Genomic DNA, 55,272 nt, shown 5'->3' on the forward strand with positions numbered 1-55,272 from the left:
TGCGCCGCCGCAAGGTCGACGTCGCCGCCGACCTGCCCGACAAGCGCATCGCCGACCTGCACGTCGAACTCGACGACGAGCTGGGCCGTTCCATCCGCGCGGCCGAGCGTGAGCTCGGCAACCGGCTCGCGATCCGCTTCCGCGCGCTCGTGGAGTCCCGCAAGCTGCGGGTCGGCGACCTCGACGAGGTCGAGCGCGACCAGTACATCCGGGCCGTCGCACTGTCCGAGCTCGAGGAGTCGAAGTCGTCGAAGTCCGGCGAGAACGTCTTCACGATGGTGCGGCGCATCGGCCAGGCGAAGGCGGGCCTCGCGGCCGACTACGCCGCGCAGCTCGCCCGCTCGGCGGGCAAGGTCGTCTTCTTCGCCAAGCACATCGACGTCATGGACCAGGCCGAGGCCGCGTTCGCGGCGCGCGAGCTGCGCACGGTGTCGATCCGCGGCGACCAGACCGCCGTGGCGCGCCAGCAGGCGATCGACGCCTTCAACACCGAACCCGACGTCTCGATCGCCGTGTGCTCGCTCACCGCGGCGGGCGTGGGCGTGAACCTGCAATCGGCGTCGAACGTGGTGCTCGCCGAGCTCAGCTGGACCGCGGCCGAGCAGACCCAGGCGATCGACCGCGTGCACCGCATCGGCCAGGACGAGCCCGTGACGGCGTGGCGCATCATCGCGGCGCACACGGTCGACGCCCGGATCGCCGAGCTCATCGACCAGAAGCAGGGGCTCGCGCTCCGCGCGCTCGACGGCAGCGACGTGGAGCCCGGCTCGGCCGACTCGGTGCAGCTCGACGCGCTCCAGCACCTGCTGCGTCAGGCGCTGGACGGCGCCCTGTAGCGCGGGCCGCGGCATCCGTTCGCCCCACACGCCCGCCGACGGCGGGTCGTCACGACGCGACCGGATGTCGCGGGCCCCGCTAGACTCCGTGACGTTCGCGCCTCGATGATGCGGCACCCCCGCGAACGATCCACCTCACGAGGAGTCATCAGGCATGAAGATCGGCATTCTGACGAGCGGCGGAGACTGCCCCGGACTGAACGCGGTCATCCGCGGATCTGTCCTGAAGGGCGTCATCTCGCACGACGCGGAGTTCGTCGGGTTCCGCTGGGGCTGGCGTGGCGTCGTCGAGCGCGACATCATCCCGATCACGCGTCACGACGTGCGCGGGCTCTCCAAGCAGGGGGGCACGATCCTCGGCTCGAGCCGCACGAACCCGTTCGAGGGCGAGCAGGGCGGTCCCGAGAACATCCGCCGCATGCTCGACGAGGAGGGCATCGACGCGATCGTCGCGATCGGCGGCGAGGGCACCCTCACGGCCGCCCGTCGCCTGGTCGACGAGGGCGGCATCCCCGTCGTCGGCGTGCCGAAGACCATCGACAACGACCTCGCCGCGACCGACTACTCCTTCGGCTTCGACACGGCCGTCGAGATCGCGACCGAGGCGATCGACCGCCTGCGCACCACCGCCGAGTCGCACAACCGCGCGATCGTGCTCGAGGTCATGGGCCGCCATGTCGGGTGGATCGCGCTGCACTCGGGCATGGCCGGCGGCGCGCACGCCATCCTCATCCCCGAGCAGCCCATGGGCATCGACGAGATCTGCGAGTACGTGGAGTCGGTCCGCGACCGCGGCCGCGCGCCCCTCATCGTGGTCGCCGAGGGCTTCAAGCTCGACACGATGGAGGAGGCGCACTCGCACCTCGGCCTCGACGCGTTCAACCGCCCCCGTCTCGGCGGGATCGCCGAGAAGCTCGCGCCGATGATCGAGGAGCGCACCGGCATCGAGTCGCGCCACACGGTGCTCGGCCACATCCAGCGCGGCGGCGCGCCGTCGGCGTACGACCGGGTGCTCGCGACGCGCCTCGGCATGGCGGCGGTCGACGCCGCGGTCGACCGCGCGTGGGGCACCATGGTCACGCTCCGCGGCACCGACATCGCCCGGGTGTCGATCGCGGAGGCCACCGGAGGCCTCAACGTCGTGCCGCAGTCGCGCTACGACGAGGCGCGGATCCTCTTCGGCTGAGCGGATGCCGCGGATGCCGCTGCCCGAGGTCTGCGTCTGCTACGTGCTCCGCGAGGCCGGCGGGCGCACCGAGGTGCTGCTCGGCCGGAAGAAGCACGGCCTCGGCGCCGGCAACTACGTCGGGCTCGGCGGCAAGCTCGAGGCGGGGGAGTCGGCGGTCGAGGCGGCCGTGCGCGAGGTCGAGGAGGAGTCGGGGCTCGTCGTCGCGGCCGCCGACCTCGAGCCGCGGGGTCGCCTGACCTACCTCTTCCCGCACCGCGAGGCGTGGAGCCAGGTCTCGAACGTCTTCGTCGTGCGTGCGTTCGCGGGCGTCCCCGCGCCGTCCGACGAGCTCGACCCCGAGTGGTTCGCGCTGGACGAGGTTCCGCTCGCCGAGATGTGGGACGACGCCCGCCGCTGGCTTCCCGACGTGCTCGCCGGGGGACGGGTCCGCCGAACCTACGTGTTCGGCGAGGACCTCGCGACCGTGGTGGATGAGCTCGATCACGTCGCGTAGGATCGACGGGGCTCGGCGCTCGCCGAATTCCGCAACCCACCTTCCGTGAACATCCGGCGAACTCCGGTCCGCCGACGACAGAAAGACGCCGGTGGATCTCACCCTCATCGTCGTGCTGGTCATCGCACTGGCGCTCTTCTTCGACTTCACGAACGGCTTCCACGACACCGCCAACGCCATGGCGACGCCCATCGCCACGGGCGCGCTCAGGCCGAAGGTCGCCGTCGCGCTCGCCGCCATCCTGAACCTCATCGGCGCGTTCCTGTCGACCGAGGTCGCGAAGACCATCTCGGGCGGCCTCATCCGCGAAGGCGAGGACGGGGTGTTCATCACGCCCGAGCTCATCTTCGCGGGGCTCATCGGCGCGATCACCTGGAACATGGTGACCTGGCTCCTCGGCCTGCCGTCGTCGTCGAGCCACGCGCTCTTCGGCGGCCTGATCGGCGCCGCGCTCGTCGGCTTCGGCCTCCAGGCGATCGACGGCGGTGTCGTCATGTCGAAGATCATCCTGCCCGCGCTGCTGGCCCCGCTCACGGCCGGGCTCGTCGCGTTCGCCGCGACGAAGCTCGCCTACGCGATCACGAGGCGCTACGACGGCAAGCCCGACGGCCGCGACGGCTTCCGGCACGCGCAGATCTTCTCCAGTTCGCTCGTCGCGCTCGCGCACGGCACGAACGACGCCCAGAAGACCATGGGCGTCATCACGCTCACGCTGATCTCGGTCGGCGCCCAGCCGGTGGGCTCAGGCCCCGAGACGTGGGTCGTCGTCACCTGCGCCGTCGCCATCGCGCTCGGCACCTACATGGGCGGGTGGCGCATCATCAAGACGCTCGGAACGGGGCTCACCGACGTCAAGCCCGCCCAGGGCTTCGCGGCCGAGACCGCGACCGCGGCCACCATCCTCGCCTCGAGCCACCTCGGCTTCGCACTGTCGACCACGCAGGTGGCATCCGGCTCGGTGATCGGCTCCGGCCTCGGCCGCCGCGGATCGACCGTGCGGTGGCGCACCGCCGGCCGTATCGGCATCGGCTGGATCCTCACCCTGCCCGCCGCCGGCGGCGTCGGCGCGCTCGCGGCGCTCGTCGCGACCATGGGCGTGGTCGGCGTGCTGATCGACGCCGTCGCGGCCGCCGTGATCATCGGCGGCATCTTCCTGTGGTCGCGTCGCGACGAGGTGTCGCACCGGAACGTCCTCAGCGAGGTGGCCGACTCGGGTCGCGCCGTGAGGATCAAGCGCAATCCCAAGCCGAAGCGGAAGGTGACCTCGTGATCGACTGGATCTCGTTCGTGATCGTGCTCGTCGCCTCGCTCGTGGGCGCGAGCGTCGTCGTGAGCGCCTACGCGCTCGGCATCCGCCTGCTCACGATCGGCGGACGCACGCCCGTCGTCGCCCCCGCGGAGTTCACCGACGCGATCACGGTGATCACCCCCGAGGCGGCCGCCAAGGCGGCCAAGCGCGCCGCGAAGGCCGCGCGGAAGAGCCCGCTCACCGAGGGCCAGAAGCGGCTCGCCGTCGTCGGCGCGTGGGCGTGCTTCGCGGTCAGCGGCCTGGCGGTGCTCTACGGCATCTACCTGATCGTGCCCGCGCTGCACGGCGGTTGAGCCGCGCCTCGATCGTCGGGCCACCGTCGTCCCGCACCGCTCGACCGAGCGGATCCCCGACCGATGTGCGCGCGTCGCGCGCACCCGACGAGACACTGGACGACATGACCACTCGACCCGACACCGAGACGACGCCCGAGCCGGCACCCGATCCCGCCGCGGCGCCCGCACCGAAGAACGCGTTCGATCGCTTCTTCGAGATCACCCGCCGCGGCTCGACGATCCCCGCCGAGATCCGCGGCGGTGTCGTGACCTTCGTCACGATGGCCTACATCGTCATCCTGAACCCGATCATCCTGTCGGGCGGCACGGATGTCGCGGGCGACGACCTGGGCTTCGCGCAGGTCGCGGCGGTGACCGCGCTGACCGCCGGCGTGATGACGATCCTCTTCGGCGTCGTGGCGCGCCTGCCGTTCGCCTTCGCGGCGGGCCTCGGCATCAACTCCTTCCTCGCGGTCTCGGTCGTCGGCCAGGTCACCTGGCCCGAGGCGATGGGGCTCGTGCTGATCAACGGCCTCATCATCGTCCTGCTCGCCGCCACCGGCCTCCGACGTCTCATCTTCGAGGCGGTGCCCATGCCGCTGAAGCTCGCGATCACGGTCGGCATCGGCCTCTTCATCGCGTTCATCGGGTTCGTCGACGCGGGCTTCGTCACCGCCACGGGCGTGGCGTCGCCGCCCGTCGGCCTCGGGATCGACGGCTCCCTCGCGACGGTGCCCACGCTCGTGTTCGTCGTCACGCTGCTCGCCACTGGCGTGCTCGTCGCGCTCCGGGTCAAGGGCGGCATCCTCATCGGCCTGCTCTCCGGAACCGTGCTCGCGATCGCGCTCGAGGCGATCCTCGACCTCGGGCCGAAGGTCGGCGGCGACGGCAGCGTCAACCCGCAGGGCTGGGGCCTGTCGGTGCCCGAGCTGCCCGCGCAGTGGGTGAGCCTGCCCGACCTGTCGCTCGTCGGCCAGGTGAGCTTCGGCAGCTTCGAGCGGATCGGCGTGCTCGCCGCGCTCATGCTCGTCTTCACGCTCGTCTTCACGAACTTCTTCGACGCGCTCGGCACCATGACCGGCCTGTCGAAGGAGGCCGGGCTCGCCGACGCGAAGGGGGAGTTCCCGCGCCTGCGGTCCGCGCTCGTCGTCGAGGGCGTCGGCGCCGTCGCGGGCGGCTTCACCTCGAGCTCGTCGAACACGGTCTTCATCGAGTCGGGTTCGGGCATCGGCGAGGGCGCGCGCACGGGCCTCGCGAACCTCGTCACCGGTGCGCTCTTCCTCCTCGCGATGTTCCTCACGCCGCTCACGTCGGTCGTGCCGTCCGAGGTCGCCGCGGCCGCGCTCGTCATCGTGGGTGCCCTCATGATGGCGCAGATCCGCGACATCGACCTCTCCGACTTCAGCGTGCTGCTGCCGGTGTTCCTCACGGTGACCGTGATGCCGCTCACCTACTCGATCGCGAACGGCATCGGCGCGGGCTTCGTCAGCTGGGTGGTCGTGCGCACGTTCGCCGGCAAGGCGAGGGAGATCAGCCCCCTGCTGTGGATCGTCGCGGCCGGGTTCGTGCTCTACTTCGCCCGCGGTCCCGTCGAGATGCTGCTCGGGGGCTGACGCCGGCCGCGCGGTCGCGCCGGCGGAGCGAGTCCGCTCCGCCGGCGCGGCCGTCGGTCATTCCCCGGTGCGGGCGGGCTCGGGTCCCGGGGCCGGCGTCTCCGCCGGCGCGCCCGTGCCCCGCCATCGCGCGATCCCGTTCATGAGGTGGTAGATCACGATCGCGGCGATCGTGCCGAGCGCGATGCCGTTGAACGCGACCTGCCCGAACGAGAACGTGAAGTCGGCGATGCCGATGACGAGGGCGGTGGCCGCCGTGAACTGGTTGACGGGGCTGCGGAAGTCGACCCGGTTGTCCACCCAGATCTTCACGCCGATGACGCCGATGAGGCCGTAGAGGGCCGTCGTGACGCCGCCGAGCACGCCCGCGGGGATCGTGTTGATGAGCGCGCCGACCTTCGGCGACAGGCCGAGGAGCACGGCGAAGGCGCCGGCGACCCAGTACGCGGCGGTCGAGTACACGCGGGTCGCAGCCATGACGCCGATGTTCTCGCCGTAGGTGGTCGTGCCGGAGCCGCCGAAGAAGCCGGCGATCGTGGTCGCGAGCCCGTCCGCGAAGAGCGCACGGCCGGTGAACGCGTTGACCGACGGATCGGTCATCTGCGCGACGCCGCGGATGTGCCCGACGTTCTCGGCGACGAGGACGAGCACGACCGGCAGGAAGGCCGGGAGCAGCCCCCACACCGCGGCATCCGCCACCGGGTTCGCGGGCAGGTGGAAGGCGGGCAGGCCGACCCAGGCGGCCTCGCCGACGGCCGCGAAGTCGACCTCGCCCTGCACGACCGCGGCGACGTAGCCGATCACGACGCCGAGCAGGATCGACATGCGCCCGAGGATGCCGCGGAACGCGACGCTCGCGACGATCACCGCCGTGAGGGTGATGAGGGCCGTGAGCGGCGCGGCCTCGAAGTTGGTGCGCGCCACGGGAGCGAGGTTCAACCCGATGAGGGCGACGATGGCGCCGGCGACGACGGGCGGCATGAGCACGTCGATCCAGCGCGAGCCGGCGAACTGCACGACGAGGCCGACGAGGGCGAGCAGGATGCCGACGACGACGATGCCGAACAGCGCCGCGCCCATGGGGTCCGCGATGCCCTCGGCGGCGGTCGCGGCCGTGATCGGCGCGATGAACGCGAACGACGAGCCGAGGTAGCTCGGCACGCGGTTGCGGGTGACGAGCAGGAAGAGGATCGTGCCGATGCCTGAGAAGAACAGCGTCGTCGCGGGAGGGAAGCCGGTCAGGATCGGGACGAGGAAGGTCGCGCCGAACATCGCGACCACGTGCTGCGCGCCCAGTCCGATGGTGCGCGGCCACGAGAGGCGTTCGCGTGGGGCGACGACCTCGCCGGGAGCGACGTGGGCTCCGTCGCCGTGCAGCGTCCAGGGCAGGGGCATGGTTCTCCGATCGGGGTCGAGCCGGGCTGGTCCGCTCGGATGCTATCGGGGCGAGGACGGGGGCGTCAGCCGCCCCGCCGATCCGGGGGTTCGCCCCATGTCGTCGCGCCCGCGGCATCCGTAGCCTCGGAGCATCCCGATGGACAAGGAGATCCACTGATGACCACCCTCACCCCCGCACCGGCGACCGACGTCGAGACGCGCGGGTTCGCCGTCTCGAGCCTCGTGCTCGGCCTCGTCTCGCTCGTCGCCGGCTTCACCTTCGTGGTGCCCGTCGCGGGCCTCGTGCTCGGCATCCTCGCCCTGCGGCGCGAGCCGTCGGGGCGGACCATGGCGATCTGGGGCATCGTGCTGAACGGCGTCATGCTGGCCGGCGTCGTCATCGCGACCCTCGCGTTCCTCGCCTTCGGCCTGCTGCTGCTGCCGTTCGCGCCGCTCGCGTTCGTCTGACGCCGACCGGCCGCGCCGGCGCCCGCGCACGAATCGGACGCCGTGTACAGCGGACGCGCACGGAACAGACACCGTGCAGCGGGAATCGCCGCGGGCCCGCGAGTAGGCTCGGTGACGTACCGAGCGCGGCGATCCCGCGCGTGTCCCCTGAAGGCGATGGAGCCGAAGTGTCGATGACCCGACCGCATCCCAACACCGTCGAGAGCGTCCGATCGGAGGACGAGGTGATCCCCACGAAGACGACCGAGATCCGGACCGAGACCGACTCGCTCGGGCCGGTCGAGGTCCCGGCCGACGCGTACTGGGGCGTGCACACGATGCGCGCGCTGCAGAACTTCCCGATCTCGAAGCGCCCCATCTCGGTCTACCCCGAGCTCGTCGTCGCGCTCGCGCAGGTGAAGCAGGCGGCATCCCGGGCGAACAAGGAGCTCGGCGCGCTCGAACCCCGCAAGCAGGCGTGGATCGACGAGGCGTGCCAGCGCATCATCGACGGCGAGTTCCACGACCAGTTCGTGGTCGGCGTCATCCAGGGCGGCGCCGGCACCTCGACCAACATGAACGCCAACGAGGTGATCGCCAACGTCGCGCTCGAGATCGCGGGCCACCCGAAGGCGCGCTACGACGTCATCCACCCGATCGACGACGTCAACCGCAGCCAGTCGACGAACGACACCTACCCGACCGCGTTGAAGCTCGCGATGACCGCGTCGCTCACGACGATGCTCACCGAGCTCGACCTGCTCCGCATCTCGTTCGGGCGCAAGGGCCGCGAGTTCCACGAGGTGCTGAAGGTCGGCCGCACGCAGCTGCAGGACGCGGTGCCGATGACGCTCGGCCAGGAGTTCCACGGCTTCGCGACGACCCTCGGCGAGGACATCGCCCGGCTGCGGGAGACGATCAAGCTGCTGTCCGAGGTGAACCTCGGCGGCACCGCCGTGGGCACGGGCATCACGGCCGATCCGGGCTACGCGGCCGCGGTCGTGCGCCACCTCAGCGAGATCACCGGGCAGCGCCTCGAGACGGCGCCCGACCTCGTCGAGGCGACGAGCGACACGGGTGTCTTCATGACGTTCTCGAGCGCCCTGAAGCGCAGCGCGATCAAGCTCTCGAAGATCTGCAACGACCTGCGCCTGCTCTCGTCCGGCCCCCAGGCGGGCCTCGGCGAGATCAACCTCCCGCCCAAGCAGGCGGGCTCGAGCATCATGCCGGGCAAGGTCAACCCCGTGATCCCCGAGGCGGTCAGCCAGGTCGCGTACGCGGTCGCGGGGGCGGATGTCACCGTGATGATGGCCGCCGAGAACGGCCAGCTGCAGCTCAACGCGTTCGAGCCGGTCATCGCGCACTCGCTGCTGCAGTCGATCACGTGGATGCGCCAGGCCTGCTGGACCCTGCGCGTCAACTGCGTCGACGGCATCACCGCGAACACCGAGTTCCTCGACGCGCAGGTCGCGTCGAGCGTCGGCGTGATCACCGCGCTCATCCCGTTCATCGGCTACACCGCGGCGGCGAAGCTCGCCAAGGCCGCGCTCGCGACCGGCCGTCCGGTCGCCGACCTCGTCGTCGAGGCGGGTCTCATGACCCGCGAGGACGTGACGCGGCAGCTGCTGCCGTCGCGTCTGTCCGGTGTGCACCCCATCACGCAGGCGATCAACGTCGTCGAGCTGAAGGGCGAGCCGAGCGACTGAGCGCGGCAGGGCATCGCTCCTCTCGGACTAGATCACGCGGCAGTGCGTCGTGAGCGATCCGATGCCCTCGATCGTCACGGTGACGGTCGAGCCGTCGTGCAGGAACACCTGCGGGTTCCGGGAGTACCCGGCGCCGCCCGGGCTGCCGGTCGAGATGAGCGTGCCCGCGGGCAGGGTCGCGGTCTTCGAGAGGTAGGAGATGATCTCGGCGACGCTGCGGACCATCTCGTTCGTCGAGGCGTCTTGGAGGATGTGGCCGTCGAGGTTGGTCGTGAGCCAGAGGTCCTGCGGATCGGGGATCTCGTCGGCCGTGACGACGACGGGTCCGGTCGGGGTGAAGCCGTCGAACGACTTGCAGCGCGACCACTGGGCCTCGCTGAACTGGATGTCGCGGGCCGTGATGTCGTTGACGACCGTGTAGCCCCAGACGTGGTCGAGGGCGTCCTGCGGCGACACGTTCCGCGCGGGCGTGCCGATGATCACCCCGAGCTCGGCCTCGTAGTCGACCTGGGTCGCGACGTCGCCCGCCCACGTGGTCGTCGCGCCGTGCGCGCCGAGCGAGTTGGGCCAGAGCGAGAAGATCGTCATCGCCGACTCGGAGCGGAGCTTCAGCTCGGACGCGTGGGCGGCGTAGTTCGCGCCGATCGCGAGCACCTGGGTGGGCCGCAGGACGGCCGAGTCGTGGCGGAGTTCGGCGACGGGCAGGGTCGGCGCACCGGATGCGGCGGCCGCCTCGACCACGGCGCGCACCTCGGCGAGGCCGTCGGGGCCGCGCTCGATGAGCTCCTGCAGGTCGCGTGGCGCGTCGGCCATGACCTCGTCCAGGAAGGTCGCCTGTTCGTCGTGGACCACCGCGAGTCGGGGGGTCGTCCGGCCTTCGACTCGGAGGTGTGCGAACTTCACTCATCTAGGCTATCGGCCGGTTCCGCGCGGCCGCTGTGCAGAACGTACAACGAACCGGGCGGCGTGCTCCGTCACGTCGACAATGCGGATGCCGCGGCTCGCCACAGGTGCATCGACGCGTAGCTGCGCCAGGGCGCCCAGGCAGCGCCGCGCGCGGCGAGCGCCCTCGCGTCCGACGGCAGGCCGAGGCGGGCGGCGCCGTTCCGGAGCGCGAGGTCGGAGACGAGGAGCTCGTCGGGCTCGCGCGTGACGCGCATCGCGAGGTACCCGGCCGTCCACGGGCCGATGCCGGGCACCGCGAGGAGGTCGGAGCGCAGCTCGCCGCGCTCGCGCTCGGGCGCGACGACGAGGTCGCCGGAGGCCAGCCGGCCGCAGACGTCGACGATGGTCCGGATCCTCGCTGCGGGGCCGCGGAGCACGTCGGCCCCGTGCTCGGCGATGGCCGCGGCGGTGGGGAACAGGGTTCGCGTGCTCCCGCCGAGCTCGATCCGCTCGCCGAGGTCGGCGGCCAGTCGGGTGAGCGCCGTGCGCGCGGCCGCGACGGAGACCTGCTGGCCGACGAGGGCACGGACCACGAGTTCGTGGGGGTCGAGGCTGCCGGGCATGCGGATGCCGGGGGCCTCGGCGACGGCCGGCGCGAGGACGGGGTCGGCCCCGAGTGCCGCATCGATCGCGTCGGCGTCGGCGTCGAGGTCGAACAGGCGCCGGACCCGTGCGACGAGCGGGGCGAGGTCGGCGAGGCCCGTCAGGTGCGCCTCGACGTCGATCGCGGCGGCGTCGTCGACCGACGCGAGTCGGACGAGCGCGGGCCCGCCCGGCAGCGCGAGCGTTCGCTCGTAGCGCTCGGGCGCCGCGACTTCGACGCCGTCGAGCGCGCGCGTCGCGAGCCATGCGAAGACGCCCGCGGCGTCGAAGGGCGGCCGGGCCGGCAGGCGGAGCCGCACGACGCCCGCGTCGCCGGCGCCCGGCTGCGCGGCATCCGTCGCACCGAGGAGGGCGCCGGACGCCGCCGCGACCCGACCGCCGCGCCGCGCGCGGGCCGAGGCGCGCAGCTCGAGCGGACTGCGCTCGTAGACCGCGCGCACGGTGTCGTTGAACTGGCGGATGCTGCCGAAGCCGGCCGCGAAGGCGACGTCGGAGACGCGCATCGACGTGGAGGTGAGGAGCGCCCGCGCGGTCTGGGCGCGGTGCGCCCGCGCGAGGGCGAGCGGCCCGGCGCCGAGCTCGGCGGTGAGCACGCGCGTGAGGTGGCGCGGCGTGTAGCCGAGTCGCGACGCGAGTCCCGGCACGCCCTCGCGCTCGACGACGCCGTCGGCGATGAGCCGCATGGCGCGTGCGGCGAGGTCGTCGTCGAGGTCCCACTCGGGCGAGCCGGGCACGGCGTCGGGCAGGCAGCGCTTGCACGCGCGGAGCCCGGCCTCGTGGGCGGCGGCCGCGGTGCGGTAGAACGTGACGTTCCCCGGCTTCGGCGCCGCCGCCGGGCAACTCGGCCGGCAGTAGATGCCCGTCGAGTGCACGCCGGTGATGAACTGGCCGTCGAAGCGCGCGTCGCGGGCGAGCATCGCGCGGTACTTCTCCGCGAAGGCCGGGTCGGCGAGCGGGTCCGGACGGGTCGTGCCGTGCGAGACGCGTCGCTGCGCGGGATGCGGTCGGGCGGTCGTGGTCACCCTCACAGCGTCGCATCCGATCGCCGTCCTGCATAGCGGGAATCGGACATCGCGGCGTCGCTACGCTGGTGCCATGCCCACCGATGCGCCATCGCCCGCCGCCGACCTGCTCGACCGCGCCGGGGAGGTGCGCTCCGACCTCGCCGCGGCGTTCGGCGACCGGGTCGCCTTCGACGGTCCCGGCCTCGACGCCGTGCGCGAGGACCGCTCGGGATGGCGCAGCGACGCGCCCCCGATCGCCCTGGTGCACGCGGCATCCGTCGCCGACGTGCAGGAGCTCATGCGCATCGCGACCGCGACGCACACGCCGGTCGTGCCGCGCGGCGCCGGAACCGGCCTCGCGGGCGGCGGCATCTCGACGCGGGGCTCGATCGTGCTCGACCTCTCGCGCATGGACCGGATCCTCGAGATCGACGACGTCGACGAGCTCGCGGTCGTCGAGCCGGGCGTGCTGAACGGCGACCTCGACCGCGCCGCGCGCGAGCGCGGGCTCTGGTACGCGCCCGACCCCGCGAGCCGGACGATCTCGTCGATCGGCGGCAACATCGCCACGAACGCGGGCGGGCTGCTCTGCGCGAAGTACGGCGTGACACGCGAGAGCGTGCTCGGGCTCGCGGTCGTCCTCGCGGACGGCTCGCTGCTGCGGACGGGGCACCGCACGGTGAAGGGCGTCACGGGGTACGACCTCACGGCGCTCCTCACCGGGTCGGAGGGCACGCTCGGCGTGATCGTCGAGGCGACCCTGCGGCTCCGACCCGTCGTGCCCGGACCGATCGAGACGGTGGCGGCGGCCTTCCCCGACGTCGAGTCGGCGGGCGTCGCGGTCGGCGGCGTCGCCGCGGCGCGCGTGCGCCCCGCCATCCTCGAGCTCATCGACCCCGTCGGGCTCGCGCGCGTCGCCGAGCACCTCGGCGCCGACGCGCTCGCCGGCACGCCGCTCGCGCAGTTCGCGCCGGGGGAGACGTTCCTGCTCGCGCAGTGCGACGCCGGCGACGCCGCGATCGAGGCCGAGACGATCGCGCGCGTGTTCGCCGAGGCGGGCGGCCGGGTGACCAGGTCGACGGATGCCGCGACCGGCGACCGGCTGCTCGAGATCCGCCGCGCGATGCAGCCCGCGCTCGCCTCGCGCGGCAACGTGCTCATCGAGGACGTCGCGGTGCCACGCTCGCGCCTGCCTGAGATGTTCCGCGAGATCGCCCGGATCGGCGCCCGGTACGGCGTCGAGATCCCGACGCTCGCGCACGCCGGCGACGGCAACCTGCACCCGAACTTCGTGTTCGAGGGCGACGAGGTGCCCGAGCACGTCTGGGAGGCGGCCGACGAGCTCTTCCGCGCCGCGGTGCGGCTCGGCGGCACGCTGACCGGCGAGCACGGCGTCGGCGTGCTGAAGCGCCGCTGGCTCGCCGAGGAGCTGGGGGATGCCTCGGTCGACCTGCAGCGGCGCATCAAGGCCGTGTTCGACCCGGCCGGGATCCTGAACCCGGGCGTGATGTTCCCTCCCGGGGACGGCGGCGATCGCTAGGCTTCCCGCGTGAGCCTGACGCCGCCGCCCGACCCGTATCGGCACATCAACGCCGGTGAGCCGCTCCCGGCCGACCCCGCGTTCGCGCACGTGGTGCCGGCCCGCGCGCGCACCGGCCTCGGCGCGGGCGTCGCGATCGTCGTGGTCATCGCGATCGCCGGCCTCGTCGCCGTGCTCGTCGCCGGCTACCTCGCCGTCTCGCTCGGCGCGTCGGTGGTCGCTGTCGGCACGCTCGTCGCGCTCGTGCCGCTCGCGATCGTGCTGTTCGCCGTCCGCTGGATCGACCGGTGGGAGCCCGAACCGCGCTGGGCGCTCTGGCTCGCCTTCCTCTGGGGCGCCGCCGTGTCGGTGGCGATCGCGCTCATCGTCGACCTCGGCGTGCAGCTGTTCGCCGCGTTCGCCTCGCCCGACGGCGCGACGACCGACGAGGCGCTGCAGGCCGTCGTGCAGGCGCCGATCGTCGAGGAGCTCGCGAAGGGCCTCGGGGTCCTCCTCATCTTCCTGCTCGCGCGGTCGCACTTCGACGGGCCCGTCGACGGGCTCGTCTACGGCGCCACGGTCGCGGCGGGCTTCGCCTTCACCGAGAACATCCTCTACTTCGGTGCCGCGCTCATCGAGGGCGGTGCGGGCGAGCTCGGCACGACGTTCATCATCCGCGGGCTGTTCTCGCCGTTCGCCCACGTGCTCTTCACGGCATGCACGGGCGTCGCGATCGGCTTCGCCGCCCGGCGCGGGCGCGGTGCGGGGGTCGTCGCATGGTTCCTGGTCGGCCTCGTCGCCGCCATCCTGCTGCACGCCTTCTGGAACGGCTCGCTCGCCTTCGCCGACGCGTTCGCGCTTTACTTCACCGTGCAGGTGCCCATCTTCATCGCCGCGATCGTCGTGACCGTCCTCCTCCGCCGGGAGGAGCAGCGCGTGACGCGCACGCGGCTCTCGGAGTACGCCGCCGCGGGGTGGTTCAGCCAGGAGGAGGTCGACGGCCTCTCGACGTGGCCGGGGCGGAGGGCCGCCCTCGCCTGGGCTCGCGCGCAGCAGCCGCCGCGCACCGCGCAGGTGCAGCGCTTCATCGCGGATGCCACGCGGCTGGCGTTCACGCGCAACATCATCGCAACGGGGCGGGCCGACGTGCGCCGGCACGCCGACGAGCGCGCGCTGCTCGACGCCGTCACGCGCGACCGCGCCGCGATCTCGGCCTGACCCGGACGACCGCCGCTCCGCCGGTCTATGCTTGCCGCAACCGTGAGGTGATCGACGGCGATCGGAGACGGCGTGCCCATGCCGAACGAGGTGCCGCGGGGCGACGTGGGCGCCCTGCGCGATCGGCTGCTGCGAGCCCAGCAGGATGCGATCGCCACGGGCGTCGTGCCGCTCAGCCTCCGCCCGGTCGTCCGCGAATCGTGGGAGCGCGCCATCCGCGGGGCCATCGACCCCGACCGGGCGCTGCCGCGGATCGAGCTCGACGAGGACGAATTCCGCGCCTATCGCGCCGGCCACGCGCTCGCACCCGTCATGCCGGTCATCCGGCGACTCCTGGTCGACGGCACGGAGGACGCCGGGCTCGTCGTCGCAGTGGGCGACGCGCAGGGGCGGCTGCTCTTCGTCGAGGGCGATGCGCACCTGCGACGACGGGCCGAGGACATGCTCTTCGTCGCGGGCGCAGACTGGTCGGAGTCGAGCATCGGCACGAGCGCGCCAGGCACCGCGCTGCAGCTCGACCGCGCGGTGCAGATCCGCGGCGCCGAGCACTACAACCGCATCGTGCACCCGTGGAGCTGCACGGCGGCGCCCGTGCACGACCCGGTGACGGGCGCCCTGCTGGGCGTCATCGACATCACGGGCACCGACCTCGCCGTCGCACCGCACACGCTCTCGCTCGTCTCGGCGACGGTCGCCGCGGTCGAGGCCGAGCTCCGCATCGCGAACCTCGAGTCGAGCGTGCACGCCACCATCCGCCGCTCCCGCATGCGCACCGTGCCCGCCCCGCGCACGCCGCTCACCGTGCTCGGCGCGCAGCGGCCGCGACTCGGCGCGCACGAGCTGAGCCCGCGGCACGCGGAGATCCTGACGCTCCTCGCCTGCCGCCCCGACGGGATCGCCGCAGACCGGCTCGCCGCGCTCGTCTACGAGCGGGATGCCTCGCCGGTGACGCTCCGCGCCGAGGTGACGCGCCTTCGGCGGGTACTCGAGGCGGCCGGCGAACCGCCGCTCGAATCGCGCCCGTACCGGCTCGCGCGCGAGCTCGACCTCGACGCCGCCCGTGTCCCGAAGCTCATCGGGCAGGGATCGCTCCGCAAGGCCCTCGAGCAGTACCCCGGGCCGATCCTGCCCGCGTCCGTCGCCCCCGGCATCGTCGAGCTCCGCGACGAGCTCGCGAGTCGCCTTCGCGAATCGATGCTCGCCGACGCCTCGCCCGACCTCCTCGCCGCCTTCGCGGAGCGCGACGAGCACCGCTACGACGCCGACCTCTGGCGCGCCCTCCTCGAGGTGCTGCCGCCGCGCTCTCCGCGACGCGCGTCGGTCGTCGCTCACCTCGAGCGGATCGACGCGGCGCTGCGCTGAGCCGCGAGCCCGCGGCATCCGTCGCCCGCACTGCAACCCTCCTGCAACCCTGGGGCAACCGGGCCGCAACGCCCGGACTCGTACCGTGTCGATCGCCCCACTCCGAGGGCATGACGACGACGTCACGAGGAGACACGATGACCGTGTACGCCGCGCCCGGCACCGCCGGCGCACTGATCCAGTTCAAGCCGCGCTACGAGCACTTCATCGGCGGCGAGTGGGTGAAGCCCGTCGAGGGCGCCTACTTCGACGACATCTCGCCGGTGAACGGCAGGCCGTTCGCCGAGGTCGCCCGCGGCACCGCGGCCGACATCGAGGCCGCGCTCGACGCGGCGCACAAGGCCGCCCCGGCATGGGGCCGCACGAGCGCCGCGCACCGCGCCGCCATCCTGAACGCGATCGCCGATCGCATCGACGCCAACCTCGAACTGCTCGCGGTCGCCGAGACCTGGGACAACGGCAAGTCCATCCGCGAGCCGTTGAACGCCGACCTGCCGCTCGCGAGCGACCACTTCCGCTACTTCGCGAGCCTCATCCGCGCCCAGGAGGGCAGCTTCACCCAGCTCGACGAGGACACGGTCGCCTACCACTTCGACGAGCCGCTCGGCGTCGTCGGCCAGATCATCCCGTGGAACTTCCCGCTGCTCATGGCCGTGTGGAAGCTCGCCCCGGCGCTCGCCGCGGGCAACGCGGTCGTCCTGAAGCCCGCCGAGCAGACGCCCGTGTCGATCCTCGTGCTGGTCGAGCTCATCGCGGACCTCCTGCCCGCCGGCGTCCTGAACGTCGTCAACGGCTTCGGCGTCGAGGCCGGCAAGCCGCTCGCCTCGTCGAACCGCATCCGCAAGATCGCGTTCACGGGCGAGACCACGACGGGCCGGCTCATCCTGCAGTACGCGTCGGCGAACATCATCCCGTCGACGGTCGAGCTCGGCGGCAAGAGCCCGAACATCGTCTTCGAGTCGGTCGCCGACCGCCGCGACTCGTTCTACGACAAGGCGCTCGAGGGCTTCAGCCTCTTCGCCTTCAACCAGGGCGAGGTCTGCACCTGCCCGAGCCGATCGCTCATCCAGAAGTCGATCTACGACACCTTCCTCGACGACGCCATCGAGCGCACCAAGCTCGCCCGGCAGGGCAACCCGCTCGACACCGAGACGCAGGTCGGCGCGCAGGCCTCGAACGACCAGCTCGAGAAGATCCTGAGCTACATCGACATCGGCAAGCAGGAGGGCGCGAAGCTGCTGCTCGGCGGCGAGCGCGTCGACCTCGGCGGCGACCTCAGCGAGGGCTACTACGTCGCGCCGACCATCTTCGAGGGCGAGAACCGCATGCGCCTCTTCCAGGAGGAGATCTTCGGCCCGGTCGTCGCGGTCACGAGCTTCCAGGACTACGACGACGCCATCCGCATCGCGAACGACACCCTGTACGGTCTCGGCGCCGGCGTCTGGAGCCGCAACGGCAACGAGGCGTACCGCGCGGGTCGCGACATCCAGGCCGGCCGCGTGTGGGTGAACAACTACCACGCGTACCCCGCGGGAGCGGCGTTCGGCGGCTACAAGTCCTCGGGCATCGGTCGCGAGAACAACAAGCAGGCGCTCGATCACTACCAGCAGACGAAGAACCTCCTCGTCAGCTACAGCGAGAACCCGCTCGGGTTCTTCTGATCGGCAGCCGGCCATGACGATCGAGACGACGGATGTCGCGGCGCTCGCCGCACGCGTGGTCGCGTCGGTCACGGTGCCGGGAGACGTCTCGCCGCGGGTGGAGCTCACGCCCGCGGCGAGCGTCCTGCTCGCGACGCTGTGGGCCAAGCACGGGCCGCTGATGTTCCACCAGTCGGGCGGATGCTGCGACGGCAGCGCCCCGATGTGCTACCCCTCAGGCGACTTCGCCACGAGCGCGGCCGACGTGCTGCTGGGCGAGCTCGACCTCGGCTCGGGCCGGGTCGTGCCGTTCTGGATATCGGCCGAGCAGCTCCGGTACTGGCGGCACACGCACCTCACGGTCGACGTCGTGCCGGGCCGGGGGAGCGGCTTCTCCCTCGAGGCCCCCGAGGGCGTCAGGTTCCTCATCCGCTCGCGGCTCATGGAGGAGTGAGAAACTCGTCGCCCCGCGGTGTGGCCTCAGCCGACAGCACTCCGGGGCGACGAGCTCTTAGGGGACCAGACTGCAACGTGTTCGCCCTCAGCACAAGACCCGTGTGGACGGGCGTCCCGGATTGAGTCGGCACGCGGCATCCGTTTTGATGGACGCATGACTGATACGAACAGCAAGCCCGAGGTCGAGGCTCCCGAGGGTCCGGCCCCCGCCGAGCTCGTCATCGAGGACATCGTCGTCGGCGACGGCCCCGAGGCCGCGCGCGGCTCGACGGTCGACGTGCACTACCTCGGCGTCGAGTACGACTCGGGCGAGGAGTTCGACTCGTCGTGGAGCCGCGGCCAGTCGATCAACTTCCCGCTGCAGGCGCTCATCGCCGGCTGGCAGGAGGGCATCCCCGGCATGAAGGTCGGCGGGCGCCGCAAGCTCACCGTCCCGCCGCAGCAGGCGTACGGCCCGGCCGGCGGCGGGCACCCGCTCTCGGGCAAGACCCTGATCTTCGTGATCGACCTGCTCGGCGTCAGCTGACCCGAGCCCACGCACGGTCCGGAGGCCGGCGCACCCGCCAGGGGCGCCGGCCTTCGTCGTGCCCGGCGACGACGATCGCATACGGATCACGGTCGGATCCGGGAGCGTGGTCGGAAGATTTTCCATGCATGTGCATCCGATCGGCGGCCTCTGCTGGAAGCAAGTGGTGTCAGGCAACTTCCGCCCCGCTGACGCGGGAACCCCGCCGAGGCGGGCCACACCAGGAGGACACCATGAAGAAGATCGTCGCCGCCGGCATCGGCGCCGGAGCGCTCATCGCACTCGGCGGGCTCGCACCCGCGAACGCCGCGGAGGACGCGGCCATGCTCTCCGTGCTGCACGGCGTGCCCGGCCTCACGGTCGACGTCTACGTGAACGACGAGCTCACGCTCGACGACTTCGAGCCCGGCGACCTCGCCGGCCCGCTCGAGCTGCCGGCGGGCACCTACTCCGTCGCGATCACCGCCTCGGATGCCGCGGACGCGTCCGAGCCCGCGATCGGGCCCGTCGACCTGCCGCTCGAGGCGGGCGGGAACTACACCGCAGCAGCCCACCTCGACGCCGAGGGCAACCCGACGGCGACCCTCTTCACGAACGACGTCTCGGAGATCGCGGCCGGCGAGGGCCGGCTGACCGTCCGCCACGTGGCCGCCGCGCCCGCCGTCGACGTGCTCGCCGGCGGTGAGGCCGTCATCTCGGGCCTCGAGAACCCCGACGAGCAGACGCTCGACCTGCCCGCCGGCACCGTCGAGGCGTCCGTCGCCGCGGCGGGCACGACCGACCCGGTGCTCGGGCCGGCTCCCGTCGACGTCGCCGAGGGCACGCTGACCATCGTCTACGCGTGGGGCAGCCTCGACGACGACACCCTCGAGCTCGCGGTGCAGACCGTGACCGGCATGCACTCGAGCCCCGACGGCGTTCCGGCGGGTGCTGCGGGACTCGTCGCCACCAACGCCCCCGAGCAGCAGTTCGGGATGTGGGCGCTCGTGGGCGTCGGCATCCTCGCCGCGATCGCGCTCACCGCGGCTGCCACCCGCGCGGTGGCCGCGTCGAAGGCGGAGCGCTGATCCGGATGCGGGGGAAGGGGGTCGCGGCCGGGGCGTTCGGGTCCCTGGTCGCGGCCTCCGCCGTGCTCGCGCTCGTGGCCGGGTGCGTCGCGGCGTCGTCGTCCGAGGACGGCGCCGCGACGCCGGTCGCGACCGCACCGCCGACGGCGTCCGTGGCCCCCGGGGCCGCGCCGGCCGCCGCGGCCCCGCCGGCCGCGGTTCCCGAGGTGCCGCGGCGGTCGGCGTCCCTCGGTGAGAACCGTGCGGCTCCGGCGTCTGCGCCCGTCCGGATCGAGGTGCCCGACCTCGGCATCGACATGTCGGTCGAACCCGTCGGACTCGACGCCGAGGGCCGGATGGGGCTCTTCGACGATCCCGCCGTCGCCGCCTGGTACCGGTGGGGACCCGCCCCGGCATCCGAGACCGGCTCGACCGTGATCGCCGCCCACGTCGACTCGCTCGAGTACCGGGTCCTGCCGTTCGCGCGGTTGAAGGACGCGACCCCGGGTATGCGGGTGGTCGTGACGGATGCCGCGGGCATGCGCCACACCTTCGCCGTGGAGTCGACGGCGGTCACCGAGAAGGCGGACGTCGACTGGGACGCCGCCTTCGATCGATCGGGTCCGCCGCGGCTGACACTCGTCACCTGCGGCGGTGAGTTCGACTACGAGGCGAGGCGCTACCTCAGCAACCTCGTGGTCACGGCCGTCCCGACGTGATCCCGTGCACGACCGGATCCGGGAGGGGGAGTCGATATGCTGATGGCCACGCCGCAGCCGACCGCCGCGGCGCCGCCGCCCGTCACGGTCGACGTGCGGTCCCGCCAGGTTCCACCGCGCCGGGGTCATCCCGACCGGGCCCGACGAGAGGATGAGCGCCGCACGGTGAATCCGATCGCCTTCGACACCCTGGACGACCGCGCGCTCGCGGAGGAGTTCTCCGCCGGCGACGAGCGAGCCCTCCGCGAGGCCTACGCGCGGTGGTCGCCGCTGGTCTTCCGCCTGGCGTTCCGCTCGCTGGGCGACCGCACGGACGCCGAGGACGTGACGCAGCAGGTCTACCTCGCCGCGTGGCGCGGGCGTGCGACGTTCGACGCGACGCGATCGACGCTCAGCGCGTGGATCGTGGGTATCACGAAGCACCGGATCGCCGACGCGCACGAGGCCCGTGCCCGAGCCCGGCGCCTCGAGGAGAGTCTCGTCGCCGAGGCATCCGTCGCCTCGACCGCCGTCGACGACGACCTCGCCGAGCGCGCGATGGTCGCCGAGGAGCTCGGCCGGCTCGAGCCGGTGCCGCGGCGGGTCATGCAGCTGGCGTTCTACGACCAGCTCAGCCACTCGCAGATCGCCGAGGCCCTCGACCTGCCGATCGGCACGGTGAAGAGTCACGTGCGGCGAAGTCTGAGTCGATTGCGATCACGATGGGAGGTGGAGGATGGACCACATCGAGCCTGAGGAGCTCGCCGTGCTGGCCCTCGATGGGGGAGAGCCCGACGGTGACGTCCGCGCCCACCTGTCGTCGTGCACGGCCTGCTCGGCCGAGTACGCGGCGCTCGCCCGGACGGTCGAGCTCGGGCGCGACGCGCCGGACGGCGACCTCGAACCGCCGCCGTCCGCGGTGTGGTCGCGGATCCACGAGGAGCTCGGGCTGGCCCCGGAGCTCGCGCCCGACCCGCTCGCGGGGGATGCGCTCGCGGCGGATGAGCTCGCGGATGGCGCACCGGCATCGGCACCGGATGCACCGGATGCATCGCAACCGGACGCGCCGGAACCGGCACCGCTCCGCCATGTCGTGCCTCGCCGCCCGCGCAGCACGGCCGCGGCTGCCGGCGGACCCTCGCGCCGACGCACCTGGTGGCTGGTCGCCGCGGCGGCGGCCGTCGTCGGCCTGGTCGCGGGCGTCGGCATCGGCGTCGCGATCACCGGCGTCGGCGGGGACGGGATCGACCCCGACGCGAACACGGTGCTCGCCACCGCCGAGCTCGACGCCTTCCCGGGCTGGGACGACGCGGCGGGCACGGCGACGGTCGAGGAGGATGCAGCGGGCGAGCGCACCATCCTCGTGGACCTCGCGACGGAGGTGCCCGCCGGCGAGGTCCGCGAGGTGTGGCTCATCCGCGCCGATGCGTCGGGCCTCGTGAGCCTCGGGCTCATGGACGGCGACTCGGTGCGCCTCGCCGTACCCGCGGGGATCGACCTCGACGAGTACCCGCTCGTGGATGTCTCGGCCGAGCCCGTCGACGGCGATCCCGCGCACTCCGGGGACTCGATCGTCCGCGGGGAGCTCGGCGCGGCGTGACGTGAAGCCGGTCGCGCCGGTCCGGTAGATTGCGGCTGACCCCGCGGAGATCGTCGACGCGGCCGGCGCCGACCTGTTCGACGCGATCGTCGGCGGCCCGCCCGTTCCCCGCACCCGAGAGGCACGACGACGTGACCCCGCCCGCCCCCGCCGCACCCGCCCCCGCACCCGGCTCCGCCGCGCCGCTCGGCGACGTGGAACCGCACCTGCCCGACCCGCTCGCCCGCGCGGACCGCCGTCGCCTGAGCGTGGCGTTCGTGCCGTACGTCGCGCTGAGCCTGGTGCACCTCGTCGTCCTGGCGGCCGATCTCGGCGCCGGCGCCGTGACCGCGTCCAAGCTGCTCCTGATGCCCGCGATCGTCGTCGCCGTCGTGCTCGCGCGGCCTCGCAGGCGCTCGACCGCGGCGTTGCTCATCTCCGCGATCGCCCTCTCGTGGGGCGGCGATGCGCTGCTGACCGGCTCGGGCGACGGATGGTTCGTGGCGGGCCTGCTCTCCTTCCTCGCCGCGCACGTGGCGTACGTCGTGCTCTTCGTGCGGCTGCCTGCCGCCGGTCGCCGACTGCCGTGGTGGACGCTCGCGTACGCCGCATGGTTCGCCGGCTTCCTCGCGCTCCTCGCGCCCGGGCTCGGCGGTCTGCTCGTTCCGGTCGCGGTCTACGGGCTCGTGCTCGGAACGATGGCCGCGCTCGCCGGAGGCCTCGGCGGACTCGTCGCGCTCGGCGGCGCGCTCTTCGTCGTGTCGGATTCGGTGCTGGCGCTCGGGCGGTTCCTGCCCGGCTACGAGTTCGCCGCGCACGACCTCGTCGTGATGTCGACCTACCTCGCGGCGCAGGGGCTCATCGCGCTCGGCGTGCTCACGCGTCGGGTCGGCGGTCCTGCTCGATAGGCGGGGCCGCGCTTCCGGGCTCGGTCTCGGACTCGGAGCCGGGCTCGGGCTCGGGCTCGGACCGGGGCTCGCGCTCGGTCCGCGCGGCATCCTGCGGCGATCGGGTCGGCTCGGGCTCCGCCGGCGCCGGAGCGCGGCGCCCGTCGACCCCGCCCCGCCCGCGTGCGGGGTCGGCGACGTCGCGCACCCGGTCGACGAGGTCGCGCCACGGACCCTGCACCTGCCGCTCGGCGAGGGTCGCCTCGTGCGGCTCGCACCGGATCCGGTACACGTACCGGTCGGGTTCCGGCGGCGCGGGCGGCGTCTCGCTCCAGGGCAGGCGCTCGACGAGGAGCACCCACTCCTCCGGATCGGGCTGGTTCTCGACCTCGACGGTCCACGTCAACCGCAGTCCCGCGAGGCCGCCGCTGCGGGTGACCTCGACCTCCATGGTCCGGATGCTACTCCGGTTCGATGCCGACGGCGCTCCAGCCGTTGCCGACGGCCTCGACCTCGCGCGAGCCTTCGCCGAAGCGCTCGCGCGCGGCGGCGAGCGTCGCCGCGGCGAACACCGCGAACCCGTCGTTCGGCTTCAGCGTGCCGCCCGTGAGGGTGTCGTACCAGACGCGCCCGACATGCTCCCACGCGAATCCGCCGAGTTCGACGGCCGCCAGGGCGAACGCGCGGTTGGGGATGCCGGAGTTCAGGTGGACGCCGCCGTTGTCGGCATCCGTCTCGATGTAGTCGCTCAGGTGCGACGGCTGGGGGTCGCGACCCAGCACGTCGTCGTCGTAGGCCGTGCCGGGTTCGAGCATCGAGCGGAGCGCGCGACCCTGGACGAGCTCGGTGAAGATCCCCTCGCCGATGAGCCAGGTCGCCGCCTCGGCATCCTGCCCCATCGCGTACTGCTCGGTGAGCGCGCCGAACACGTCGGAGACGTGCTCGTTGAGCGCACCCGACTGGTCGCGATAGCGCAGCCGCGCGGTCATCTCGGTGACGCCGTGCGCGAGCTCGTGCCCGATGACGCTGAGCGACTGCGTGAACCCGCGGAACACCTCGCCGTCGCCGTCGCCGAACACCATCCGCTCGCCGTCCCAGAACGCGTTGTCGTAGCGGTCCCCGAAGTGCACGGTCGCCTCGAGCGGCGAACCCGCACCGTCGATCGCATCGCGGCCGTAGACGCGCTCGAAGAGCGCCCAGACCTCGCCGAGGCCGTCGTACGCCTGGTCGACGGCGGCGTCGCCGGTCGCGGGCTGCCCCTCGGTGCGCACGAGGCGGCCGGGCAGGGATTCGGCGCCCTCGGCGTCGGAGATGCGGCGGTCGGGAGCGGGCTCCGGGGCCGCGGCCGAGTCGCTCTCGTCGCCCTCGGCGACCGGCCCGCGCTCAGCCCCCGGAGCGCCGACGCCCTCGCGCTCGAGCGTCGACGATCGCGTGTGCTCGTGCGGCAGCAGCCCCGGGTGGGCGCCCTCGACGCGCAGATCGCGCATGGGCTCGTCGCGCAGCAGCGACCGGCGCGCGGCCTCGGCGGCGACGTCGAAGTACTCCGGCGCCGCGGCGATCCGCAGCAGCAGGTAGGGAGGGACGATGCCCGCGCGGCGGTGGGATTCGCGCGGTGCGTGCGGCTGCGGCATCCGGATCATGCGTCGATGCTGACATGCGCCGCCGACAGCGGCGGGCGCCCCGCCGTGAACGCCCGGTCCCCAGGACCATCCCCATGCCCATGCCCAGCCCAGGCCCATGACAAGCTTGAGGGGTGACCGCCGCCGTCGCCGCGCCCTCCGAGGTGCGCACCCACCCGATCGCGCTCATCCCTGCCGTGCTCGTGTGCTCGGCCGCGGTGCTGCTGTTCGGATTCCAGCTGCGCCTGCCCGGATACGCGATGCTCGTCGTCGGGCTCGTCATCGCCTGGCTCGTCGACCGGTCGGGCCGCACCGAGCGGCTGCTGCCCGATCTCGCACTCATCGCGATCGGGCAGGCGATCATCTCGACCATCTCGCTGAAGGCCGAGCTCACGAACGGGGCCATGGTGCGCTTCGCGGTCGTGCTCGGGCTCGCCGTGGCCGTGCCGTTCCTGATCTCGCGGTTCCTCTACCGGGAGCGCGTCATCCGGTTCCCGTGGCGCACCGGCCGCCGCTGGACGCGCACCCAGTGGCTCTACCTGATCTTCGTCACCTTCGCCGGATGGCTCATCCTGCCGTTCTACTTCATCACCTCGGGCGTCTACCAGAACTGGCCGACCGTCACCGAGCCGAACGAGATCGCGCGCCTGTTCGTGGGCGTGAACGCGGTCGGCACGTGGGACGAGCTCTTCTTCATCTGCACCGTGTTCGCGCTGCTGCGCCGGCACTTCCCGACGTGGCAGGCGAACCTGCTGCAGGCGATCGTGTTCGTCTCCTTCCTGTGGGAACTCGGCTACCAGTCGTGGGGGCCGCTGCTGACGATTCCGTTCGCGCTGATCCAGGGCTACACGTTCAAGCTCACGAAGTCGCTGACGTACGTGCTCATCGTGCACCTGCTGTTCGACGCGGTCGTGTTCTGCGTGATCGTCTACGCGCACAACGGGTGGCCGGCGATCTTCCCGCTGGAGCCGGCGGGGTAGCGCGGGTTCAGTCCCGTTGCCGCGAGGGCCGGATGGCGCGCACCGAACCCGCTCCGAGCGCGATCGCGCCGGCGACGGCGCCGGCGCACACCGCCCACTCGATCGCGCCGGGCGCCTCGGGCGGCGTCTCGAACACGGCGCCGGAGTCGCTGCGGTAGACCTCGGCCTCCGTCCCGACGGCGAGGTCGTCGCTCCGCACGTCGGCGGTGGTCCCATCGGGAAGCTCGACGGTCACGTACCGGAACGGTGCGGAGCGGCTGCCGCGCCGGTCGGCGACGAGGCGCTCCTCCGTGTGCTCTGCGACGACGACCGCCGCGACGGGCGAGGTCGACGTCGTCGCCCGCGAGACGGTCTCGTCGACGGCGACGGTCGCGGTGATGGCGAGTGCGACGGCGCCGATCGCGAGCACGGCCGCGGTGATCCGGCGCGGCGGGAGTCCCGTGCGCTCGTCGGTTCGTCGTGGGGAGTCGGTCATACGTCGCGATCTCGAGGCTCTCGATTCCATGGTCGCACGCCCTACAGGATCCGGCGCTGCCGGCAATGGACATGCCGTGCACCATGCGCGCGGTGCGGTACGAGCGGTAGGGCGCTCCGGACCGGGTGCGTCGCGTCGACGCGCCGGTTCCGGCCCCGGGGCGGGGGCTCCATCCGGGCGACTGCCGACCGTGCGAACGGCACGTAGAGCAGGATGCGACGACCCGCCGACATCGCGTTGCGTGATCGGTCGGAGTGATCGGTCAGAACGGCGCCGGCTCGAGGTCGGAGTCGAGCAACTCCAGGGCTTCGGCATCGACGGGGGCCCCAGGATCGGGTGGATCGGCCGGTTCCGGTGGATCGGGCGGGTGAACGCCCTCACCCGCACCGACCGGCTCGAATCGCCGCTCCGGCGTCGTGCGCAGCACGTGGCCGGAAGGCGAGGTCCAGCGCATGATGCCGTTCGCCTCGAGTGCGACCCGCCAGCCCGCCTCGTGCTTCAGGCGGTGGTGGTGGCGACAGAGCACGGCGAGGTTCGCGGCGCAGGTCTCGCCGCCGTGCGCCCAGGCCCGGGTGTGATCGAGGTCGGCGCGCTCGGCGCGGCGGTTGCAGCCGGGGAACCGGCACTGCCCGTCGCGAACGCGCACGTAGCCGTCGAGGTCGGCCGGTGCGCGGTAGTGCTCGCGCCCGTAGCTGAGCGTCGCGCCGGTCTCGGGGTGCACGAGGATGCGCCGCATCGACGGCGCGTGCGCGGCGATGATGCGGGCGGTCTCGGCGTCGATCGGCCCGTAGCCCTCGAGGTCGGCGGGCTCGTCGCCGAGGCCGAGCAGCGTGAGCACCGGCACGGTGACGTTGAGGCGCGGCTGCACCGCACCGGTCGGCCCGGCGACCGCGTCGCGCGTGCGCGCGTCGTCGGGGAGCGTGCCGGAGAGCAGCAGGTCGGCGGCGAGGTCGGTCGCGCGCTGCGCGCTCGTGCGGTGGTCGTCGGATGCCTCGCGACCGGCGAGCACGTCGAGCCGGCGCTCGATCGCGAACGCGCGCTCGGCCTCGAGGAACAGGCTCAGCCAGGCCATGCCGTCGGGGGCGGCCTCGACGCACACGCGACGGTCGGCCGCGGCACGGGCGCGCCGGTCGACCAGCGGTTCGGGCAGCAGTCGCTCGCGGACCCTCCGCATGCGGCGGCGCACGTCGGCGTTCGTCGAGACGACGCCATCGGCGACGGCAGCCGCCGCCGCGTCGAGCGCGACCCGTTCCACGGCGTCGGCGACTTCCGAAGGCGCGCCGCGCGTGAGCTCGAGCACCGAGCGAACCTGCGTCGGCGCGACCTCGCCGGCATCGAGCGCGTCGAGCGTCGCGACGCGCGGCCCGGTCAGGCGCTCGGCCTCGGCGACGAGGCGAGAGGCGGATGCCTCGTGCTGTCCGAGCGTCGTCGCGAGCTCGGCGACGAACGACCGCGTGGCAATGTCGCGATCGCCAGCCCGGCTCGACTCGGTGATGCCCGCCACCTCGGTGGCGAGATCACGCGCCCGTTGGACGGCCCGGTACCGGTCGGCATGCAGCCGCCGGATCAGCTGCTCGGCGCTCGCGATCGCGGCCAACTCGAACTCGAGCGCCTGTTCGGCGGGGAGGTCGAGGATCGCTGGCATGGGTCCATCCAATCAGGACCCTCTGACATCGGAGGGGGCGAGGCGAGACACGAAACCGCCGGTCAAGTGCGCAATCATCGCACGGACGCGGCGGCGGATCCGGTCGTGGAGCCGCGCACGGCCTGAGCCGGCGCCATCCGCCCTCACCCCTCGACCGCAGCCCCCTGCTCGCCGAGCCAGTCGCGCAGCACCGCGGCGTGGTTCCGCACAGGGTCCCGCGCGCCGAACAGCAGCGTCACGCGGTCGTGCGCGCGCGCGACGTCCAGCAGCGCTCGCGCCGCCGGGCTGCCGTCGAGCTCCGCGCGGTACCGCGCGGCGAACTCGTCGAAGCGGTCGGGGCCGGCGTGGTGCCACTCGGTCCGCAGCTCGGGGGAGGGCGCGGCATCCTTCGCCCACTCGTCGAGCTCGGCGCGTTCCTTCGAGATGCCGCGCGGCCACAGTCGGTCGACGAGCACCCTGACGCCATCGGATGCCTCGGGGGCATCGTAGACGCGCTTGATCGCGACGGCCATGCGGCCAGTGTGCTCCCCGCCCGGCCCGGCAGGCAACGGCAGCCGGCGAACCCCTACGCCGCGACCGCCGCCCGACGCTCCAGGACGATCTGCTGGACCGCCGCCCGCCCGGCCCGGTTCGCGCCGACGGTCGACTGCGACGGCCCGTAGCCGATGAGGAACAGGCGCGGGTCGTCGAGCGACCGGGTGTCGGCGACCCGGAAGCCGCCCGCGCGGGTGCGCAGGCCGAGCGGCGCGAGGTGGTCCAGCGCCGGCCGGAAGCCCGTCGCCCACAGGATGACGTCGGCCGGTCGGAACGACCCGTCGGGCATGCGCACGCCGTCCTCCTCGATCGCGGCGAACATCGGATGGCGCACCAGCACGCCGCGCGCCTGCGCCGCCCGCGCCCACGGCGTCCAGTGCATGCCCGTGACCGCGATCACGCTGCCGGGCGGCAGGCCCTCGCGGACCCGCGCCTCGACGCCGGCGATAACGGCGGTGCGGGCGGGCACGTCGAAGTCCTCCTCGATCCACTGCGGCTCGCGCCGGGTCATCCAGGTCGTCTCGGCGACCTGCGAGATCTCGTCGAGCAGCTGGACCGCCGAGACGCCGGCGCCGACGATGATCACCCGCTTCCCGGCGAACTCGTCCACCGAGACGTAGTCGGCGACGTGCAGCTGCCGGCCGCGGAACCGATCGATCCCGGGATAGTACGGACGGAACGGCCGGGTCCAGGTGCCCGTGGCGTTGATCACGTACCGCGCCGCCCACGAGCCCCGGTCCGTCTCGACGAGGAGCCGGCCGTGCGGATCCTCGTCGGCGCGGCGCACCGCCCGGACGCGCACCGGCCGCTGCACGTCGAGGTCGAACCGGCGTTCGTACTCGGCGAAGTAGCGCGGCAGCACCTCTCGGCTGGGCGCGGCCGGGTCGGCGGGCGGCACGGGGTGACCGGGCAGCTCGTGGATGCCGTTGACCGTCCCCATGCGCAGCGACGCCCATCTGTGCTGCCATGCGCCGCCGGGTGCCGGGTCGGCATCGAGCAGCACGAAGGTGTCGGCGGCACCCGGCGCCTGGCCGACGGGAACGAAGCCGCGCCGGCGGAGGTGATGCGCGGCAGAGAGCCCGGCCTGCCCGGCGCCGATCACGGCGACGTCCACCGACACTGCATCCACGCATGCCGGAACCGCGACCGCGTCCGGCGTATTCCACGCCCTCGGCGCCCGAGCTCACCGCGGTTCGAGCGCGACGCGGAACGTCCCGTCGGCGTGCCACTCCGCGATCAGGAGCTCGGTGACCGCAGCGTCGCCCGACATCCCATCACCGTCGGGGTCCCTGCCCGAGCCGAGGCCCGCGGGGATGGCCGTCCGCATCACGAGGCCGTCGGCGGCGAGCGTGCGCACCGCAGTGCAGTCCCAGACCAGGCGACGCGCCTCGATCCGCAGGATCAGGCAGGCGACGAGGTCCTTCGTCGTGACCGCGTACACGCCGACGCCCGCGATCGGGCCGTCCGGACCGAGCACCTGCGCGACCCGGGAGGACGGGAAGACGGGTTCGAGCCAGCCCGGCAGCGACCCCCGGCTCCGATCGGGATCCTGGAAGACCGCCATCGTCCCGCCGATCGGCGCGGCATCGCCGGCCGCCGACCCCGCCTCGGCCCAGGCCCGAGTGCCGGGGACGACCACGAGCTCGACCGGCGAGGTGCTCGACTCGGCGGAGCGCGACGAGGACCAGGCCCAGGCGAACCCGCCGACGGCGATCATGAGCGCTGCGGCGATCAGGATCGCCACCGTGCCCGTGCGCCGTCGGGATCGAGGTGCGCCGGTCACGTGGTCCGCCGAGCCCGCAGGGCGATCCGCCGGGCTCGGCCGGCTCGGGCCCTCACTCCGCGGCGCCGGGTCCGAGGCCGCTCGAGCCGCTCCCGGGCGGTCGAGTTCGACCAGCTCCCACTCGCTCGCGCTCACCCATCGGACGTCACCCGTCTCCGGGTCCACGCGCTGCGCGCGCGGCTCGTCGCGACCCGCCCGTGAGTAGACCCGGGCCTGGAGCTGTCTCCGCCGTTCGTCATCCGACGCCATGAGGGATCCGATCCGGGCAGCACGCTACTCGCATGGGCGACGCGCAGGTATCCCGCCGACGGGGGGTGATCCGGCACCCGCGAGCGGGCGCGGGGGCGGCGAGCCCGCGGCATCCGCTCTGCTAGAATCTTGAGGTTGCCGTGAAACGGCCGCGCATCAAGAGAGCCCAGGCATCAGGCCCCGGGCAGCGCGCAACGAGAAGAAGGGATCCCATCTATGGCACTGGATGCAGACATCAAGAAGGCGATCATCGAAGAGTACGCGACTCACCCCGGTGACACTGGATCCCCCGAGGTCCAGATCGCGATCCTCACCAAGCGGATCAAGGACCTCACCGAGCACCTCAAGGAGCACAAGCACGACCACCACTCGCGTCGTGGCCTGCTGCTCCTCGTCGGTCAGCGTCGTCGTCTGCTCGGCTACCTCGCCGACGTCGACATCAACCGCTACCGCTCGCTGATCGAGCGTCTCGGTCTGCGTCGCTGAGCGCACCCGCCGCCGACAGGCGGCCGCGCGGCTCTCGATGACACCGCGAACTTCTTGCGAAGGCCCCCCGCCGGCTCACCCGAGCCCGCCGGGGGCCTTCGTCATGCGCGGAACGCGGCCCGCGGCTGATGCGGCCCGTGGCTGACGCCGCCCGCGTGTCAAGCCCATTGAACGCCCCCTCGGCCCCGCCGTAGCGTCGATCGCTCCGACGCCGAAGGGAGAACACGATGACCGAACGACTGGACGGCACGCGCGTGGCGTTCCTCGTCACCGACGGGTTCGAGCAGGTGGAGTTCACCGAGCCGTGGAACGCGATCGGGGAGGCGGGCGCCACGACCCACCTCGTCTCGCCCGCCGACGGCAGCGTCCTCGGCATGAACCACATCGAGCAGGGCGACCGGTTCGACGTCGATCGCGGCGTCGCCGAGGCCTCTGCCGACGACTACGACGCCCTCGTCCTGCCCGGCGGCGTGGTGAACGCCGACCACCTGCGCATGGACGCGGGCGCGGTCGCGTTCGCCCGCGGGTTCTTCGAGCAGCACAAGCCCGTCGCGGTGATCTGCCACGGCGCATGGGTCCTGGTCGAGGCCGACGTGGTGCGCGGCCGCACGATCACGTCGTACCCTTCCCTGCAGACCGACCTCCGCAACGCCGGCGCGAGCTGGGTCGACGAGGGGGTCGTCGTCGACCAGGGACTGGTCTCCAGCCGGAACCCGGACGACCTGCCCGCGTTCATCGACAAGGCGATCGAGGAGATCGCGGAGGGTCGGCACGCCGGCCAGACGACCTGACCGGGACGGGCGGCCCGGGCGGCCCGGGCCGCCCGCCGGTGGAGCACGGATGCCGCGGCGCGACACGCCACGGCGGCGCGCGCCGTGGCATCCGCTCGCTCGGGCACCCGGCTGCGCGCGGGCCGAAAGGCCCGGATGCGGCGACGCCTGCGGGATAGCCTCCACCCGATCGCGCGCGACGACGCCGCGCGCCGGGAGGGGGATCGCGATGGGCGGATCGACGACCTCGGACGGCCCGCCCGCGTCGACGCCCGAGCCGGTCCCGGCCCCCTTCACCGCCGACGACTTCGCCGCGCGCATGCGCCGCGCCGCCCGGTCCGCCGCCGACGCCGGGCTCGCGGGCCTCGTCGTGACGCCCGGACCCGATCTCCGCTACCTCACCGGCTACCTGCCCGTGGCGATCACCGAACGCCTCACGATGCTCGTGATCCCCGTCGAGGGCGATCCGTCGCTCGTCGTGCCGAAGCTCGAGCGTCCCGACGCCGAGCGGGCCGCCGCCGCACCGATCCTGCGGCTCCTCGACTGGTCGGACGGTGAGGACCCGTACGTCGCAGCCGCCCCGTTGCTCGAGCCCGGACGGTACGCGATGTCGGACTCGGCCTGGGCGATGCACGTGCTCGGCCTGCAGGACCGCCTCGCGACGACCTCCTACGTGTCGATGACGACCGCCCTGCCGATGCTCCGCGCCGTGAAGGACGCCGACGAGCTCGCACGCCTCGCCGCCGCGGGAGCCGCGGCCGACGCCACGTACCGCGAGATCCTCGGCGTGCGCTTCGCCGGCCGCACCGAACGCGAGGTCGCCGCCGACCTCGCCGCCGGGCTCGTCGCCCACGGGCACTCGCAGGTCGACTTCACGGTCGTCGGCTCGGGCCCCAACGGGGCGGACCCGCACCACGAGCAGGGCGACCGCGTCATCGAGCAGGGCGACATGGTCGTGCTCGACTTCGGCGGCCTGAAGCACGGATACGGCTCCGACACGACGCGCACCGTGCACGTCGGCGAACCGACCGACGAGGAGCGCGCCGTGCACGCGCTCGTCGTCAGCGCCCAGCAGGCGGGCTTCGAGGCGGTGCGGCCCGGCGTGCCGTGCCAGGAGATCGACCGCGTCGCCCGCGCCGTGATCACGGACGCGGGCTACGGCGAGTACTTCATCCACCGCGTCGGCCACGGCATCGGCCTGACCACGCACGAGCCGCCGTACATGGTCGAGGGCGAGGAGACGCCGCTCGAGCCGGGCATGTGCTTCTCGATCGAGCCCGGCGTCTACCTGCCGGGCCGTTTCGGCGTGCGCATCGAGGACATCGTCACGGTCACCGCCGACGGCGGCCGGCGGCTGAACTCCACCCCGCACGAGATGGCGATCGTGCGCTGAGGGGGAGGCCCCTCCTCACTCCGCGCTGCGAGCCCGATAGGCGCGCGTCGCCATCCGGTTGCCGCAGCGCGTGCTGCAGTAGCGCTTCGACGCGTTCTTCGAGAGGTCGACGAAGACGCCCGTGCAGTCGTCGGCCTGGCAGCGTGCGAGCCGGGAGATGCCGTCGGCGCGGATGACGTCGACGAGCGCCATCGCGGCTTCGACGAGCATGCGCTCACCGAGCGGACGCTCCTGGGACACGGCGTGGATGTGCCAGTCGAGCTCGTCGTGCCGAACGAGGCGGGGGATCGCGTGCGCCTCCTCGAGGATCGCGTTGACCGCGCCCGCCATCGGGTCGCGTTCGAGCGTCCAGACCTCCCGCAGCCGGTCGCGCACCGCGCGCACCTCGTCGAGTTCGCGCTCGTCGCCGTCGCGACGGCCGGAGAAGCCCCACACGTCGAGGAGGCCCGCAAGCTGGGCGGTCGTGGCGAGTTCGTCGTCGCCCGACTCGGAGGCGCCCGGGACGGTGTCGGCGACCGCGGCCATGAACCCGAGGGCCGCGACCGTGTCATCGGTGAAAATCATTTGACTCCTGACATCCGTCGAGCTACTGTGACGAGCATAACGACGTTCGGTCCTGACGGGGCCGACGGCGTGCGGACTGTGGAGGAGGGCGGCCGTGCGTGCATCACGGGGGATCGTCGGCATCGCGCTCGGGCTCGCGGCCGGCCTGGCGTTCGGCGCGGGCGGCGTGTTCGTCAAACCGCTCCTCGAGGCGGGATGGTCGCCCGGCGCGGCGGTCCTCGCCCGGATCTCGATCGCGGCCGCGCTGCTCGTGGTCCCCGCGCTCATCGCCCTGCGCTTCGACCTCCGGCCCCTCTGGCGGGCGCGCTGGACCATCCTGCTCTACGGAATCGTCGCGGTCGCCGGCGTCCAGTTCGCGTTCTACGCCTCGCTCGAGCGCATCCCCGTATCGATGACGCTGCTCATCGAGTACCTCGCCCCGATCGCGCTCGTCCTGTTCGCCTGGGCGAGCACGAGGCGGATGCCGCAGCTCATCGTCCTCGGCGGTTCCGCCCTCGCGCTGGTCGGCCTCTGGCTCGTGATCGGGCCCGGCGGCGGGAACCTGGACCCCCTCGGCCTCGCTTTCGCCGCGATCGCGATGATCGGGGTCTGCGTCTACTACGCGATCGGGGAGCGGGCGACCGAGCAACTGCCGCCCGTCGCGCTCATCGCCGCCGGGTTCGTCGTGGGAGCCGCCGCGCTCGGCATCGCCGGGCTGTTCGGCCTCATGCCGATGGAGGCGGCCCTCGTCGAGGTCGACTTCCTCGGCGGGACTGCGCCATGGTGGGTGCCGCTCCTGACGGTGGGCGCCGTCTCCACGGCCTTCGCGTACTCGGCGGGCATCGCCGCCATCCGCCTGCTGGGGTCGCGACTGTCGTCGTTCCTCGGCCTCTCCGAGGTGATCTTCGCCGGGATCGTGGGCTGGCTCCTCCTGGGCGAGGCGCTCGGGCCGCTGCAGATCCTCGGCGGCGCCCTGATCCTCGGCGGCATCGTGCTCGTCAAGCTCGAGCGCACGCCGCGGGACGCGGCGGCGCTGGTCGCGGACCCGGACGTCCTCCCGGTCCCGGCCGATGCGTCGATCGATCCGCCCTCCGGACCCGGCGCCGCATCCCGCACGGAGCTGCCGACGGGCCCCATCGCCACTTCGGCATAGGCTCGGGCCATGCGTTTCGGCCTCGTCATCCTGCCCCAGTACGACTGGCCCGCGGCCGGCCGGCTCTGGCGCGGCGCCGAGGAACTGGGCTTCGACCACGCGTGGACCTACGACCACCTCTCGTGGCGCGGCCTCGCCGGGGAGCGCTGGCACGCCACGGTCCCGACGCTCACCGCCGCGGCGATGGTCACCGAGCGGATCCGCCTGGGCACGTTCGTCGCGAGCCCGAACTTCCGGCACCCCGTGCCGTTCGCGAAGGACGTCGCGACGCTCGACCAGCTCGCGGGCGGCCGGCTGATCCTCGGACTCGGCTCCGGCGGCACCGGCTTCGACGCGTACGTGCTCGGCCAGTCGGAGCTGTCCGCGCGCGAACGCCACGATCGCTTCCGCGAATTCACCGAGGCGCTCGACGTGCTCCTCCGGTTCGAGCGCGGTTCGGACGAGGGCATCTCCTACTCCGGCGACCACTTCTCCGCGGTGGCGGCGCGCATGGTCGGCGAGCCGGCGCAGGCGCCGCGCATGCCGTTCCTGATGGCCGCGAACGGACCGCGGGCCATGCGGCTCGCCGCGCGCCACGGCTCCGGCTGGGTGACCACGGGCGGCGCCGCGGCGACGGATGCCGCGTGGTGGGCCGGCCTCGCCGAGCTCTCCGCGCGCCTCGACGACGCCCTCGTCGGCGAGGGTCGCGAGCCCGGCGAGTTCGACCGAGTGCTCTCGCTCGACGACGACAGCCGCTACTCGATGCGGAGCGTCGCCGCGTTCGAGGACGCCGTCGGCCGCGCGCGCGAGCTCGGCTTCACGGATGTCGTGGCGCACCGCCCCCGCGAGCACGGCCTCTACTCGGGGAGCGAGGCGGTGCTCGAGGAGATCGGGTCGCGGCTGCCCCGCCTGCGCTGACCAGCCCGGAGTCCGCAGCGACTCGACTCGGCACGGCGGATGCGTCCCCTTGTAGCCTGTCGTGGTGTCCGCGCCCCGCTTCGTGTCCCCGTCCCGCTGGGAGCCGCTTCCGTACCTCGTGTTCGTCGGGCTGCTGCTGCTCACCGGCGTCGTGCGCCCGGAGAGCGGCGGATGGCTCGTGGCGCTCCTGGTCGCGATCGCCCTCACGGTGGCGTGGGGCGTCGTCGCGTTCGTCCGTGATCGGCGGATGCGCAACCCCGACCCGATGGGCGACCTGACGAGCCTCGACGGGATCGAGCTCGTCGATGCCGCGCCGTCGCCCGCGGTCGACGCGTCGGATGCGCGGGTGCGCACCGTCGTCCCGGTCGTCGACGTGCATCGGCACCAGCCGGCGATCGACCTCGCCCGCCTGCACGGCGGCGCCGCCCAGCACGCGATCCTCGTTCCCCGGGCACGTCGCTGGCTGTCGCCGAGGTATCGCATCGGCGTGCAGCTCGTCGGCGGCGACCGACCTCGGCACGCGGGCTTCCTCGGCGACGCCGCCGACGCGCGGTGGCGCGACGTGCTCGACGGGATGGCGGCCGCTCGCGGCGTGTACGCCCGCGTGCCGGCCACGATCGAGGGGACGGGTCGGCCCTTCCGGGTGGACCTCGACCTCAGCGGGCTCGAGGCCGTCGACGGCGACGGCCACGCGGCATCCGGCCTCGCCGAATCGTGAGGATTCGTCGTGCTACCTAGTCGGCCATCCGGCCGAAGTCAAGACTGTTGCCCCTGGTCGGGGGCCACGTAGTCTCTCGCGGGAGGGGCGTCGACGAGGATGCCCTCCGACAAGGAGAGACGATGTATCGAACTACGAGGCTTTCCCGCCGTACGGCCGTACTCGCGACCAGCGTGTCGACCGTCGCGGCGTTGGCGCTGGTTCCGGCCGGGGCCGCGTTCGCCGCTCCCGGCGGCAAGTCCTGCGACAACCAGAACAACAACACCGTCGCGAAGCTGCTCGCGTGCGTCGACGCCGACGGTGCGATGGAGCACCTCGAGGCGCTCCAGGCCATCGCCGACGCGAACGACGACAACCGAGCAGCCGGCACCTCCGGCTACGAGGCGAGCGTCGACTACGTCGTCGAGACCCTCGAAGCCGCAGGCTGGGATGTGTCGATCGACGAGTTCCCGTACACCTACGTGGGGCCGTCGACGCTGACGCAGCTCACGCCCGTCCAGGCGGAGTACGAGACCGGTCCGTACACGGGCAGCGGCCCGGGCGACGTCACCGGCACGGTCATCCCGGTCGACCTGCAGCTCGGCCTCGGCAACACGAGCACGAGCGGGTGCACCGCCGACGACTTCGCCGGCCTCGACTTCTCCGGTCCGGCCGACATCGCCCTCGTCCAGCGCGGCACCTGCCCGTTCGCCGACAAGGCGCTGAACGCCGAGGCCGCGGGCGCAGAGGCCGTGATCATCTTCAACCAGGGCAACGACACGACCGACGCCCGCAACGGACTCATCGTCGGCACGCTCGGCGGCTCCGACATCGTCGGCATTCCCGTCGTCGGTGCGAGCTACGAGCAGGGTGTCGCACTCTCGCAGGCCGGTTCGACCGCGAACATCTTCGTTCCGGAGCCGGAGTCGCGCCCGCAGAAGAACGTGATCGCCGAGAAGACCGGCGTGAACGACGACAACGTCGTGATGGCGGGTGCCCACCTCGATTCGGTCCAGGCCGGTCCGGGCATCAACGACAACGGCAGCGGCTCCGCGTCGCTGCTCGAGCTCGCCGAGAACCTCTCGAAGCTCGAGCCGCAGAACACCATCCGCCTCGCGTGGTGGGGTGCTGAGGAGTCGGGCCTCATCGGTTCCGAGGAGTACGTCGCCGAGCTGAGCCAGGAGGAGCAGGACCGCATCGCGCTGTACCTGAACTTCGACATGGTCGCCTCGCCGAACTACATCTTCATGGTGTACGACGGCGACGAGTCCGGCTGGCTCGCTCCCGCCGGGGTGCCGATCCCGGACGGCTCGATCGAGATCGAGAAGCTGTTCGAGAGCTACTACACCTCGGTCGGCGAGCCGTACGACGACGCCCAGTTCAGCGGTCGCAGCGACTACGACGCGTTCATCCGCGTCGGGATCCCCGCCGGCGGCCTCTTCACCGGCGCCGAGGTCATCAAGACCGAGGAGCAGGAGGCCATCTGGGGCGGCACGGCCGGCGCCTCGTACGACCCGTGCTACCACCAGGCCTGCGACACGATCGACAACGTCAACGAGCACGCGCTCGACGTGAACATCGACGCGATCGCCCTGGCGGTGCTCGCCTACTCGTACTCGACCGAGTCGGTCAACGGAGTCGAGGGCGTCAAGGTGCCGGGCGGCCTGCGCCTCCCCGAGCCGGCCGGGCCCGAGGGCACGATCGGCGGCAACGCCGGCGGCCTCGACCCCGACCTCGTGGGTGAGGACGGCCACCACCACGGACCGCACGAGACCGAGTAGTCCCGCGCGAACCGATCAGCGGGGCCCGTCGCGTCAGCGGCGGGCCCCGCTCTCGTGCGTGAGCGAGCAGGGGTCGCGCGGGAAGATCTCGTCCGCTCCGCGGCGTCGCTGCGCAAGACTGGAGCGATGCGGACCATCGTGAAGCGCCGGCCCGAGGCCCCCGACCGATTCTTCGAGGCCGAGGCGGCCGGGCTCGCTTGGCTCGCGGCGGCAGACGGGGCCCGCATCGCCGCGGTCGCCGGGGTCGGGCCAGGCTGGATCGAGCTCGAGCGCGTGGCGGAGGCCCGCCCGACGCGCACGGCCGCCGCAGAGTTCGGCGCCGCGCTCGCGCGGACGCACGCCGCCGGCGCTGCCGCGTTCGGCGCGCGCCCCGACGGGTGGGACGGACCGCTCTACATCGGCCGGCGCGAGATGCCCGCAGCTCGCGAGGCATCCTGGGGCGTCTTCTTCGCTCGCGACCGGGTGCGACCCTTCCTCCCCGTCGCCGTCGCGGCCGGGAACCTCACGAGCGACGAGGCCGAGATCGTCGACCGCGCGTGCGACGCGATCGCCGGCGGCGCGTTCGACGACGACGAGCCGCCGGCGCGGGTCCACGGTGACCTCTGGAACGGCAACGTGCTGTGGTCGGCCGACGGCGTCGTCCTCATCGACCCCGCCGCGCACGGCGGGCACCGCGAGACCGACCTCGCGATGCTCGCGCTCTTCGGCTGCCCGTTCCTCGACGAGATGGTCGGCGCGTACGACGCGGCCGCCCCGCTGCGCGACGGATGGCGCGATCGGATCCCGCTGCACCAGCTCCATCCGCTCGCCGTGCACGCCGCCGGGCACGGCAGGGGCTACGGCGTCGCCCTCGCCGAGGCCGCCCGGGCGGTGCTCGAACTGGGCGGATCAGTTCGGGAATAGTTCCGGCGCAGCATCCGTTCACTCACTTGCATGCAAAAGCATGGAACGAGAGAAGGAGCCCAGGAGGGCGACATGCAGTTCGGAATCTTCACCGTCAGCGACATCACGCAGGACCCCACCACCGGCCGCACGCCGAGCGAGGCCGAGCGGATCCAGGCGACGCTGACCATCGCCAAGCACGCCGAGGAGGTCGGTCTCGACGTCTTCGCGCTCGGCGAGCACCACAACCCGCCGTTCTGGTCGTCCTCGCCCACCACGACGCTCGCCTACATCGCCGGCCAGACGAGCACCCTGCAGCTCTCCACCGCGACCACGCTCATCACCACGAACGACCCGGTGAAGCTCGCCGAGGACTACGCGATGCTCCAGCACGTGTCGGGCGGTCGCGCCGACCTCATGCTCGGCCGCGGCAACACCGGCCCGGTCTACCCGTGGTTCGGCAAGGACATCCGCCAGGGCCTGCCCATCGCCATCGAGAGCTACGAGCTCCTGCACCGCCTCTGGCGCGAGGACGTCGTCGACTGGGAGGGCAAGTTCCGCACGCCCCTCCAGGGCTTCACGTCGACGCCGCGCCCGCTCGACGGCGTGCCGCCGTTCGTGTGGCACGGTTCGATCCGCACGCCCGAGGTCGCCGAGCAGGCCGCCTTCTACGGCGACGGCTTCTTCGCCAACCACATCTTCTGGCCGGCATCCCACACCCAGCGCATGATCGCGCTGTACCGCCAGCGCTACGAGCACCACGGCCACGGCACCGCCGCGCAGGCGATCGTCGGCCTCGGCGGCCAGGTGTTCATGCGGAGGAACTCGCAGGACGCCGTGAACGAGTTCCGCCCGTACTTCGACAACGCGCCCGTCTACGGGCACGGCCCGAGCATGGAGGAGTTCACGCAGCAGACGCCGCTCACGGTCGGCAGCCCGCAGGAGGTCATCGACCGCACCCTGGGGTTCCGCGACTACGTGGGCGACTACCAGCGCCAGCTGTGGCTCATCGACCACGCCGGACTGCCGCTGAAGACCGTGCTCGAGCAGCTCGACCTGCTCGGCGAGGAGGTCGTGCCGGTGCTCCGTCGCGAGTTCGCGAAGGACCGTCCGGCCGACGTGCCCGACGCGCCCACCCACGCCTCGCTCGTGCGCGCGGCGTACGGCGACGCCGCGCCGCGGCAGGCGACCCCCAACGCGAACCGCGGTGACAACCTCACCCTCGGCTCGCCCTACCAGGACGGCCCGGTCGCGCCCGCCGCGACCTCCACCGGCTCGGCCTTCGGCCCGGCCGCGACCAGGACGGCAGGTGCACGATGACCACCAGGAAGATCGTCGTCGTCTCGGCGGGGCTCTCCACGCCGAGCTCGAGCCGCCAGCTCGCCGACCGGCTCCTCGCCGACAGTGCCAACCTGCTCCAGGAGCGCGGCGTCGAGGTCGAGGCGAAGGTGTTCGAGCTGCGCGACCTCGCGCACGACATCACCAACCACCTGCTCATGGGCTTCGCCCCGCCGAAGCTCGAGGAGGCGCTCGACGCGGTCGCCTCGGCCGACGGCCTCATCGTCGTCACGCCGATCTTCACGACGAGCTACGCCGGGTTGTTCAAGTCGTTCATCGACGTGATCGACCCGCAGGCGCTGACCGACCTGCCGGTGCTCATCGGCGCGACCGGCGGCACCCCGCGCCACTCGCTCGCGATCGACTACGCGATCCGCCCGCTGTTCACGTACCTGCACGCGATCCCGGTCCCGACCGGCGTGTTCGCCGCGACGAGCGACTGGGGCGGCAGCGGTGACGGCGTGCGCTCCCTGCCGGACCGGATCTTCCGCGGCGCGAGGGAGTTCGCCGACCTCGTGGAGCGCACCGACCGCAGCGAGCTCCTGAGCGACCCCTTCGCGCTCGACCGTCCGATGGGCCACCTGCTGGGCGGCCTCGCGGGGGAGTAGGCGAGTTCGACGATCGGATGCCGCGGCGGGTCGATCCCGCCGCGGCATCCGTCTCCCCGGCGTGAACGCGAATTCACATGCAGGGAGGGCGGCCCGCGTGACGCATCAGGTCGTCGGACGGTTCATGTCGGGGATCGTGATCATCGTGGTCGTCGGCGACGTGCCCTTGTTGAGGAACGCCATCGCGAGCGCGCGGACGAACTGGTCGAAGAGGTAGAAGTTCGCCGGCATGATCGGGATGAGCGACTCGCGGAACGCGACGTAGAGCGGCCAGCCCTCGCGGATGATCACCTCGGACGCCCGGTCGCGCTCGAGGCCGAGCCAGTCGCCGACCTCGTTGCCGAGCTGGTAGCGGACGAACTCGTTGAGGAACCCGCGGGTGACGCCGAGGTCGACCTGTGCGGTCAGGCCGAGGAGCACCTCGGCGAGCTCCTGCCCCTCGGGCGTCCACGCGAGCTTGGGGGTGAGGATCTGGTCGGCCTGGGCATGGGCGTCGTCCCAGGTCGCGGGGATGTACTCGTCGCGCACGCCGAGCATGTGCAGGGCGACCTGCCAGGAGTGCAGGAACGCCTCCTCATCCCGGGTCGACATGGGCACCTTCCAGTCCTTCAGCTTCTTGTGCGCGAACGTGCCGGTGCTGTGGAAGGTGACGAGGATGTCGTGGTTCGAGATCGGGATCTGCTCGTCGTGCCCGCTCGCCTGCCAGTGCGGCGACTGCGGCAGCATGTGTCGCACGGCCGCGTGGACCATCCGGGTGCGGTTCGAGGTGACGAGGAACTCGCCCGTCCACTCGAAGGCGTCGATGTCGCTCAGGTCGTAGCCGAAGCTGAAGGTCTTCGCCGCACGATCCTGCATGTCGGCGCCGCCCTTCGACCAGTACACCGATCGCGCCTCACGGGGGATGACGGTCGACATGATGCCGCCGCCGATGCCGTAGATGAGGAACAGGTAGGTGTCCTTCCGGCGGTTGAAGTCGGCGGCGCGGCGGAGCTTCCAGATGTCGGCCCAGTCGGGTAGCTTGTTGGTGCCCTGCAGGAAGGTCCGGAGTTCCGAAGGCAGTCCGCTCGGCACCGACTGGTGGTTGTAGACCCAGTTGCGCATGGCGTAGTTGACCGCCGGAACCTGCCCGCCGTCGATGATGCCGGCCATGATGCGGTCGATGTCGTCGTCCCACACCCACTGCGGGTCGACGCCCGAGCCGGTGCCGAGGACGGAGCCCGCAGGGGACCACGACCACGCCGCCGAGGGACTGGCGGCGCCGGCGAGGCCGAGCGCCGCGCCGAGGGTCAGGACGGAGCGTCTGGTGATGTCGGGCACGTGGCCACCTTCTTCCGAGAGGAGGATGGACCCCGTCGCGGACTCGTCGTCGAGGCCGCCCCAGTATCCGCAGCCCATCCTGCGAAACGTGTGATCGAGCGTTAACATAATGGCCGCGAAGCGGTGCGACAAGCCCCTTCGCGCACACCGTTGACGAACATGAGAATCCCTCATTCGAGGGATACCCGCGCGCGCAGGCCGGGAGTAGCGTTCCCAGCGGGAGCGCGGCCCGGCCGCGCACGCCCAGCGCCACCCGCCCCCACTCGGACCGTCGGACGCGCGCGAGCTCGGTCGCATCCGCTGCCACTGAGATCGCAACCCGAAAGAAGAAGATCATGTCCATCCGACGTGCACTCGCCGCCCTCGGCGCCGCCGCTGCGCTCGTCCTCGCCGGCGCGGCCGGACCCGCCATGGCCGGGAGTCCGCACTTCATCAAGAACGCCACCTCCGCACACCTCGACGGCGTGAACCTGGTCGTCGACTTCAAGGAGGCCGGACTCGAGTCCGGCTCGGTCGAGACCGTCGTCGCGAGCGCGGACCTCAGCGCCACGTACTCGTGCGTGAACGGCGGGAACCACGTTCCCTCCGACCCGAAGAAGACGACCATCGACTCCAGGATCTCGGAGAGCGGTGAGTTCGAGGCCGCGAAGAACGGCAACATCGTCGGTTCGCTGACGCTCGAGCCGACTCCCGCCGACGTGGCGCTCGACTGCCCGCCCGGACAGACCGCGACCCTGTTCTCGGTCGTCTGGTCGAACGTGACCGTCGAAGACCTCGACAGCGGCGCCTTCATCGCGCTGAAGGGCACCTTCAGCGCTCCCTGATCGGAAGCACACCGCGGGCCGGAGCGGATGGCGTCAGCCTCCGCCCCGGCCCCGTGACGTCACCGCGGCGGGGTCAGTCGTCGAGCACGAACGTGACTTCGAGCGTGACCGACCACTCGACGACGCTGCCGCCCTCGACCTTGACCTTCTGCTCCTTCACCCACGCGCCCTTGACCCCGCGCAGCGTCTCGACGGAGCGGGCGATGCCGACCTGGATCGCGTCCTCGAAGCTCGTCTCGGAGTACGCGGTGATGGTGGTGACTCGTGCGACCGATGACATGTCGTTCCCCCTCGAACGATTCCGGACGCACCGGACATGCGCCCGGCTCCCATGATGCGCCTGCCCGCTCCGCGCCGCGAGGGGTTGACCCGTTCGCGACCGGCGCGCGAACGGCATCCGTCGCCTCGGTGAACCCTCGGCGGACGACGGCGTCGCCGTTCGCGCCGCCCGCACGGGTGCGCCCATGCTGGCCGCGTGAGAGTCGCACTGCTCGCCGAATCGTTCCTCCCGCACATGAACGGCGTCACGCACTCCCTGCTCCAGGTGCTCCGGCACTTCGAGCGGCAGGGACATGAGGCCCTCGTGATCGCCCCCCGATCCGGTCCCGTCGACCACGGTCTGCACGGCGCGCGTGCGGAGTTCCTGCGCTCGGTGCCGATGCCGGGCTACCCGGAGGTCCGAGTGGGCTTCGCGGGCGCCCGCCGCCTCGCCGCCACGCTCGCCGGCTTCGCACCCGACGTCGTCCACCTCGCCTCCCCGTTCGTGCTCGGCTGGCAGGGCGTCATCGCGGCCGAGCGCATCGGCGCACCGAGCGTCGCGGTCTACCAGACGGATGTCCCGGCGTACGCCGAGCGCTACCGCCTGCCCGGCGCCGCGCCCATGCTCGCCGACCACGTCGGCCGCCTGCACCGACGGGCCACGCTCACGCTCGCGCCCTCGTCGGCGGCGATCGCGCAGCTCGAGGGGTACGGCGTCGAGCGGATGCGGCGCTGGGCGCGGGGCGTCGACACCGACCGGTTCCGGCCCGACCGGCGCTCGGGCGAGTGGCGGGGCCGATTCGCCGCCGACGGCAAGGTGCTCGTCGGTTACGTGGGGCGGCTCGCGCCCGAGAAGCAGGTCGAGGACCTCCGCGCGATCGCGGCGCTCGACGGGGTCCGCCTCGTCGTGATCGGCGACGGCCCGTCGCGTGCGTCCCTCGAGGCGATGCTGCCGGATGCCGCGTTCACGGGCTTCCTCGGCGGCGACGCGCTCGCCGTGGCGATGGCGAGCCTCGACGTCTTCGTCCATCCGGGCGAGCGCGAGACCTTCTGCCAGACGGTGCAGGAGGCGCTCGCGAGCGGGGTGCCCGTCGTCGCGACGGGCCGTGGCGGCCCGCTCGACCTCGTGACCTCGAGCCGGGACGGCTGGCTCTACCGCCCGGGCGACCTCGACGAGCTCGCCGCGCGCGTGCGCGACCTGGCCGGCGACGACGCCAAGCGCCGGGCGTTCGGCCGAGCGGCGCGCGACGGCGTCGCCGGCCGCAGCTGGGCGGCGCTCGGTGACGAGCTGCTCGGCCACTACGAGCACGCCCGCGCCCTGCATGGCACGGGTGGCGCGACCTCGTCCGGCGGCCGCCGCGGCTCGGTGGTCGAGCGGAACGGGACATCGGCGGAGGCGGGCGGCTCGGGCGAGCGCGACGGCGCCGAGCGGATGACGCGGCGCGAGCCGGACGCCGCGTCCTCCCGTCCGACCTGGCGACGGTTCGTCGCGGTCGGAGACTCGATCACCGAGGGCCTCTGCGACTCGTCGCGCATGGCCGCGGGGGAGTACCGCGGCTGGGCGGACCGCCTCGCGATGCTGCTCGCGCAGTCGGGCGACGGCGTCGGGTACGCGAACCTCGCCGTCCGCAGCCGGCGCGTCGCCGACGCGGTCGACGTGCAGCTGCCCCGCGCTCGCGCGCTCGGGGCCGACCTCGTGACGGTGCTCATCGGCGGCAACGACCTCGTGCGCGTCGGCGCCCGGGCCGACGTGCTGGCCGACCGCGTCGGCGACGCCGTCGAGGAACTCCGGGCGACCGGATGCGACGTGCTCGTCGTGACGCCCTTCCTTCCCGCGCACGCTCGGCTCGGCTCGGTGCGGGTCGCATTCGAGCGATTCGCCGACCGGCTCGTGGCGCGCGCCGACGGCGCCGGCGCCATGGTCCTGGACGCCTCGACGCACGGCGCGCTCACCGCGCGCGGCATGTGGGCCGAGGACCGCGTCCACCTCAATTCCTCCGGGCACCGCGCGCTCGCGTACGCGGCGGCCGACGTGCTGGGGGTTCCGGATGCCGCGGCCCTCGCCGCACTCGACGCCGTGCTGCACGGGGACGTCGACGAGCCCGACGCGGCGCCGCTCGCCGATGCCGAGTGGCTCCGGCGTCACGTCGTGCCGTGGGCGGGCAGGCGCCTGCTCGGCCGCACGGCCGGCGACGGCCGCGTCGCCAAGCACGACGCGCTCGTGCACCTGCCGGGTCGGGGCGACGACCGCGTGCGGCGAGGAATCCGAGCGTGATCGGGGTCTCCCGCCGGTTGCGCGTGCCGTGCCGTCCGCCCGCCCGCTAGGTCGCGACACGCCGGACTGGTAGGCTCTGCGAGGATGCCCACGCGGCATCCGCTCAATTCAACATGAGCTCGCACCCTCCCATGGGTGCTTCGGAGCAGGCCGGCAGGAAGCTGGTCCCCTGTGGTGGCTTACCAAGCGAGAGCTTGGTGGACTTCTACTGGTGGCCAGCGCTGGCGGGTCATCGACGCGCTGAGATCTGCCTGTTCCCTGCTCCTTGTTCACCTCGCGCGCCACACGGGCGTGCGAGCCGAAACAAAGGAGAGAGACCTCTTGGAAGGTCCTGAAATCACGTTCGCCGAGACCGTCATCGACAACGGCAGGTTCGGCACCCGCACCATCCGGTTCGAGACCGGTCGCCTCGCCCAGCAGGCGCAGGGCTCCGCGGTCGCGTACATCGACGAGGAGACCATGCTGCTCTCCGCGACGTCGGTGTCGAAGCAGCCGAAGGAGCACTTCGACTTCTTCCCGCTCACGATCGACGTCGAGGAGCGCATGTACGCCGCGGGCCGCATCCCCGGTTCGTTCTTCCGCCGCGAGGGCCGCCCCTCGACCGAGGCGATCCTGACCTGCCGTCTGATCGACCGCCCGCTGCGCCCCTCGTTCGTCGAGGGCCTCCGCAACGAGGTCCAGGTCGTCGTGACCGTGCTCGCGATCGAGCCCGACGAGCTCTACGACGTGCTCGCCATCAACAGCGCGTCGCTCTCGACGCAGCTGTCGGGCCTGCCCTTCTCCGGCCCGATCGGCGGCGTGCGCGTCGCCCTCATCGACGGCCAGTGGGTCGCCTTCCCGAAGCACTCGCAGCTCGAGGACGCCGTGTTCAGCATGGTCGTCGCGGGTCGCGTCGTCACCGAGGCCGACGGCTCCGAGGACGTCGCGATCATGATGATCGAGGCCGAGGCCACCGACAACGCGTGGAACCTCGTGCAGGCCGGCGCCGTCAAGCCCGACGAGACCGTCATCGCGCAGGGCATCGAGGCGTCGAAGCCCTTCATCAAGCAGCTCGTCGTGGCGCAGCAGGAGGTCGCGAAGACCGCCGCCAAGCCCACCGCCGACTACCCGACCTTCCCGCCCTACCAGGACGCCACGAAGGCCGCCGTCGAGGAGCTCGCGCTCGAGGAGCTCAAGGGCATCTACCAGATCGCCGGCAAGGTCGAGCGACAGGACGCCGACGACGCCCTCAAGGCGCGCGTCAAGGAGGCCGTCGCCGCCAAGGTCGAGGCGGGGGAGCTCCCCGAGTCGGCCAACGCCGAGGTCTCCGCTGCGTACAAGTCGGTCACCAAGCACGTCGTCCGCTCGCGCGTCCTCACCGAGGGCGTCCGCATCGACGGGCGGGGCCTGGCCGACATCCGCCCGCTCGACGCCGAGGTGCAGGTCATCCCGCGCGTGCACGGCTCCGCCATCTTCCAGCGCGGTGAGACCCAGATCCTGGGCGTCACCACGCTGAACATGCTCAAGATGGAGCAGCAGATCGACTCGCTGAGCCCGGTCACCAAGAAGCGCTACATGCACAACTACAACTTCCCGCCCTACTCGACGGGTGAGACGGGTCGTGTGGGCTCGCCCAAGCGCCGCGAGATCGGCCACGGCGCGCTCGCCGAGCGTGCCCTCGTGCCGGTGCTGCCGACCCGCGAGGAGTTCCCCTACGCCATCCGCCAGGTCTCCGAGGCGCTCGGCTCGAACGGCTCGACCTCGATGGGCTCGGTCTGCGCGTCCACGCTGTCGCTGCTGAACGCGGGCGTGCCGCTGAAGGCGCCGGTCGCGGGCATCGCGATGGGCCTCATCTCCGACACCGTCGACGGCGAGACCCGCTACGCGGCGCTCACCGACATCCTCGGTGCGGAGGACGCGCTCGGCGACATGGACTTCAAGGTCGCCGGCACCTCCGAGTTCGTCACCGCGATCCAGCTCGACACGAAGCTCGACGGCATCCCCGCCTCGGTGCTCGCCGGCGCGCTGACCCAGGCGAAGGAGGCGCGCACCACGATCCTGCAGGTGCTGAACGCCGCCATCGACGGCCCCGACGAGATGGCGCCCACCGCGCCGCGCGTCATCAGCGTGCAGATCCCGGTCGACAAGATCGGCGAGCTCATCGGCCCGAAGGGCAAGACGATCAACGGCATCCAGGACGACACGGGCGCCGAGATCTCGATCGAGGAGGACGGCACCGTCTACATCGGCGCGACCGACGGCCCGACGGCCGAGGCCGCCCGTGCCGCGGTGAACGCGATCGCCAACCCGACCAACCCCGAGGTCGGCGAGCAGTTCCTCGGCACCGTCGTGAAGATCGCCGCGTTCGGCGCCTTCATCTCGCTGCTGCCCGGCAAGGACGGCCTGCTGCACATCTCCGAGGTGCGCAAGCTCGCCGGCGGCAAGCGCGTCGAGAACGTCGAGGACGTCCTGGGCGTCGGCCAGAAGATCCTCGTCGAGATCACCAAGATCGACGACCGCGGCAAGCTCTCGCTCGCGCCCGTCATCGCGGAGGAGGCCGACACCAACGGCCGCGCCGCGACCGGCGAGCACGCCGAGGCTCCCGCCGAGGGCGTCGAGGCGTAAAGGCTCGATCCCGCCACCGGACGCCCGTCCCGACCTCGTCGGGGCGGGCGTCCGTCTTCCGGACCTATCCGCTGGTGTCGGCCGCGGCCGCGACGATGCCGCGCATGACGTTCCAGTAGCCGACGGGTGCAACACGCGTGACGAGGTCGCTGAGGCGCGAGTCGCGGCCGATGAAGACGCGCGGCCGACGGCGTTCGATGCCGTCGACGATGCGCTCGGCCGCCTGGGCCGGCGTCGTGCGGTAGAGGGCCGCCTGCGCGTCGGCGGCGCGGGCCGCGGCACCCGGTGCGACGGCGGCGGCCACGCGGGCGTGGTGGATGATGCCGGTCTGCACGCCGCCGGGGTAGATCGCCGACACCGAGACCTCCGTCGCCTCGAGCTCGTGCCGGAGCGCGTCGGTGAACCCGCGCACGGCGAACTTCGACGTGACGTAGGGCACCCGGCCGGCCGGTGCGGCCAGCCCGTAGAGGCTCGAGACGTTGGCGATGTGCGCGTCGCCCCCGGCGATGAGCGCGGGGAGGAACGCCTTCGTCATGGCGACCGTGCCCCACAGGTTGATGTCGACGACCCAGCGGAACTCGTCGAGCGTCGCCTGCTCGAAGCTGCCGAGCATCGAGACGCCCGCGCAGTTGAGGAGGATGCTCGGCGTGCGTCCGTGCGCGGCGGCGACGGCGTCCGGCAGCGCGGCGACGGCGGCGAGGTCGGCCAGGTCGACCACGTGCGTGCTGACGGACGCGCCGGGCACGCGCAGTGCGACGGCGAGCTCCTCGAGCGCCGCGGCATCGCGGTCGACGAGCGCCAGCGCGCACCCTCGCGCGGCGAGCAGCTCGGCCGACGCCCGGCCCATCCCGCTTCCGGCTCCGGTGACGACGGCGAGCCGGCCGTCGAGGTGCAGGGGACGTCGGCGGGCCATGGTGCTCCTTCGCACGGTGGGGGATCGGGCAGTACACCCTGACACGGGAGGCGCGCCGATCCAAAACCCGAGCGGTGCGCGTGATTCGCGCGCACCGCTCGGGGCACCCGCTACATGAGCGTCAGGCGTGCCGCCGCATGGACGCGGGCGTTCTCCTCGGCGGCGTCGCGACCGGCCGAACGCTCGGCGATGGCACGCAGCATCCGCTCGCGATCGGTGCGACGGATGGTGCGACGCCGCCCCCATCGCGCGAGCGCGAGCCCGGTGCGCACGGCCAGGTCGGCGAGCCCGCGGGACGCGGGCGAGGATGCGGGGGAGACGGTGAGCGTGTTCATGTCCGTTCCGTTCCGTCGGTCTCGGTCGCCTCGCCGCGAACCAGCGGGAAGGCGTTGATGTGGATCTGCACGGGGCGCGATCCGGGCGACGGCGTCTTCTTGTACGCGTCGATGTACTTCTTCAGCACGACGTCGATGTCGGTCACGAGGCCGTGCAGCTGGTCGGGCGTGAGCGTGAGGTTGATCGTGTCCGAGGTCGCGATGTCGAGCCAGTCGGCGCCGAACACCTCCTCGCCGGTGGCGAGGAACTCGCGGAAGTTCTGCTCGCGGGAGCGGAACCACTCGTCCTCCACGAGCTTGACCGCGAGGCGGTCGGCGCTGCCCGGCGGCAGGCTCCGCGCGTCGGGGATCGCGACCGACCCCGGTCGCCGCTCCCACCAGCGCTCGCGGCCCCTGCCGCGGCCCTCGACCTCCTGCACGAGACCCGCCTTGGCGAGCTGGCGGAGGTGGTAGCTCGTCGCGCCGCTCGATTCGCCGAGTCGCTCGGCGAGCCCGCTGGCCGTGAACGGGCCGTAGGTCGAGAGCTCGTCGTAGATCTGCACCCGCAGCGGATGCGCCAGGCTCTTCAGGCTCTCGGAGGAGAGCACGTGGTCGATGCCCGGGTGGCGCGTGCTGCTCGGCCAGGATTCCAGGTCGTCGGTCTGCTCGCCGCCGTTCGTCCGCTCGTCCATGCGTGCAAAGATACTCTTGCAAAGAAAGGTTTGCAAGGGTATCTTTGCAATAGGTCCTTTGCGTGTGTTCGGAGACCGCGTCGAGCCCAGGCGCGCAGCGCCTCCACGAGCCGTCGGTCGTCGTCGAAGAGCGCGTCGACGTCCCGGATCTCCCACGTGACGAAGCCGGGGAGCCGCTCGCATCGCAGCCCCGCGACGCGCACCGTCACCCCGTTCGCTCGAGCAGCGGACCGAGCCGGTAGGGGATGAGCTCGCCCATGGCGAGCGAGGTCTCGGTGCGCTCGACGCCCTCGATCGCGAGGATCTCCTCGTCGATGCGGAACAGGTCGTGCGCGTCGCGGCAGACGACCCGGACGAGCAGGTCGATCTGGCCCGAGAGGCCGTGCGCCTGGATCACCTCGGGGATCTCGGCGAGCGCCGCGACCACCTCGGAGAGCACCTTCTGCCGGGCGTGCACGGCCACGAAGGCCTCGAGCGGGTAGCCGAGCGGGGTCGGGTCGATGCTCCGCTCGAAGGAGAGGAAGGCCCCGGATGCCTCGAGCCGCGCCATCCGCGCCTGCACGGTGTTGCGGCTCAGTCGCAGCCGTTCGGCGAGGGCGACCACGGTCGCCCTCGGGTCGGCGGCGAGTCCGCTGAGGAGTGCGCGATCGACGGCGTCGTATCCGGTCATAGCGCCAGACGATAGCACCGTCCAGCCCCGGGCCACTGCGCAACATGCTCAAGCGGATCGCGGTTGCTTGAGCCGAATGCCAGATCGTCGTACGCTGCGAGTACCCGGCATCGGCGCCGGTGCGAGGCTGCCCACGAAGCGGCCGAGCCGACACGGAGGTTCGACGATGACCCCTTCCGACCGTGAGGCGACCGGGCTGCTCACCCGCCCCGACGACCTCGTCCGACTCCTCGATGCGACCGGCCGGCGCCACGCGAACCCCGAGTTCGACCAATGGGTCGCCGACGTCGACCTCGATGCCCTGATCGAGCTGCACCGCGACATGGTCGTGATCCGACGGCTCGACGCCGAGGCCACCGCGCTCCAGCGCCAGGGCGAGCTGGGCCTCTGGCCGCCGCTCGCCGGCCAGGAGGCCGCCCAGATCGGCTCGGCCCGGGCGCTCCACGACGAGGACTTCGCGTTCACCAGCTACCGCGAGCACGCGGTGGCGTGGCTGCGCGGCGTGCGGCCCGACGAGCTGCTCAGCGTGTGGCGCGGGTCCGCGGCATCCGGTTGGAACCCCTTCGAGAAGCGGATGGCGATCCCGCAGATCATCATCGGCGCCCAGTCGCTGCACGCCGTGGGCTGGGCGATGGGCGCCAAGTGGGAGGGGTCGAGTGCGGCGTCGATCGCGTACTTCGGCGACGGCGCGACCAGCGAGGGCGACGTCAACGAGGCGCTCGTCTTCGCGTCGAGCTTCGACGCGCCCGTCGTCTTCTTCTGCCAGAACAACGGCTGGGCGATCTCCGAGCCGGTCGGCCTGCAGTCCAAGCAGCCGCTCGCGCGTCGCGCGGACGGGTTCGGCATGCCCGGCATCCGGGTCGACGGCAACGACGTGCTCGCCGTGCTCGCCGTCACGCGCTGGGCGCTCGAGCGCGCCCGCCGCGGCGAGGGGCCGGCGTTCATCGAGGCCGTCACCTACCGGATGGGCCCGCACACCACGGCCGATGACCCGAAGCGCTACCGCACCGACGACGACCTCGCCGAGTGGCGCGAGCGCGACCCGATCACGCGCCTGCACGCGTTCCTCGCGGCGTCCGGCGCCGACATGGAGTCGGTCGACGCCGACGCCAAGTCGGCCGCCGACCGCGCCGCCGCCGAACTCCGTGCGGGCCTCACCGCGATCCCGGACCCGGAGCCCATGAGCGTGTTCGACCACGTCTACGCCGAGCCCAACAGCCACCTCGAACGGCAGCGGGAGCGCTACGCGCGCTACCTCGCGATGTTCGGCGACGAGGCCGAGGCGGGTGCCCGATGAGCGCGATCACCTTCGGCAAGGCCATCAACGAGGGGCTCCGCCGCGCCCTCGCCGACGACGACAAGGTCGTGCTCCTCGGCGAGGACATCGGCACGCTCGGCGGCGTGTTCCGCATCACCGACGGCCTCAAGGCCGAGTTCGGCGAGCACCGCGTGGTCGACACGCCGCTCTCCGAGGCGGGCATCATGGGCACCGCCGTCGGCCTCGCGTACCGCGGGTTCCGCCCCGTCGTCGAGATCCAGTTCGACGGGTTCGTCTACCCGAGCTTCGACCAGATCGTCACGCAGGTCGCGAAGCTGCACTACCGCTCGCGCGGCACCGTGAACATGCCGCTCGTCATCCGCATCCCGTTCGGCGGCGGCATCGGCGCGGCCGAGCACCACTCCGAGTCGCCCGAGGCGTACTTCACGCACACCGCCGGGCTCCGGGTCGTCGCGTGCTCGAACCCGGCCGACGCCTACGTCATGATCCGCCAGGCGATCGCGAGCGACGACCCGGTGGTCTTCCTCGAGCCGAAGCGCCGGTACCACGTCAAGGGCGAGGTCGACCTCGACGCGAGCCTCGCCGACGCGCGACCGATGGGCGTCGCCACGACCGTGGCATCCGGGAACGACGTCACGCTCGTCACCTACGGGGCGCTCGTGCAGACGGCGAGGGATGCCGCGACCGCCGCCGCGGAGGAGGACGTGTCGATCGAGGTCATCGACCTGCGCTCGCTCGCGCCCGTCGACTACGCGACGATCGAGGCGTCCGTGCGCCGCACGGGCCGGCTCGTCGTCGCCCACGAGGCGGGCGAGCAGGGCGGGGTCGGCGCCGAGATCGCCGCCTCCATCACCGAGCGCTGCTTCGAGTACCTCGAGGCCGCCCCGGTCCGGGTGACGGGGCACGACATCCCGTACCCGCCCGCCAAGCTCGAGCAGTACCACCTGCCCGACCTCGACCGGATCCTCGACGGCGTCGATCGTGCCCTCGGACGCCCGAACTCGCTGAGCGGGGTGGAGGCGTGAGCATGATCCGCGACTTCGCACTGCCCGACCTCGGCGAGGGACTCACGGAGTCCGAGATCGTCGCCTGGCGCGTCAAGGTCGGCGACCACGTCGAGCTGAACCAGATCATCGCCGACGTCGAGACCGCCAAGGCCGTCGTCGAGCTGCCGTCGCCGTTCGAGGGCACCGTCACCGCGCTGCACGCCGCCGAGGGCGAGACCGTGAACGTGGGCGAGAAGCTGTTCTCGTGCGACACCGGGGGCGGCGACGCGACCGAGACGTCGACGACGACGGATGCCGCGGCCGCAGCGCCGCCGGAGGCGGCCACCGTCGGCACGACCGACGACCCGGCCTCGGCGCCCGCCCCGTCCGAGGCCCCCGAGGTGCGCGAGCCGACCCTCGTCGGGTACGGTGCCGGCGCCGAACGCGGCCCGCAGCGTCGCGCCCGACGACTCGGCGCCGCCGCACTCCGCGAGGACCTCGTGCCCGCGCCGCCCGAGCACGACCGCATCGAGCCCGACACGGCGACCCGCCCCGGTCGGTCCGCAGGAGCGGATGACGATGGGCGCGCCGAGCGTCCCCGCTCGACTCCGCCCGTGCGCAAGCTCGCGCGCGACCTCGGGATCGACCTCGAGCAGCTCGTCGGGACGGGCGAACGCGGACTCATCACGCGCGCCGACGTGGAGGCCGCGGCATCCGAGGCGCCGACCGAAGCCGCCGAGGAGCCGACGGGCGCGATCTCCTCGTCGCCCGCGACACGCGACGACCGGCCCGCGGAGACCCGGGTCCCCATCAGGGGCGTGCGCAAGCACACCGCCGCCGCGATGGTGCGGAGCGCCTTCACCGCGCCTCATGTGACCGAGTTCCTCACGATCGACGTCACCGCGACGATGGAGCTGCTCGCGGGCATCCGGTCCGACCGGGCATTCGCCGGCCACAAGGTCACGCCGCTCACGGTCGTCGCGAAGGCGCTCTGCATCGCGGCTGGTCGCACGCCAGAGGTGAACTCGCGGTGGGACGAGCAGGCCCAGGAGATCGTGCGCTACGGCCACGTGAACCTCGGCATCGCCGCGGCGACCGAGCGCGGGCTCGTCGTGCCGAACGTCAAGGGCGCCGAGCGGATGACGCTCATCGAGCTCGCGGACGCGATCGCCTCGCTCGCCGACACCGCGCGCGCCGGGCGGACGGCACCTGCCGACCTCACGGGCGGCACGATCTCGATCACGAACATCGGCGTGTTCGGGATCGACGCCGGCACGCCGATCCTCAATCCGGGCGAAGCGGCGATCCTCGCGATGGGCGCCGTGCGCCGCACGCCGTGGGAGCACCGCGGCGAGATCGCGCTCCGTGACGTGATGACGCTCTCGCTCTCGTTCGACCATCGCCTGGTCGACGGCGAGCAGGGCTCGCGCTTCCTCGCCGACGTCGGCCGCATCCTCCGCGAGCCGGGGCTCGCGCTGACGATGGCGTGAACCGCTGCCGCCGGGGGTGGCGTGGCCGCCCCCGGCGGAGGAGTATTCCTGCATGGACGAGCACAGGCCGCTCTCGCGCGAGGACGTCGCCGTGGAACTCGAGGGAACCGGATTCCGTCATGACGGGGAACGACTCGTCGGCGAATTCCGGACGCGCGATTTCTCGAGCGCGGTCCGCTTCCTCGATGCCGTCGCCATTCGGGCCGACGCCGCGAATCACCATCCGGATGTCTCGCTGGGGTGGGGTCGCATCGAATTCGATCTCAGCTCGCATGACGTCGGGGGAGTGACGTCGCGCGACGTCGCGCTGGCGCGCATGATCCGGGAGGTCGCGGACGAGCGCGGCGCATCCGCGAAGTGACCCGGGAAGCGAATGCCGGTGCGGTCGGTAGGCCGATGCCCGCCGCGAATTCGCTGAATTCATCCACATCCATGCGAATATGCGCGCCGCCGTTGCCGGAATTCCTTATGCTCGGAATCGGGAATCACCCCATTCAGTCCCGGAATTCCGCGGCGAATGCCGCAGATCGGAAGTGGAACATGGCAAAGCGCGTGGTCGAGACGCTCATCGACGACCTCGACGGCAGCGACGCCGACCGGACCCTCTCGTTCGCCTTCGACGGCGACCAGTACGCGATCGACCTCTCCTCCGAGAACATCGCGAAGTTCGAGAGCGTGCTCGCGCCGTACATCGACGCAGCCCGCAAGACCGCGGCGCGCGGCGGCGCGACTCGCCGCCGGGGTGCATCGTCTGCCGCCGGCGACACGAAGGACGCGCGCGAGTGGCTGCGTTCGAACGGGCACCAGGTGTCCGACCGCGGCCGCATCCCCGCGCCGCTCATGGAGCTCTACCGCAACCGCTGAGGCCCGCCCGGCGCCCGCGGCATCCCCTCACCGGAGGACGAACTCGATCTCCTCGATCTCCTCGCCGCGGGCGTTGGCGTAGTCGCGGTCGCGGCCGACCTCGACGAACCCCAGCTTGCCGAGCACGGCGATGGATGCCGCGTTGTCGGCCGCGGCACGCGCGCGCAGCGGCCGCGGCTGCGTGTCGAGGAAGAGCCGCAGCGCCCGGGTGGCGATCCCGCGGCC

At 72.4% G+C, this 55,272-nt stretch carries 56 protein-coding genes (2 of these 56 running past the window's edge); 38 read left to right on the forward strand and 18 right to left on the reverse strand.

Annotation, left to right across the window (positions count from 1 at the left end; genetic code table 11):
* The 6 genes from ACQ393_RS07345 to ACQ393_RS07370 form a co-directional block, all read left to right on the forward strand.
* Positions 1–836, forward strand: the final stretch of a protein-coding gene (locus ACQ393_RS07345) for a DEAD/DEAH box helicase (protein ID WP_430646173.1). The gene continues 1,288 nt to the left of window position 1, outside the view; the window shows 836 of its 2,124 coding nt (coding positions 1,289–2,124); its start codon lies beyond the left edge, outside the window; its stop codon occupies positions 834–836.
* A 154-nt stretch (positions 837–990) separates the two neighbouring features.
* The gene (locus ACQ393_RS07350; protein ID WP_430646174.1) at positions 991–2,022 is read left to right on the forward strand and encodes a 6-phosphofructokinase; all 1,032 of its coding nucleotides are present in this window, start codon (positions 991–993) and stop codon (positions 2,020–2,022) included.
* Between the two features lie 4 nt (positions 2,023–2,026).
* The gene (locus ACQ393_RS07355; RefSeq protein WP_430646175.1) at positions 2,027–2,518 is read left to right on the forward strand and encodes an 8-oxo-dGTP diphosphatase; all 492 of its coding nucleotides are present in this window, start codon (positions 2,027–2,029) and stop codon (positions 2,516–2,518) included.
* A gap of 91 nt (positions 2,519–2,609) precedes the next feature.
* Positions 2,610–3,788, forward strand: a complete 1,179-nt coding sequence (locus ACQ393_RS07360) for an inorganic phosphate transporter (protein WP_430646176.1) — start codon at positions 2,610–2,612, stop codon at positions 3,786–3,788.
* Positions 3,785–4,120 carry a peptidase gene (locus tag ACQ393_RS07365; RefSeq protein ID WP_430646177.1) on the forward strand — a complete coding sequence of 112 codons (336 nt, stop codon included), beginning with the start codon at positions 3,785–3,787 and terminating at the stop codon, positions 4,118–4,120. The genes ACQ393_RS07360 and ACQ393_RS07365 overlap by 4 nt, the downstream gene beginning before the upstream one ends.
* A 104-nt stretch (positions 4,121–4,224) precedes the next feature.
* Complete coding sequence (locus ACQ393_RS07370; RefSeq protein WP_430646178.1) at positions 4,225–5,715, forward strand: NCS2 family permease; 1,491 nt, start codon at positions 4,225–4,227, stop codon at positions 5,713–5,715.
* Positions 5,716–5,772: 57 nt separating this feature from the next.
* Here the strand turns inward: ACQ393_RS07370 and ACQ393_RS07375 are convergent, their stop codons facing one another.
* Complete coding sequence (locus ACQ393_RS07375; protein WP_430646179.1) at positions 5,773–7,110, reverse strand: uracil-xanthine permease family protein; 1,338 nt, start codon at positions 7,108–7,110, stop codon at positions 5,773–5,775.
* A gap of 159 nt (positions 7,111–7,269) precedes the next feature.
* Here ACQ393_RS07375 and ACQ393_RS07380 point away from each other — a divergent pair, with 159 nt between their 5' ends.
* The gene (locus tag ACQ393_RS07380) at positions 7,270–7,560 is read left to right on the forward strand and encodes a DUF4190 domain-containing protein (protein ID WP_430646180.1); all 291 of its coding nucleotides are present in this window, start codon (positions 7,270–7,272) and stop codon (positions 7,558–7,560) included.
* A gap of 173 nt (positions 7,561–7,733) precedes the next feature.
* Positions 7,734–9,245: an aspartate ammonia-lyase gene (locus ACQ393_RS07385; RefSeq protein WP_430646181.1), complete on the forward strand. Its 1,512-nt coding sequence runs from the start codon at positions 7,734–7,736 to the stop codon at positions 9,243–9,245.
* A 27-nt stretch (positions 9,246–9,272) separates the two neighbouring features.
* Here the strand turns inward: ACQ393_RS07385 and ACQ393_RS07390 are convergent, their stop codons facing one another.
* Together ACQ393_RS07390 and ACQ393_RS07395 are read right to left on the reverse strand one after the other, a co-directional pair.
* The gene (locus ACQ393_RS07390; RefSeq protein ID WP_430646182.1) at positions 9,273–10,148 is read right to left on the reverse strand and encodes a fumarylacetoacetate hydrolase family protein; all 876 of its coding nucleotides are present in this window, start codon (positions 10,146–10,148) and stop codon (positions 9,273–9,275) included.
* Between the two features lie 71 nt (positions 10,149–10,219).
* On the reverse strand, positions 10,220–11,815 hold the full coding sequence (locus tag ACQ393_RS07395; RefSeq protein WP_430646183.1) for an AlkA N-terminal domain-containing protein: 1,596 nt from the start codon (positions 11,813–11,815) through the stop codon (positions 10,220–10,222).
* Between the two features lie 73 nt (positions 11,816–11,888).
* Between ACQ393_RS07395 and ACQ393_RS07400 the strand changes: the two genes are divergently transcribed.
* The 11 genes from ACQ393_RS07400 to ACQ393_RS07450 all read left to right on the forward strand — a co-directional run bounded on the left by ACQ393_RS07400 (position 11,889) and on the right by ACQ393_RS07450 (position 22,749).
* Positions 11,889–13,337 (forward strand): FAD-binding oxidoreductase, encoded by a 1,449-nt coding sequence (locus ACQ393_RS07400; RefSeq protein ID WP_430646184.1) that lies wholly within the window; start codon positions 11,889–11,891, stop codon positions 13,335–13,337.
* A gap of 9 nt (positions 13,338–13,346) precedes the next feature.
* A complete protein-coding gene (locus ACQ393_RS07405) occupies positions 13,347–14,534 on the forward strand; it encodes a PrsW family intramembrane metalloprotease (RefSeq protein ID WP_430646185.1) in 1,188 nt (395 codons plus the stop codon).
* A gap of 78 nt (positions 14,535–14,612) precedes the next feature.
* Complete coding sequence (locus ACQ393_RS07410; protein ID WP_430646305.1) at positions 14,613–15,896, forward strand: GAF domain-containing protein; 1,284 nt, start codon at positions 14,613–14,615, stop codon at positions 15,894–15,896.
* A gap of 137 nt (positions 15,897–16,033) precedes the next feature.
* Positions 16,034–17,557, forward strand: coding sequence for an acetaldehyde dehydrogenase ExaC (gene exaC, locus ACQ393_RS07415; RefSeq protein ID WP_430646186.1), 1,524 nt, complete (start codon positions 16,034–16,036; stop codon positions 17,555–17,557).
* A gap of 13 nt (positions 17,558–17,570) precedes the next feature.
* Positions 17,571–17,990 carry a DUF779 domain-containing protein gene (locus tag ACQ393_RS07420; protein ID WP_430646187.1) on the forward strand — a complete coding sequence of 140 codons (420 nt, stop codon included), beginning with the start codon at positions 17,571–17,573 and terminating at the stop codon, positions 17,988–17,990.
* A gap of 156 nt (positions 17,991–18,146) precedes the next feature.
* Complete coding sequence (locus ACQ393_RS07425) at positions 18,147–18,518, forward strand: FKBP-type peptidyl-prolyl cis-trans isomerase (protein WP_430646188.1); 372 nt, start codon at positions 18,147–18,149, stop codon at positions 18,516–18,518.
* 233 nt (positions 18,519–18,751) lie between these two features.
* Positions 18,752–19,585 (forward strand): DUF4397 domain-containing protein, encoded by an 834-nt coding sequence (locus ACQ393_RS07430; RefSeq protein ID WP_430646189.1) that lies wholly within the window; start codon positions 18,752–18,754, stop codon positions 19,583–19,585.
* Positions 19,586–19,590: 5 nt separating this feature from the next.
* The gene (locus ACQ393_RS07435) at positions 19,591–20,283 is read left to right on the forward strand and encodes a class F sortase (protein WP_430646190.1); all 693 of its coding nucleotides are present in this window, start codon (positions 19,591–19,593) and stop codon (positions 20,281–20,283) included.
* A 165-nt stretch (positions 20,284–20,448) separates the two neighbouring features.
* Entirely contained in the window at positions 20,449–21,018 is a 570-nt protein-coding gene (locus tag ACQ393_RS07440; RefSeq protein WP_430646191.1) for an RNA polymerase sigma factor, read from the forward strand.
* Complete coding sequence (locus ACQ393_RS07445) at positions 20,999–21,862, forward strand: anti-sigma factor domain-containing protein (protein WP_430646192.1); 864 nt, start codon at positions 20,999–21,001, stop codon at positions 21,860–21,862. The genes ACQ393_RS07440 and ACQ393_RS07445 overlap by 20 nt, the downstream gene beginning before the upstream one ends.
* A gap of 131 nt (positions 21,863–21,993) precedes the next feature.
* Positions 21,994–22,749, forward strand: coding sequence for a lysoplasmalogenase (locus tag ACQ393_RS07450; protein WP_430646193.1), 756 nt, complete (start codon positions 21,994–21,996; stop codon positions 22,747–22,749).
* Here ACQ393_RS07450 and ACQ393_RS07455 read toward each other — a convergent pair.
* Together ACQ393_RS07455 and ACQ393_RS07460 are read right to left on the reverse strand one after the other, a co-directional pair.
* Positions 22,718–23,179: a protealysin inhibitor emfourin gene (locus ACQ393_RS07455; protein WP_430646194.1), complete on the reverse strand. Its 462-nt coding sequence runs from the start codon at positions 23,177–23,179 to the stop codon at positions 22,718–22,720. The two genes, ACQ393_RS07450 and ACQ393_RS07455, sit on opposite strands and share 32 nt — an antisense overlap.
* A 10-nt stretch (positions 23,180–23,189) precedes the next feature.
* Positions 23,190–24,368 (reverse strand): M4 family metallopeptidase, encoded by a 1,179-nt coding sequence (locus tag ACQ393_RS07460; protein ID WP_430646195.1) that lies wholly within the window; start codon positions 24,366–24,368, stop codon positions 23,190–23,192.
* A gap of 113 nt (positions 24,369–24,481) precedes the next feature.
* Between ACQ393_RS07460 and ACQ393_RS07465 the strand changes: the two genes are divergently transcribed.
* Positions 24,482–25,327, forward strand: a complete 846-nt coding sequence (locus ACQ393_RS07465; RefSeq protein ID WP_430646196.1) for a CPBP family intramembrane glutamic endopeptidase — start codon at positions 24,482–24,484, stop codon at positions 25,325–25,327.
* Between the two features lie 7 nt (positions 25,328–25,334).
* On the opposite strand, the gene ACQ393_RS07470 is transcribed toward ACQ393_RS07465, so the two are convergent.
* The 5 genes from ACQ393_RS07470 to ACQ393_RS07490 form a co-directional block, all read right to left on the reverse strand.
* Positions 25,335–25,802, reverse strand: a complete 468-nt coding sequence (locus ACQ393_RS07470; protein ID WP_430646197.1) for a hypothetical protein — start codon at positions 25,800–25,802, stop codon at positions 25,335–25,337.
* 262 nt (positions 25,803–26,064) lie between these two features.
* Positions 26,065–27,447, reverse strand: a complete 1,383-nt coding sequence (locus tag ACQ393_RS07475; protein ID WP_430646198.1) for a DUF222 domain-containing protein — start codon at positions 27,445–27,447, stop codon at positions 26,065–26,067.
* A 143-nt stretch (positions 27,448–27,590) separates the two neighbouring features.
* Positions 27,591–27,959 carry a DUF488 domain-containing protein gene (locus ACQ393_RS07480; protein ID WP_430646199.1) on the reverse strand — a complete coding sequence of 123 codons (369 nt, stop codon included), beginning with the start codon at positions 27,957–27,959 and terminating at the stop codon, positions 27,591–27,593.
* Between the two features lie 53 nt (positions 27,960–28,012).
* Positions 28,013–29,110: an NAD(P)-binding domain-containing protein gene (locus ACQ393_RS07485; RefSeq protein WP_430646200.1), complete on the reverse strand. Its 1,098-nt coding sequence runs from the start codon at positions 29,108–29,110 to the stop codon at positions 28,013–28,015.
* Between the two features lie 54 nt (positions 29,111–29,164).
* Positions 29,165–29,764, reverse strand: a complete 600-nt coding sequence (locus ACQ393_RS07490) for a hypothetical protein (RefSeq protein ID WP_430646201.1) — start codon at positions 29,762–29,764, stop codon at positions 29,165–29,167.
* A gap of 465 nt (positions 29,765–30,229) precedes the next feature.
* On the opposite strand from ACQ393_RS07490, the gene rpsO reads away from it, so the two are divergent.
* From rpsO to ACQ393_RS07505, 3 genes are all read left to right on the forward strand, one after another.
* A complete protein-coding gene (gene rpsO, locus ACQ393_RS07495) occupies positions 30,230–30,499 on the forward strand; it encodes a 30S ribosomal protein S15 (protein WP_127793104.1) in 270 nt (89 codons plus the stop codon).
* 227 nt (positions 30,500–30,726) lie between these two features.
* The gene (locus ACQ393_RS07500) at positions 30,727–31,290 is read left to right on the forward strand and encodes a type 1 glutamine amidotransferase domain-containing protein (protein WP_430646202.1); all 564 of its coding nucleotides are present in this window, start codon (positions 30,727–30,729) and stop codon (positions 31,288–31,290) included.
* A 208-nt stretch (positions 31,291–31,498) separates the two neighbouring features.
* Positions 31,499–32,662: an aminopeptidase P family protein gene (locus tag ACQ393_RS07505; RefSeq protein ID WP_430646203.1), complete on the forward strand. Its 1,164-nt coding sequence runs from the start codon at positions 31,499–31,501 to the stop codon at positions 32,660–32,662.
* Positions 32,663–32,677: 15 nt separating this feature from the next.
* On the opposite strand, the gene ACQ393_RS07510 is transcribed toward ACQ393_RS07505, so the two are convergent.
* On the reverse strand, positions 32,678–33,226 hold the full coding sequence (locus tag ACQ393_RS07510; RefSeq protein WP_430646204.1) for a CGNR zinc finger domain-containing protein: 549 nt from the start codon (positions 33,224–33,226) through the stop codon (positions 32,678–32,680).
* Positions 33,227–33,320: 94 nt separating this feature from the next.
* On the opposite strand from ACQ393_RS07510, the gene ACQ393_RS07515 reads away from it, so the two are divergent.
* The 7 genes from ACQ393_RS07515 to ACQ393_RS07545 all read left to right on the forward strand — a co-directional run bounded on the left by ACQ393_RS07515 (position 33,321) and on the right by ACQ393_RS07545 (position 40,561).
* Positions 33,321–34,358 (forward strand): EamA family transporter, encoded by a 1,038-nt coding sequence (locus ACQ393_RS07515; protein WP_430646205.1) that lies wholly within the window; start codon positions 33,321–33,323, stop codon positions 34,356–34,358.
* Positions 34,359–34,367: 9 nt separating this feature from the next.
* Positions 34,368–35,255, forward strand: a complete 888-nt coding sequence (locus ACQ393_RS07520) for an LLM class flavin-dependent oxidoreductase (protein ID WP_430646206.1) — start codon at positions 34,368–34,370, stop codon at positions 35,253–35,255.
* Between the two features lie 64 nt (positions 35,256–35,319).
* Positions 35,320–35,973 (forward strand): hypothetical protein, encoded by a 654-nt coding sequence (locus ACQ393_RS07525; protein WP_430646207.1) that lies wholly within the window; start codon positions 35,320–35,322, stop codon positions 35,971–35,973.
* A gap of 173 nt (positions 35,974–36,146) precedes the next feature.
* Positions 36,147–37,733, forward strand: a complete 1,587-nt coding sequence (locus tag ACQ393_RS07530) for a M28 family metallopeptidase (protein WP_430646208.1) — start codon at positions 36,147–36,149, stop codon at positions 37,731–37,733.
* Positions 37,734–37,841: 108 nt separating this feature from the next.
* Positions 37,842–38,636 (forward strand): fructosamine kinase family protein, encoded by a 795-nt coding sequence (locus tag ACQ393_RS07535; RefSeq protein WP_430646306.1) that lies wholly within the window; start codon positions 37,842–37,844, stop codon positions 38,634–38,636.
* A 72-nt stretch (positions 38,637–38,708) separates the two neighbouring features.
* Positions 38,709–39,935: an LLM class flavin-dependent oxidoreductase gene (locus tag ACQ393_RS07540; RefSeq protein ID WP_430646209.1), complete on the forward strand. Its 1,227-nt coding sequence runs from the start codon at positions 38,709–38,711 to the stop codon at positions 39,933–39,935.
* Positions 39,932–40,561: an FMN reductase gene (locus tag ACQ393_RS07545; protein WP_430646210.1), complete on the forward strand. Its 630-nt coding sequence runs from the start codon at positions 39,932–39,934 to the stop codon at positions 40,559–40,561. Before ACQ393_RS07540 ends, ACQ393_RS07545 begins: the two co-directional genes overlap by 4 nt.
* A gap of 105 nt (positions 40,562–40,666) precedes the next feature.
* Here ACQ393_RS07545 and ACQ393_RS07550 read toward each other — a convergent pair whose 3' ends face one another.
* Positions 40,667–41,878, reverse strand: coding sequence for an oxygenase MpaB family protein (locus tag ACQ393_RS07550; protein ID WP_430646211.1), 1,212 nt, complete (start codon positions 41,876–41,878; stop codon positions 40,667–40,669).
* A 335-nt stretch (positions 41,879–42,213) separates the two neighbouring features.
* Here ACQ393_RS07550 and ACQ393_RS07555 point away from each other — a divergent pair, with 335 nt between their 5' ends.
* Positions 42,214–42,702, forward strand: a complete 489-nt coding sequence (locus tag ACQ393_RS07555; protein WP_430646212.1) for a hypothetical protein — start codon at positions 42,214–42,216, stop codon at positions 42,700–42,702.
* Positions 42,703–42,775: 73 nt separating this feature from the next.
* Here the strand turns inward: ACQ393_RS07555 and ACQ393_RS07560 are convergent, their stop codons facing one another.
* Positions 42,776–42,982 (reverse strand): dodecin family protein, encoded by a 207-nt coding sequence (locus tag ACQ393_RS07560; protein WP_430646213.1) that lies wholly within the window; start codon positions 42,980–42,982, stop codon positions 42,776–42,778.
* Positions 42,983–43,177: 195 nt separating this feature from the next.
* On the opposite strand from ACQ393_RS07560, the gene ACQ393_RS07565 reads away from it, so the two are divergent.
* Together ACQ393_RS07565 and ACQ393_RS07570 are read left to right on the forward strand one after the other, a co-directional pair.
* Complete coding sequence (locus ACQ393_RS07565) at positions 43,178–45,235, forward strand: glycosyltransferase (RefSeq protein WP_430646214.1); 2,058 nt, start codon at positions 43,178–43,180, stop codon at positions 45,233–45,235.
* Positions 45,236–45,556: 321 nt separating this feature from the next.
* Positions 45,557–47,839, forward strand: a complete 2,283-nt coding sequence (locus ACQ393_RS07570; protein WP_430646215.1) for a polyribonucleotide nucleotidyltransferase — start codon at positions 45,557–45,559, stop codon at positions 47,837–47,839.
* 64 nt (positions 47,840–47,903) lie between these two features.
* On the opposite strand, the gene ACQ393_RS07575 is transcribed toward ACQ393_RS07570, so the two are convergent.
* From ACQ393_RS07575 to ACQ393_RS07590, 4 genes are all read right to left on the reverse strand, one after another.
* A complete protein-coding gene (locus tag ACQ393_RS07575) occupies positions 47,904–48,752 on the reverse strand; it encodes an SDR family NAD(P)-dependent oxidoreductase (RefSeq protein ID WP_430646216.1) in 849 nt (282 codons plus the stop codon).
* Positions 48,753–48,862: 110 nt separating this feature from the next.
* On the reverse strand, positions 48,863–49,087 hold the full coding sequence (locus ACQ393_RS07580; protein WP_430646217.1) for a hypothetical protein: 225 nt from the start codon (positions 49,085–49,087) through the stop codon (positions 48,863–48,865).
* Positions 49,084–49,758 (reverse strand): winged helix-turn-helix domain-containing protein, encoded by a 675-nt coding sequence (locus tag ACQ393_RS07585; protein ID WP_430646218.1) that lies wholly within the window; start codon positions 49,756–49,758, stop codon positions 49,084–49,086. The genes ACQ393_RS07580 and ACQ393_RS07585 overlap by 4 nt, the downstream gene beginning before the upstream one ends.
* A gap of 205 nt (positions 49,759–49,963) precedes the next feature.
* The gene (locus ACQ393_RS07590; RefSeq protein ID WP_430646219.1) at positions 49,964–50,428 is read right to left on the reverse strand and encodes an Lrp/AsnC family transcriptional regulator; all 465 of its coding nucleotides are present in this window, start codon (positions 50,426–50,428) and stop codon (positions 49,964–49,966) included.
* Between the two features lie 166 nt (positions 50,429–50,594).
* Between ACQ393_RS07590 and pdhA the strand changes: the two genes are divergently transcribed.
* The 5 genes from pdhA to ACQ393_RS07615 all read left to right on the forward strand — a co-directional run bounded on the left by pdhA (position 50,595) and on the right by ACQ393_RS07615 (position 55,047).
* On the forward strand, positions 50,595–51,725 hold the full coding sequence (gene pdhA, locus ACQ393_RS07595) for a pyruvate dehydrogenase (acetyl-transferring) E1 component subunit alpha (protein ID WP_430646220.1): 1,131 nt from the start codon (positions 50,595–50,597) through the stop codon (positions 51,723–51,725).
* Entirely contained in the window at positions 51,722–52,732 is a 1,011-nt protein-coding gene (locus ACQ393_RS07600) for an alpha-ketoacid dehydrogenase subunit beta (RefSeq protein ID WP_430646221.1), read from the forward strand. The genes pdhA and ACQ393_RS07600 overlap by 4 nt, the downstream gene beginning before the upstream one ends.
* A gap of 2 nt (positions 52,733–52,734) precedes the next feature.
* Positions 52,735–54,183 (forward strand): dihydrolipoamide acetyltransferase family protein, encoded by a 1,449-nt coding sequence (locus ACQ393_RS07605; protein WP_430646222.1) that lies wholly within the window; start codon positions 52,735–52,737, stop codon positions 54,181–54,183.
* A 16-nt stretch (positions 54,184–54,199) separates the two neighbouring features.
* Entirely contained in the window at positions 54,200–54,544 is a 345-nt protein-coding gene (locus ACQ393_RS07610; RefSeq protein WP_430646223.1) for a 4a-hydroxytetrahydrobiopterin dehydratase, read from the forward strand.
* A 179-nt stretch (positions 54,545–54,723) separates the two neighbouring features.
* The gene (locus ACQ393_RS07615; protein ID WP_430646224.1) at positions 54,724–55,047 is read left to right on the forward strand and encodes a histone-like nucleoid-structuring protein Lsr2; all 324 of its coding nucleotides are present in this window, start codon (positions 54,724–54,726) and stop codon (positions 55,045–55,047) included.
* A gap of 27 nt (positions 55,048–55,074) precedes the next feature.
* On the opposite strand, the gene ACQ393_RS07620 is transcribed toward ACQ393_RS07615, so the two are convergent.
* Positions 55,075–55,272, reverse strand: the final stretch of a protein-coding gene (locus ACQ393_RS07620) for a GNAT family N-acetyltransferase (protein WP_430646225.1). 288 nt of this gene lie beyond the right edge of the window; the window shows 198 of its 486 coding nt (coding positions 289–486); the start codon falls outside the window, past its right edge; its stop codon occupies positions 55,075–55,077.

Origin of the sequence: Agromyces sp. GXS1127 (assembly GCF_050565425.1) — a bacterium.
Lineage (GTDB): Bacteria > Actinomycetota > Actinomycetes > Actinomycetales > Microbacteriaceae > Agromyces.

What these genes read in the sequence shown, in the direction of transcription:
- ACQ393_RS07370 (WP_430646178.1), top strand. Translation starts at nt 4,225, where the DNA reads ATGACCACTCGACCCGACACCGAGACGACGCCCGAGCCGGCACCCGAT.
- ACQ393_RS07380 (WP_430646180.1), top strand. Translation starts at nt 7,270, where the DNA reads ATGACCACCCTCACCCCCGCACCGGCGACCGACGTCGAGACGCGCGGG.
- ACQ393_RS07615 (WP_430646224.1), top strand. Translation starts at nt 54,724, where the DNA reads ATGGCAAAGCGCGTGGTCGAGACGCTCATCGACGACCTCGACGGCAGC.
- ACQ393_RS07510 (WP_430646204.1), bottom strand. Translation starts at nt 33,226, where the DNA reads ATGATTTTCACCGATGACACGGTCGCGGCCCTCGGGTTCATGGCCGCG.
- ACQ393_RS07375 (WP_430646179.1), bottom strand. Translation starts at nt 7,110, where the DNA reads ATGCCCCTGCCCTGGACGCTGCACGGCGACGGAGCCCACGTCGCTCCC.
- ACQ393_RS07560 (WP_430646213.1), bottom strand. Translation starts at nt 42,982, where the DNA reads ATGTCATCGGTCGCACGAGTCACCACCATCACCGCGTACTCCGAGACG.
- ACQ393_RS07520 (WP_430646206.1), top strand. Translation starts at nt 34,368, where the DNA reads ATGCGTTTCGGCCTCGTCATCCTGCCCCAGTACGACTGGCCCGCGGCC.
- ACQ393_RS07455 (WP_430646194.1), bottom strand. Translation starts at nt 23,179, where the DNA reads ATGGAGGTCGAGGTCACCCGCAGCGGCGGCCTCGCGGGACTGCGGTTG.
- ACQ393_RS07540 (WP_430646209.1), top strand. Translation starts at nt 38,709, where the DNA reads ATGCAGTTCGGAATCTTCACCGTCAGCGACATCACGCAGGACCCCACC.
- ACQ393_RS07545 (WP_430646210.1), top strand. Translation starts at nt 39,932, where the DNA reads ATGACCACCAGGAAGATCGTCGTCGTCTCGGCGGGGCTCTCCACGCCG.
- ACQ393_RS07480 (WP_430646199.1), bottom strand. Translation starts at nt 27,959, where the DNA reads ATGGCCGTCGCGATCAAGCGCGTCTACGATGCCCCCGAGGCATCCGAT.
- ACQ393_RS07605 (WP_430646222.1), top strand. Translation starts at nt 52,735, where the DNA reads ATGATCCGCGACTTCGCACTGCCCGACCTCGGCGAGGGACTCACGGAG.
- ACQ393_RS07355 (WP_430646175.1), top strand. Translation starts at nt 2,027, where the DNA reads ATGCCGCGGATGCCGCTGCCCGAGGTCTGCGTCTGCTACGTGCTCCGC.
- ACQ393_RS07460 (WP_430646195.1), bottom strand. Translation starts at nt 24,368, where the DNA reads ATGATCCGGATGCCGCAGCCGCACGCACCGCGCGAATCCCACCGCCGC.
- ACQ393_RS07435 (WP_430646190.1), top strand. Translation starts at nt 19,591, where the DNA reads ATGCGGGGGAAGGGGGTCGCGGCCGGGGCGTTCGGGTCCCTGGTCGCG.
- ACQ393_RS07350 (WP_430646174.1), top strand. Translation starts at nt 991, where the DNA reads ATGAAGATCGGCATTCTGACGAGCGGCGGAGACTGCCCCGGACTGAAC.
- ACQ393_RS07470 (WP_430646197.1), bottom strand. Translation starts at nt 25,802, where the DNA reads ATGACCGACTCCCCACGACGAACCGACGAGCGCACGGGACTCCCGCCG.
- ACQ393_RS07600 (WP_430646221.1), top strand. Translation starts at nt 51,722, where the DNA reads ATGAGCGCGATCACCTTCGGCAAGGCCATCAACGAGGGGCTCCGCCGC.
- ACQ393_RS07575 (WP_430646216.1), bottom strand. Translation starts at nt 48,752, where the DNA reads ATGGCCCGCCGACGTCCCCTGCACCTCGACGGCCGGCTCGCCGTCGTC.
- exaC (WP_430646186.1), top strand. Translation starts at nt 16,034, where the DNA reads ATGACCGTGTACGCCGCGCCCGGCACCGCCGGCGCACTGATCCAGTTC.
- ACQ393_RS07420 (WP_430646187.1), top strand. Translation starts at nt 17,571, where the DNA reads ATGACGATCGAGACGACGGATGTCGCGGCGCTCGCCGCACGCGTGGTC.
- ACQ393_RS07585 (WP_430646218.1), bottom strand. Translation starts at nt 49,758, where the DNA reads ATGGACGAGCGGACGAACGGCGGCGAGCAGACCGACGACCTGGAATCC.
- ACQ393_RS07445 (WP_430646192.1), top strand. Translation starts at nt 20,999, where the DNA reads ATGGACCACATCGAGCCTGAGGAGCTCGCCGTGCTGGCCCTCGATGGG.
- ACQ393_RS07590 (WP_430646219.1), bottom strand. Translation starts at nt 50,428, where the DNA reads ATGACCGGATACGACGCCGTCGATCGCGCACTCCTCAGCGGACTCGCC.
- ACQ393_RS07475 (WP_430646198.1), bottom strand. Translation starts at nt 27,447, where the DNA reads ATGCCAGCGATCCTCGACCTCCCCGCCGAACAGGCGCTCGAGTTCGAG.
- ACQ393_RS07505 (WP_430646203.1), top strand. Translation starts at nt 31,499, where the DNA reads ATGGGCGGATCGACGACCTCGGACGGCCCGCCCGCGTCGACGCCCGAG.
- ACQ393_RS07580 (WP_430646217.1), bottom strand. Translation starts at nt 49,087, where the DNA reads ATGAACACGCTCACCGTCTCCCCCGCATCCTCGCCCGCGTCCCGCGGG.
- rpsO (WP_127793104.1), top strand. Translation starts at nt 30,230, where the DNA reads ATGGCACTGGATGCAGACATCAAGAAGGCGATCATCGAAGAGTACGCG.
- ACQ393_RS07500 (WP_430646202.1), top strand. Translation starts at nt 30,727, where the DNA reads ATGACCGAACGACTGGACGGCACGCGCGTGGCGTTCCTCGTCACCGAC.
- ACQ393_RS07400 (WP_430646184.1), top strand. Translation starts at nt 11,889, where the DNA reads ATGCCCACCGATGCGCCATCGCCCGCCGCCGACCTGCTCGACCGCGCC.
- ACQ393_RS07555 (WP_430646212.1), top strand. Translation starts at nt 42,214, where the DNA reads ATGTCCATCCGACGTGCACTCGCCGCCCTCGGCGCCGCCGCTGCGCTC.
- pdhA (WP_430646220.1), top strand. Translation starts at nt 50,595, where the DNA reads ATGACCCCTTCCGACCGTGAGGCGACCGGGCTGCTCACCCGCCCCGAC.
- ACQ393_RS07385 (WP_430646181.1), top strand. Translation starts at nt 7,734, where the DNA reads ATGACCCGACCGCATCCCAACACCGTCGAGAGCGTCCGATCGGAGGAC.
- ACQ393_RS07425 (WP_430646188.1), top strand. Translation starts at nt 18,147, where the DNA reads ATGACTGATACGAACAGCAAGCCCGAGGTCGAGGCTCCCGAGGGTCCG.
- ACQ393_RS07430 (WP_430646189.1), top strand. Translation starts at nt 18,752, where the DNA reads ATGAAGAAGATCGTCGCCGCCGGCATCGGCGCCGGAGCGCTCATCGCA.
- ACQ393_RS07410 (WP_430646305.1), top strand. Translation starts at nt 14,613, where the DNA reads ATGCCGAACGAGGTGCCGCGGGGCGACGTGGGCGCCCTGCGCGATCGG.